This window comes from Tepidibacillus sp. HK-1 (assembly GCF_001748485.2).
Classification (GTDB): Bacteria; Bacillota; Bacilli; order Tepidibacillales; family Tepidibacillaceae; genus Tepidibacillus_B; species Tepidibacillus_B infernus.
This window is the reverse complement of sequence record NZ_BDGM02000022.1, coordinates 1-51427: the sequence shown is the minus strand read 5'-3', so window position 1 is coordinate 51427 and position 51427 is coordinate 1. Positions and strand designations below refer to the sequence as shown.

The 51427-nt window shown below is 36.6% G+C and carries 49 protein-coding genes; 5 read left to right on the top strand and 44 right to left on the bottom strand.

Annotated features, from left to right (window positions below):
* From ftsY to BEN26_RS11375, 12 genes are all read right to left on the bottom strand, one after another.
* Positions 1-820, bottom strand: an 820-nt coding sequence (ftsY, locus tag BEN26_RS11430) for a signal recognition particle-docking protein FtsY (protein WP_181482278.1), incomplete at its 3' end; no start/stop codon positions are given.
* A 12-nt stretch (positions 821-832) separates the two neighbouring features.
* On the bottom strand, positions 833-4405 hold the full coding sequence (gene smc, locus BEN26_RS11425; RefSeq protein ID WP_069799685.1) for a chromosome segregation protein SMC: 3573 nt from the start codon (positions 4403-4405) through the stop codon (positions 833-835).
* Positions 4406-4608: 203 nt separating this feature from the next.
* Positions 4609-5313 carry a ribonuclease III gene (gene rnc, locus BEN26_RS11420; protein ID WP_399168416.1) on the bottom strand — a complete coding sequence of 235 codons (705 nt, stop codon included), beginning with the start codon at positions 5311-5313 and terminating at the stop codon, positions 4609-4611.
* Positions 5314-5323: 10 nt separating this feature from the next.
* Entirely contained in the window at positions 5324-6565 is a 1242-nt protein-coding gene (gene fabF, locus BEN26_RS11415; RefSeq protein ID WP_069799683.1) for a beta-ketoacyl-ACP synthase II, read from the bottom strand.
* Positions 6566-6658: 93 nt separating this feature from the next.
* Positions 6659-6892 carry an acyl carrier protein gene (gene acpP, locus BEN26_RS11410; protein ID WP_068724502.1) on the bottom strand — a complete coding sequence of 78 codons (234 nt, stop codon included), beginning with the start codon at positions 6890-6892 and terminating at the stop codon, positions 6659-6661.
* A 52-nt stretch (positions 6893-6944) separates the two neighbouring features.
* Complete coding sequence (fabG, locus tag BEN26_RS11405; protein ID WP_069799681.1) at positions 6945-7685, bottom strand: 3-oxoacyl-[acyl-carrier-protein] reductase; 741 nt, start codon at positions 7683-7685, stop codon at positions 6945-6947.
* A gap of 13 nt (positions 7686-7698) precedes the next feature.
* Positions 7699-8634: an ACP S-malonyltransferase gene (fabD, locus tag BEN26_RS11400; protein ID WP_069799679.1), complete on the bottom strand. Its 936-nt coding sequence runs from the start codon at positions 8632-8634 to the stop codon at positions 7699-7701.
* Between the two features lie 11 nt (positions 8635-8645).
* On the bottom strand, positions 8646-9644 hold the full coding sequence (locus tag BEN26_RS11395; protein WP_069799677.1) for a beta-ketoacyl-ACP synthase III: 999 nt from the start codon (positions 9642-9644) through the stop codon (positions 8646-8648).
* Positions 9631-10644 (bottom strand): phosphate acyltransferase PlsX, encoded by a 1014-nt coding sequence (plsX, locus tag BEN26_RS11390; protein ID WP_069799675.1) that lies wholly within the window; start codon positions 10642-10644, stop codon positions 9631-9633. Before plsX ends, BEN26_RS11395 begins: the two co-directional genes overlap by 14 nt.
* A gap of 19 nt (positions 10645-10663) precedes the next feature.
* Positions 10664-11236, bottom strand: coding sequence for a transcription factor FapR (gene fapR, locus BEN26_RS11385; protein WP_069799673.1), 573 nt, complete (start codon positions 11234-11236; stop codon positions 10664-10666).
* Positions 11237-11373: 137 nt separating this feature from the next.
* Positions 11374-11547 (bottom strand): 50S ribosomal protein L32, encoded by a 174-nt coding sequence (rpmF, locus tag BEN26_RS11380; protein WP_068724514.1) that lies wholly within the window; start codon positions 11545-11547, stop codon positions 11374-11376.
* Positions 11548-11608: 61 nt separating this feature from the next.
* Positions 11609-12133, bottom strand: coding sequence for a YceD family protein (locus tag BEN26_RS11375; RefSeq protein ID WP_069799671.1), 525 nt, complete (start codon positions 12131-12133; stop codon positions 11609-11611).
* A 102-nt stretch (positions 12134-12235) separates the two neighbouring features.
* Here BEN26_RS11375 and BEN26_RS11370 point away from each other — a divergent pair, with 102 nt between their 5' ends.
* On the top strand, positions 12236-13444 hold the full coding sequence (locus BEN26_RS11370) for a nucleotidyltransferase (protein WP_069799669.1): 1209 nt from the start codon (positions 12236-12238) through the stop codon (positions 13442-13444).
* Here the strand turns inward: BEN26_RS11370 and BEN26_RS11365 are convergent.
* Together BEN26_RS11365 and BEN26_RS11360 are read right to left on the bottom strand one after the other, a co-directional pair.
* On the bottom strand, positions 13425-14516 hold the full coding sequence (locus BEN26_RS11365) for a SepM family pheromone-processing serine protease (protein ID WP_069799667.1): 1092 nt from the start codon (positions 14514-14516) through the stop codon (positions 13425-13427). The two genes, BEN26_RS11370 and BEN26_RS11365, sit on opposite strands and share 20 nt — an antisense overlap.
* A complete protein-coding gene (locus BEN26_RS11360) occupies positions 14503-15294 on the bottom strand; it encodes a patatin-like phospholipase family protein (protein ID WP_069799665.1) in 792 nt (263 codons plus the stop codon). The genes BEN26_RS11365 and BEN26_RS11360 overlap by 14 nt, the downstream gene beginning before the upstream one ends.
* A 142-nt stretch (positions 15295-15436) precedes the next feature.
* On the opposite strand from BEN26_RS11360, the gene ylbJ reads away from it, so the two are divergent.
* Entirely contained in the window at positions 15437-16687 is a 1251-nt protein-coding gene (gene ylbJ / locus BEN26_RS11355; RefSeq protein WP_069799662.1) for a sporulation integral membrane protein YlbJ, read from the top strand.
* 63 nt (positions 16688-16750) lie between these two features.
* Here ylbJ and coaD read toward each other — a convergent pair whose 3' ends face one another.
* The 8 genes from coaD to BEN26_RS11315 form a co-directional block, all read right to left on the bottom strand.
* Positions 16751-17236 (bottom strand): pantetheine-phosphate adenylyltransferase, encoded by a 486-nt coding sequence (gene coaD / locus BEN26_RS11350; protein ID WP_068724528.1) that lies wholly within the window; start codon positions 17234-17236, stop codon positions 16751-16753.
* 29 nt (positions 17237-17265) lie between these two features.
* Positions 17266-17820 (bottom strand): 16S rRNA (guanine(966)-N(2))-methyltransferase RsmD, encoded by a 555-nt coding sequence (gene rsmD, locus BEN26_RS11345; RefSeq protein ID WP_069799661.1) that lies wholly within the window; start codon positions 17818-17820, stop codon positions 17266-17268.
* Positions 17821-18044: 224 nt separating this feature from the next.
* Positions 18045-20111, bottom strand: coding sequence for an ATP-dependent DNA helicase RecG (gene recG, locus BEN26_RS11340; RefSeq protein ID WP_069799659.1), 2067 nt, complete (start codon positions 20109-20111; stop codon positions 18045-18047).
* Complete coding sequence (gene sdaAA / locus BEN26_RS11335) at positions 20108-21001, bottom strand: L-serine ammonia-lyase, iron-sulfur-dependent, subunit alpha (RefSeq protein ID WP_069799657.1); 894 nt, start codon at positions 20999-21001, stop codon at positions 20108-20110. Before sdaAA ends, recG begins: the two co-directional genes overlap by 4 nt.
* Before the next feature lie 15 nt (positions 21002-21016).
* Positions 21017-21682, bottom strand: coding sequence for an L-serine ammonia-lyase, iron-sulfur-dependent subunit beta (sdaAB, locus tag BEN26_RS11330; protein WP_069799656.1), 666 nt, complete (start codon positions 21680-21682; stop codon positions 21017-21019).
* 256 nt (positions 21683-21938) lie between these two features.
* On the bottom strand, positions 21939-22793 hold the full coding sequence (locus BEN26_RS11325; RefSeq protein ID WP_069799654.1) for a DegV family protein: 855 nt from the start codon (positions 22791-22793) through the stop codon (positions 21939-21941).
* An 11-nt stretch (positions 22794-22804) separates the two neighbouring features.
* The gene (locus BEN26_RS11320; RefSeq protein WP_069799652.1) at positions 22805-24544 is read right to left on the bottom strand and encodes a DAK2 domain-containing protein; all 1740 of its coding nucleotides are present in this window, start codon (positions 24542-24544) and stop codon (positions 22805-22807) included.
* Between the two features lie 15 nt (positions 24545-24559).
* Positions 24560-24922 carry an Asp23/Gls24 family envelope stress response protein gene (locus BEN26_RS11315; protein WP_068724544.1) on the bottom strand — a complete coding sequence of 121 codons (363 nt, stop codon included), beginning with the start codon at positions 24920-24922 and terminating at the stop codon, positions 24560-24562.
* Between the two features lie 221 nt (positions 24923-25143).
* Here BEN26_RS11315 and rpmB point away from each other — a divergent pair, with 221 nt between their 5' ends.
* Positions 25144-25332, top strand: coding sequence for a 50S ribosomal protein L28 (rpmB, locus tag BEN26_RS11310; protein ID WP_068724546.1), 189 nt, complete (start codon positions 25144-25146; stop codon positions 25330-25332).
* Between the two features lie 82 nt (positions 25333-25414).
* Here rpmB and spoVM read toward each other — a convergent pair whose 3' ends face one another.
* From spoVM to proV, 5 genes are all read right to left on the bottom strand, one after another.
* The gene (spoVM, locus tag BEN26_RS11305) at positions 25415-25498 is read right to left on the bottom strand and encodes a stage V sporulation protein SpoVM (RefSeq protein WP_068724548.1); all 84 of its coding nucleotides are present in this window, start codon (positions 25496-25498) and stop codon (positions 25415-25417) included.
* A gap of 135 nt (positions 25499-25633) precedes the next feature.
* On the bottom strand, positions 25634-26281 hold the full coding sequence (locus BEN26_RS11300) for a thiamine diphosphokinase (RefSeq protein WP_069799650.1): 648 nt from the start codon (positions 26279-26281) through the stop codon (positions 25634-25636).
* 132 nt (positions 26282-26413) lie between these two features.
* Positions 26414-27313 carry a glycine betaine ABC transporter substrate-binding protein gene (locus BEN26_RS11295; protein ID WP_220126432.1) on the bottom strand — a complete coding sequence of 300 codons (900 nt, stop codon included), beginning with the start codon at positions 27311-27313 and terminating at the stop codon, positions 26414-26416.
* 19 nt (positions 27314-27332) lie between these two features.
* Positions 27333-28172: an ABC transporter permease gene (locus BEN26_RS11290; protein ID WP_069799691.1), complete on the bottom strand. Its 840-nt coding sequence runs from the start codon at positions 28170-28172 to the stop codon at positions 27333-27335.
* A complete protein-coding gene (gene proV, locus BEN26_RS11285; protein ID WP_069799648.1) occupies positions 28165-29373 on the bottom strand; it encodes a glycine betaine/L-proline ABC transporter ATP-binding protein ProV in 1209 nt (402 codons plus the stop codon). The genes BEN26_RS11290 and proV overlap by 8 nt, the downstream gene beginning before the upstream one ends.
* 319 nt (positions 29374-29692) lie before the next feature.
* On the opposite strand from proV, the gene cudC reads away from it, so the two are divergent.
* The gene (cudC, locus tag BEN26_RS11280) at positions 29693-30244 is read left to right on the top strand and encodes a choline uptake/conversion transcriptional regulator CudC (protein WP_068724560.1); all 552 of its coding nucleotides are present in this window, start codon (positions 29693-29695) and stop codon (positions 30242-30244) included.
* A gap of 116 nt (positions 30245-30360) precedes the next feature.
* Here the strand turns inward: cudC and rpe are convergent, their stop codons facing one another.
* The 17 genes from rpe to BEN26_RS11195 form a co-directional block, all read right to left on the bottom strand.
* Positions 30361-31005 carry a ribulose-phosphate 3-epimerase gene (gene rpe / locus BEN26_RS11275; RefSeq protein ID WP_069799646.1) on the bottom strand — a complete coding sequence of 215 codons (645 nt, stop codon included), beginning with the start codon at positions 31003-31005 and terminating at the stop codon, positions 30361-30363.
* 6 nt (positions 31006-31011) lie between these two features.
* Entirely contained in the window at positions 31012-31902 is an 891-nt protein-coding gene (rsgA, locus tag BEN26_RS11270; protein ID WP_069799644.1) for a ribosome small subunit-dependent GTPase A, read from the bottom strand.
* Positions 31903-31917: 15 nt separating this feature from the next.
* Positions 31918-33831, bottom strand: coding sequence for a Stk1 family PASTA domain-containing Ser/Thr kinase (pknB, locus tag BEN26_RS11265; RefSeq protein WP_084818828.1), 1914 nt, complete (start codon positions 33829-33831; stop codon positions 31918-31920).
* Positions 33832-33863: 32 nt separating this feature from the next.
* Positions 33864-34604 carry a Stp1/IreP family PP2C-type Ser/Thr phosphatase gene (locus BEN26_RS11260; protein WP_069799642.1) on the bottom strand — a complete coding sequence of 247 codons (741 nt, stop codon included), beginning with the start codon at positions 34602-34604 and terminating at the stop codon, positions 33864-33866.
* 10 nt (positions 34605-34614) lie between these two features.
* Complete coding sequence (rlmN, locus tag BEN26_RS11255) at positions 34615-35667, bottom strand: dual-specificity RNA methyltransferase RlmN (protein ID WP_068724570.1); 1053 nt, start codon at positions 35665-35667, stop codon at positions 34615-34617.
* 31 nt (positions 35668-35698) lie between these two features.
* Entirely contained in the window at positions 35699-37060 is a 1362-nt protein-coding gene (rsmB, locus tag BEN26_RS11250; protein ID WP_069799687.1) for a 16S rRNA (cytosine(967)-C(5))-methyltransferase RsmB, read from the bottom strand.
* Positions 37038-37994: a methionyl-tRNA formyltransferase gene (fmt, locus tag BEN26_RS11245; RefSeq protein WP_069799640.1), complete on the bottom strand. Its 957-nt coding sequence runs from the start codon at positions 37992-37994 to the stop codon at positions 37038-37040. Before fmt ends, rsmB begins: the two co-directional genes overlap by 23 nt.
* A gap of 11 nt (positions 37995-38005) precedes the next feature.
* Positions 38006-38470, bottom strand: a complete 465-nt coding sequence (gene def / locus BEN26_RS11240) for a peptide deformylase (RefSeq protein WP_068724575.1) — start codon at positions 38468-38470, stop codon at positions 38006-38008.
* Between the two features lie 12 nt (positions 38471-38482).
* Positions 38483-40906 carry a primosomal protein N' gene (priA, locus tag BEN26_RS11235; RefSeq protein ID WP_069799637.1) on the bottom strand — a complete coding sequence of 808 codons (2424 nt, stop codon included), beginning with the start codon at positions 40904-40906 and terminating at the stop codon, positions 38483-38485.
* A gap of 6 nt (positions 40907-40912) precedes the next feature.
* Positions 40913-42112: a bifunctional phosphopantothenoylcysteine decarboxylase/phosphopantothenate--cysteine ligase CoaBC gene (gene coaBC / locus BEN26_RS11230; protein ID WP_069799635.1), complete on the bottom strand. Its 1200-nt coding sequence runs from the start codon at positions 42110-42112 to the stop codon at positions 40913-40915.
* 105 nt (positions 42113-42217) lie between these two features.
* Positions 42218-42412 carry a DNA-directed RNA polymerase subunit omega gene (rpoZ, locus tag BEN26_RS11225; RefSeq protein ID WP_068724579.1) on the bottom strand — a complete coding sequence of 65 codons (195 nt, stop codon included), beginning with the start codon at positions 42410-42412 and terminating at the stop codon, positions 42218-42220.
* Complete coding sequence (gmk, locus tag BEN26_RS11220) at positions 42412-43029, bottom strand: guanylate kinase (protein ID WP_069799633.1); 618 nt, start codon at positions 43027-43029, stop codon at positions 42412-42414. The genes rpoZ and gmk overlap by 1 nt, the downstream gene beginning before the upstream one ends.
* Positions 43030-43045: 16 nt before the next feature.
* A complete protein-coding gene (gene remA, locus BEN26_RS11215) occupies positions 43046-43306 on the bottom strand; it encodes an extracellular matrix/biofilm regulator RemA (RefSeq protein WP_068724584.1) in 261 nt (86 codons plus the stop codon).
* 33 nt (positions 43307-43339) lie between these two features.
* Positions 43340-44221, bottom strand: a complete 882-nt coding sequence (locus BEN26_RS11210) for a YicC/YloC family endoribonuclease (protein ID WP_069799631.1) — start codon at positions 44219-44221, stop codon at positions 43340-43342.
* Between the two features lie 157 nt (positions 44222-44378).
* Positions 44379-45617, bottom strand: a complete 1239-nt coding sequence (locus BEN26_RS11205; RefSeq protein ID WP_399168400.1) for an LL-diaminopimelate aminotransferase — start codon at positions 45615-45617, stop codon at positions 44379-44381.
* 12 nt (positions 45618-45629) lie between these two features.
* The gene (gene dapF / locus BEN26_RS11200; RefSeq protein WP_069799628.1) at positions 45630-46475 is read right to left on the bottom strand and encodes a diaminopimelate epimerase; all 846 of its coding nucleotides are present in this window, start codon (positions 46473-46475) and stop codon (positions 45630-45632) included.
* Positions 46476-46552: 77 nt separating this feature from the next.
* Positions 46553-49285 carry a calcium-transporting P-type ATPase, PMR1-type gene (locus tag BEN26_RS11195; protein WP_255421898.1) on the bottom strand — a complete coding sequence of 911 codons (2733 nt, stop codon included), beginning with the start codon at positions 49283-49285 and terminating at the stop codon, positions 46553-46555.
* Positions 49286-49478: 193 nt separating this feature from the next.
* Here BEN26_RS11195 and BEN26_RS11190 point away from each other — a divergent pair, with 193 nt between their 5' ends.
* Complete coding sequence (locus tag BEN26_RS11190; RefSeq protein ID WP_069799624.1) at positions 49479-51188, top strand: Rqc2 family fibronectin-binding protein; 1710 nt, start codon at positions 49479-49481, stop codon at positions 51186-51188.
* Positions 51189-51427: the final 239 nt, after the last annotated feature.

The window sequence follows — 51427 nt, the reverse complement described above, 5'->3', positions numbered from 1 at the left end:
CCAATTTAGTTAAGACCAAACCTGAAACACCTGCAGATTCTTTAAACAATTTGGCTTGTTGTAACGCATTCTGGCCAGTCGTTGCATCTAAAACTAATAGGACTTCATGAGGTGCTTCAGGAATCTCTTTTTTAATCACGCGAAAAATTTTATTTAACTCCTGCATTAAATTCACTTTATTATGGAGACGTCCAGCCGTATCACATAGCAGTACATCCACTTGCTTTGATTTTGCTGATTGAATGGCATCGAAAATCACAGCAGCTGGATCAGAACCTGCTTGATGTTTAACGACGTCTACCCCTACTCGTTCTCCCCAAACTTCTAATTGCTCAATCGCTCCTGCTCTAAAGGTGTCACCTGCAGCCATCATCACCTTTAATCCTTCTTTTTTTAATTTGTGAGCCAGTTTGCCAATCGTAGTGGTTTTCCCAACTCCATTTACTCCTACAAAAAGAATAACGGTTAAACCTTCAGATTGAATATTTAATTCATTTGATTGCCCATCTTTTAAAAAGTTTACGATTTGTTGAGTTAGAATAGGTTTTAACTGATTTGCATCTTCAATTTTTCTAGTTTTTACTTCTTTTCTTAATTGTTCGATCAAGTCAAGAACTGTATGAACACCAACATCAGCACCAATTAAAATTTCTTCTAATTCTTCAAAAAATTCTTCATCAATTTTTTTGGTACGAACGATTAAGTCTTCCATTTTTTCTACAAATGAATCTCTGGTTTTAGATAATCCCTCTTTAAACTTTGAGGTAACTTCTTGTGTCTTATTGGCAATATTTTCTTTTAATTTCTTAAAAAAACCCATATTTAATCCCTCCTAGGCCAATTGCATCGACTTTTCCTTTTCTTCTAATTTGACTGAAACCAATCGAGAAACCCCAGATTCCTGCATGGTCACTCCATACAACACATCAGCGCCTTCCATTGTTCCTTTTCGATGAGTTACGACAATAAATTGTGTATAGGAACAGAATTCTCTTAAATATTCAGCAAATCGATAGACATTTGCTTCATCAAGTGCTGCTTCAACTTCATCAAGAACGCAGAATGGCACTGGTTTGACGCGAAGGATTGCAAATAATAAACCAATCGCTGTTAAGGCTTTTTCTCCTCCAGATAATAAGGCTAAATTTTGTAGTTTTTTTCCAGGGGGCTGTGCAACAATTTCTATTCCCGTTTCTAACAATTGATCTGGGTTAGATAATATCAGATCAGCCCTACCGCCACCAAATAGTTTGGAAAAAACGATTTGGAATTGTTCTCGAATCGCTTCAAAACTCTCAATAAATCGTTTTGCCATCTCCTGATCAATTTCTTTAATCACTTGATATAACGTTTGTTTTGCTTCAACCAAGTCATCTTTTTGTGTAGATAAAAATTGATAACGCTCAGATACTCTTTCAAACTCCTCTATAGCTCCGAGATTGACTGAACCTAGACCTTGAATTTTTTCTTTTAATTCTTTCACTTGTCTTTTTACCAAGTCGATATTTTCAACTTTCATTACCTGTTGTCGTGCCCATTCAAAGCTCATTTGGTATTCTTCTGTTAATTGTGTTAATAAATTTTCTAATTCAGTATCAAGGCGACTTATTTTTACTTCACATTGATGGATACCAGATTCCACTGTCTTTAATTTTTTTCTGATTTCTTTTGCATCAAGCTCTTCTGTTTCAATTTCTTGAAGCATTTTTGTACGAACGTTTCGTTTTTCTTCGATTTGTTTTTGGAATTGTTCCTTTGATATTCGTAACTCCTTAATGGTGTCACTAATTGTAGATTCATCTTGTTTCTGTATGATCAATTCATTTTCTAATTGAATCAAAATTTGTTGTTGTTGTTCTAGTGAAGCTGAGGCCTCCTTCAAATCTGTATCTAGTCTTACAACTAATGATTGACTGCTATCCTTTTCTTGTTGCAAACGAGCCAGATCGATTTTTAAATCTGTGATCGTTTTATTGGTTTTTTCCTTTGTGGATTCATCTTGTTTTCTAATCGATTCTGCCTCTTCAATATTTTTTTGCAGTAGCTTTTCCTTTTTACCCTTTTCTTCAAGGGTATTTTTTAATTCTTCCTCTTTCGTATGATAACTGTTCCATTCGTCTTTTGATTGTTCGATTTCTTGATAGATAATCATCAAACGCTCTTCAATATTTTTTAATTCAATTTCAATTTGTTTATGCTTTCCTAGAAGTTCTTGTTCTTTGATCCGCTCTTTCTCACCTTGATTACGAATTCTCTCCAATAGTTCCTGTGTCGAATGAATATTTAATTTGATTTTTTCCATATCAACTTTTTGATTGGATAACTCTTTTTTTGTCTGTTCAATTTGCTCTGTCAATTCATCAATTTCTCGTTGTCGGCTTAATAAATTGATATTTTTTCTTTGCTGGCTTCCTCCAGTCATCGACCCCCCTGGGTTGACAAGATCACCTTCTAAAGTAACGATGCGATAACGATATCCTAATGTTTTTGCTATTTCATTAGCCACTTTTAGATCGGAAGTGATGATTACTTGTCCCAAAAAATATTCGATAATATCCTTGTATTGTATATCTACTTCAATTAAATCGATGGCAACGCCAACATAACCATTGACCTGTTGAATTTTACCTAAATCATATGAACTTATTTTCTTGCCTTTGATGACATCGATAGGTAGAAATGTAGCTCTCCCAAGTTTTTTATCTTTTAAATATTGAATGGCATGTCTGCCAACACCTTCATTCTCTACAACAATATACTGTAAAGAACCACCTAAAGCGACTTCAATCGCTATCTCATATTTTTTGGGGACCTGAATCAATTCGGCAACTGCACCATGAATACCTTTAAGTTTTTGAGTTTCCCGGATTTTTAGTATTTCTTTAACCCCTTGGTTAAATCCTGAGAAATCTGCCTGCATTTCCCTTAGTACTTGTTGTCTGGAATTTAAAGCATCTAACTTTTGTTGTTGATCTAATAATGTTGCTTGTTTTTCTTCTTGTTGCTTTCCTAATTCCCGTTGTAAATGAAGCTGTTCACGATACTGTTCGGAGAGTTGTTCAATTTCGTCCTGAGTATGTTGGATTTCACGACTAATATTTTCCAACTTTTCAGCATGCAATTTCTTTTCTTTTTCAATTTGCTCTCTCTCTCCATTTAACTTATCAATACGGTAGGTAAGACTTTCTTTAGAACTCGCCAAATGACGAATCTCATTTCGAACGGTTGCCATTTCATTTAACAGTTCAAAATATTCTTCTTTCAAACCTTCTATTTTATCTTCATGATTAGCGATCAGTTGACTTAAGGAACTTTCTTCATTCGCTAGTTGTTTTGAAAGTTGAATGATCTTCTCTTCTATCGTTTCTAGTCGCTTTTTTTCTTGCTGCAAATGATTTTGAATTTCAATTTTTTTAAATTGGAATTTTTCAAGATTTTGAATCGTTTGCGTTTTTATCGTCTGGTTATTTTTCTCTCTTTCTCGAAAGACTTCTCTTTTCCCCTCTGTTTTTTCAACTTCTTCACTTATGTTGAGTAATTGTTGCTGGAGTTCATCTAGTTCATTTTCCAGTTGGTTAATGTGCCAACGTTTTTCTGCAATAATCGCATCCATTTGACTTAACTGGGAAGTGATTTCGATTTGTTCTTTAGTCAATTCTTTTTTTGCATTTTCAGTGTTTTGCCATTCCAAATGGGCTTTTTCAATATCATGAACATACCATTGTATATTTAATTCCTTTAATTGATTCGCATAATCTTTATATTGTTTTGCTACTTTTGCTTGTTCTTCTAATGGTTCTATTTGATCTTTTAATTCATAGATCAAATCATTAATTCGAACTAAATTTTGCTCTGTCTCATCTAATTTTTTTTGTGCTTCCTTTTTTCTTGTTTTATATTTAACGATTCCTGCCGCTTCTTCAAAGATTCCTCTGCGATCTTCTGATTTAGAGCTCAAAATCTCTTCGATACGACCTTGGCCAATTATGGAATAAGCCTCTTTGCCGAGTCCTGTATCCATAAATAACTCAGTAATATCTTTTAAACGGCAAGGTTGATTATTGATATAATATTCACTTTCACCTGAACGATAAAGTCTTCTTGTAACGGTCACCTCAGAATATTCCATATCTAATGAACGATCTTGGTTATCTAATGTAAGAGATACTTCGCTATAATTAACAGGTTTTCTAGAATCACTTCCCGCAAAAATGACATCTTCCATTTTTGCGCCGCGGAGGGTTTTGGCACTTTGCTCACCCAGAACCCAGCGGATCGCATCCGTGATATTACTCTTTCCACTACCATTCGGACCAATCACTGCTGTAATTCCAGGAACAAATTCAAATTCTGTTCGATCAGCAAATGATTTGAACCCCGATAATTCTACTCTTTTAAGGTACATGCTTTCCTCTCCTTAAAACCTATTTCAATTCTTTTATTTTATCATAATCATGAATGAAAGCCCACAAAAGTGACGATTCCCTTCGAGGTTACTTTTGCTGGTACCATGATAAAAGAAATTTATGCTTTCCAATTAAGAAATGGAAGAAAGTTATACTTTCTTAATCTTTAAAAAAAAAAGGAGCAGTGGTTTGCTCCCTTTTTCTATACGTTAACATCTAATTTTTTTAAAGCTTGTCGAGCTGCCTGTTGTTCAGATTCTTTTTTGCTTTTACCAATCCCATGGCCGTATACCTTTCCTTCAATTTGTACTTCAGAATGGAATTCACGATCATGAGCAGGGCCAATTTCTTCAACAATTTGATATACGATATTTCCTAAGTTATCATGCTGAACAAGCTCCTGTAATTGACTTTTGTAATCATGAACAAGAAAAAAGTCACCGTGATCAATCTTAGGAAATACGTACCTCTCTAAAAATTGTTTTACTGATTCGATTCCTTGATCCAAATAAAGAGCACCAATAAAGGATTCAAATACATCTGCAAGTAATGCAGGGCGAGCCCTTCCTCCAGTCAATTCCTCGCCTTTTCCAAGTAAGATATAGTCCCCGAAATGAAGGAATTCTGCAAAGTCTACTAAAGAAGATTCACAAACGATTGCAGCCCTTAGCTTCGTCATTTCTCCCTCTTTCATCTTTGGAAACTTATGAAAAAGATAGTCGGATACCGTAAGTTCTAATACTGCATCACCCAAATATTCTAAACGTTCATTATCTTGTAAATTACGATTACGATGTTCATTCACATAAGAGGAATGGGTAAAAGCCTGCCTCAAGATTTGGGTATTATGAAAAGAAATACCCAAATCTTCTTGAAGCAGTTTAAAATCTCTTGCCACTATTGTCACCACCAAGTTCCTATTCTTGATATTTTTTCATAATAATCGTTGCATTATGACCACCAAATCCTAGTGAGTTGGATAGTGCAACTTTAATTTCTTGTTTTCTATATTCATTGGGTACGTAATCAAGGTCACATTCAGGATCTCTTGTTTCATAGTTAATCGTTGGCGGGATGATTCCATTTTGTAGGGCCAGCGCCATCGCAATCGCTTCAACTGCTCCAGCAGCTCCTAATAAATGTCCTGTTACAGATTTTGTCGAACTTATAGCCAGTTTATAAGCATACTCTCCAAATGCTGCTTTAATCGCCATGGTTTCAAATTTATCATTCAATTCAGTCGAAGTTCCATGAGCATTAATATAATCTACTTCTTCAGGTTGAATATTCGCCCTTCTTAAAGCCATTTTCATTGCTCTAGCTGCACCTTCTCCACCAGGAGCAGGACTTGTTAAATGATAGGCATCTCCAGTAGCACCATAGCCAATCACTTCAGCATAAATTTTTGCTCCACGACTTAAAGCATGATCTAACGATTCTAAAATCAGAATTCCTGCTCCTTCACTCATGACAAAGCCATCTCGATCTTTATCAAAAGGGCGACTTGCTCTTTTTGGATCCTCATTTCGTGTAGAAAGAGCCTTCATAGAAGCAAAACCGCCGATCGCTAATGGGGTAATGGTTGCTTCAGTTCCTCCAGTGATCATGACATCTGCATCCCCACGTTGAATCATCAAATACGCATCTCCGATCGCATGGGTTCCAGTTGCACATGCAGAAACAGGTGCACTGTTTGGTCCTTTTGCTCCTGTAAATATAGAAACCTGTCCAGATGCCATATTACCTATTAACATAGGAATAAAAAATGGACTAATTCGTTTTGGACCTTTCTCCAGCATGACTTTATGTTGTTCTTCTATTGTTTTTAACCCACCAATACCAGAGCCGATATAAACGCCCACATGATCTGCGTTTGTATCATCTATCACTAAATTTGCATCATTAATTGCCATTTTTGATGCAGCGATAGCAAATTGAGTAAAACGATCCATCCTTTTCGTCTCTTTTTTATCGATATATTCTTCAGGATTAAAATCCTTTACTTCCCCTGCAAATTTAATTGTAAAATCAGCAGTGTCAAATTGAGTAATATAATCAATCCCTGAATTGCCATGAATCAAGTTATGCCAAAATAAGTCGATATGATTCCCAATAGGAGAAACGACTCCCATACCAGTTACAACGACACGTTTATCCATTATTACACCCCTTATGACGCTGTTTAAGGAAAAGAAAGTTATACATTCTTTATTGAGAAGAAAGTCCCGGAAGTTCGGGACTTTATGTTGTACTTACTGATGAGCTTTAATATAATCTACAACTTCTCCTACTTTGGAGATTTTTTCTGCATCTTCATCAGAAATTTCTATCTCAAACTCATCTTCTAACTCCATCACTAATTCTACAATGTCTAATGAATCAGCGCCAAGATCATCTTTAAATGAAGACTCAAGTTTTACCTCTTCTTCATCAACTCCCAGACGATCTACAATAATTTTCTTTACACGATCAAATATATCTGCCACGATCGTTCACCTCCTCTCCAGTATTATACGAAAATGATTAGGAAAAAACTAGTCACATGACCAGTCCACCATCTACATGTAACACTTGTCCAGTCATATAGCTAGCATCCTCAGATACCAAAAATCTGACAACTTTTGCTACATCTTTGGCTGAACCAAGACGAGCTAATGGGATTTGCGATAATAGTTGTGTTCGAATCTCCTCTTTTAGAGAAGCGGTCATATCTGTCTCGATAAAACCTGGGGCTACCGCATTAACAGTAATTCCTCTAGATGCAAACTCTCGGGCCAATGTCTTAGTCAACCCAATTACCCCTGCTTTTGCAGCGACATAGTTCGCCTGTCCCGGATTACCAAGAACACCGACAACTGAAGAAATATTGATGATTCTTCCTTCTCTTTGTTTCATCATTTGCCTAGACACAGCTTTACTTAACAAGAAGACACTTTTTAGATTGGTATCGATGACAGTGTCCCAATCCTCTACTTTCATTCTCATAATTAAGTTGTCCCTAGTAATACCAGCGTTATTTACAAGTATATCAATTTTACCGAATTTGGTTAAAGTCAGATTCACCATATTTTCTACATCATCAGGGTTAGACACATCAGCTTGTACCACTAATGCTACTCTTCCTAACTCCTTTACGAGCTCTGCTACTTCCTCAGCTCTTTCTCTATTTCCCATGTAATTGATAACCACATTGGCTCCAGCTTCTGCTAAAACTAATGCAATCTCTCTACCAATTCCCCGAGAAGCGCCAGTTACAATAGCCACTTTAGAATTCAGCATTGGATTGCCCCCTTTATTTTAAGCTTTTTTTAAAGTTTTCAAATGAAGTAATATCTTCAATCGAATAAGTTTGTATTTGGTTATTAATCTTCTTCACTAATCCTGTTAGTACTTTTCCAGGACCCACTTCAACAAATGTATCAATTCCTTGGTCGATCATCCATTCGATTGAATCAGTCCATAAAACAGGGGACACCACTTGTTCTACTAAATGGTGTTTGATTGTTACAGGATTGGTCTCAGGTTTGCCTGTTACATTCATGACAACTGGAACTATTGGTTCTACTATTTTTGTTTCATTTAAGTAAGATTGTAATTTTTCTTTCGCAGGTTTCATCAAGCGGGAATGGAATGGACCACTCACTGCTAGGGGGATAACTCTTCTTGCTCCCTTTGCTTTTGCTTCTTGGCTAGCCATTTCAACCCCGGTTTTACTTCCAGAGATGACAATCTGATTGGGTGTATTTAGATTAGCTAATTCCACAATATGGCCTTTTTCTGTTATTTCACGGCAGACTTGATCTAATTCATTTTTTTCCATTCCCATAATGGCTGCCATTGTACCTTCCCCATTTGGAACGGCTTCTTCCATCCATTGGCCCCGTTTCTTAACTGCCTGCAAAGCATCTTTAAAAGATATACCCTCTGCTGCTGTTAAGGCACTATACTCTCCTAAACTATGCCCAGCAACAAAATCTGGTCTTACTCCCATCTCTTTAACTACATTCCATATCGCTAAGCTAGCAGTAAGGATTGCTGGTTGTGTATGGACTGTTAATCGCAAATCTTCTTCTGGTCCATTAAACATCAATCCAGATAAAGAATAACCCAGCCATTCATCGGCTTGTTGAAACGTTTCCCTAGCACTTGGGTATTCTTTATAAAACTCGGATCCCATCCCTACATATTGGGAACCTTGCCCTGGAAAAATGATCGCTATTTTTTGCATTTAAATCCTCCTTACTTTTGCTCAAACCATTTTAGAAGAGTTGCTCCCCATGTTAAACCGGCTCCAAAGGCAACGAGCAAGACATAGTCGCCATGCTTGATTCTCTTTTCTTGTAAAGCTTCATCCAAGGCAACCGGAATCGAGGCAGAAGACATATTGCCATAACGATCAAGGTTAACAACGACTTTGTCGCGGTCTAATTCTAAGCGTTGTACAGCATAGTCAATGATTCTTAAATTCGCTTGATGGGGTACAAGAAAATCAATATCTTCTTTGTTTAGACCAGCTTTTTCAATTACACGCATTGGTGATTGTTCCATCGTTTTAACTGCAAATTTAAAAACTTCGCTACCTGCCATCTGAATATAATGTAATTTTTGCTGTACAGTTTCATCGGAGGAAGGCATTCTTGAACCACCTGCTGGTAATTTTAACAAACTACCACCTGAACCATCGGAGCCTAATTCAAAGGATAGAAAACCATACCCTTCTTCGACAGGACCAAGGACAGCTGCTCCAGCACCATCACCAAATAAAACGCAAGTATTTCGATCTGTATAATCTGTAATTTTAGATAATGTTTCTACGCCCACAACAAGAACATATTGATAAGTACCTGATTTAATAAATTGAGAACCTGTGGATAAACCATAAATGAAGCCTGAACAACCTGCTGCTAAATCAAAAGCTGCTGCTCGATTAGCCCCTAATTTATCTTGCAAAATATTAGAAGTTGAAGGAAAAGATGTGTCAGGTGTTACCGTTGCGACAATGATTAAATCTAATTGTTCTGGTGTTATGTTTGCTCTTTCTAAAGCTAGCTTTGCAGCTTCATAAGCTAAATCAGACGAAGCTTGCTCTTTGGAAGCGATTCTTCTTTCTCTAATTCCTGTTCTTGAGACGATCCACTCATTATTGGTGTCTACCATTTTTTCTAAATCAAAATTTGTTAACACTTTTTCTGGAACATACGAACCTATACCTAAAATTCCAACACTATTTGTCACCATTTTGATTCTCCACCCCTTTTGCAATTTCTTGCTCTATTTTTTCGATTACTTGATTTTTCAAAAATAATCTAGCTTGTCGGACAGCATTCATAATCGCTTTGCTATCTGATGAGCCATGTGCTTTTATAAAAGCACCATTTACTCCGAGAAGCGGAGCTCCTCCTACTTCGGAATAATCCAACTTTTTCTTGAAATTCTTAAGTCCTGGTTTCAGTATCGCAGCTGCTAATTTTGTTAATGTGTTATGCATAAATTCCTTTTTTAGCAATTGAAAAACAGTACTAGCAACACCCTCTGTTGTTTTAAGAAGAATGTTCCCAGAAAAGCCATCAGTAATCAGCACATCACATACGCCATTTAAAACATCCCTAGCTTCTACATTTCCGACAAACTGGACTGAAAGTGCTTTTAAGAGTGGGAATGTTTTTTTTGTCAGTTCATTTCCTTTCGTATCCTCTGTACCAACATTTAATAATCCAATTCTCGGATTTTGTATGCCTAAAACTTGTTCCGAATAAATTCTTCCCATTACAGCATATTGAACGAGATGTTCTGGCTTTGGATCCATGTTTGCTCCTACGTCAAGAATTAAAATTTCATTCTCACCCATTGTTGGTAAAACAGGAGCTAATGCTGGCCTTTCAATTCCAGCTAGTCTTCCTGCGATTAATAACCCAGAAGCCATAAAGGCTCCCGTGTTACCAGCGGTAATCACTGCATCCACTTCTTTTTCTTTTACCATTCTTGATGCCACGACTAATGATGCTTCTTTTTTCTTTCTTACCGCTCTAGCTGGTTCGTCCTCAGTCAAAATCACTTCTTCCGCATGTTGAATGGTCAAGTTCTTTGGGAAGGGTTCAGTTTTCACTTTATTGATTTCTTCTGTTTTGCCAACCAGGACAATCTCAATATCATTAAAACGTTTTGCGGCATCAGTTGCCCCTTGTACTGTACTCTTGGGCGCAAAATCACCGCCCATAGCATCAATCGCAATTTTCATGACGATCCTCCTATTCAAGCTATAGTCCCTTGGATCGATAAACCGTAAATTTTCCTTTAAACACAATCTCATTTCTCACAAAGGTTTCTACTTCTATTTCGCTTCGATCAAAATGTTGGTCGATCACTTTTGCTTTAGCGACAAGTCTTTCATTTAAATAAACAGGTCGAATAAAACGAATCTCAGCTTTAGCTGTTAACGCAATTTCTTCATTGATTAACGCGACAGCTAATGAATTGGCCTGTGCAAATATATAATGTCCTCTAGCAATTCCCGTTTTATTAAAAACTTGATCCTCTTGAATTTCCATCATCGAGATTCCGTATTGATCCAATTGTAAATCGAGGATTTCACCGATCACTTCATTTATTTGTAATGATTTTACATGATCATTATTCTCTTTAGCCATCGATTTTAGCCGTTCTCTTTGTTCTGGAATTCCTAGCTCCATTCGATCTAAGCGAATCGTTTGAATACTCACCTGAAACTTCTTTGCTAGTTCTTCATCAGTTATCAACGGATTTTCATCCACCACATTTTTTAATTCTTCTTGTCTTTTCTTTTTTGGAATTCGTGCGATGGTAATCACCACCTAATCTTATCACCTATTTTTAGTATCAGGTACTAATTAGTATAGTAAAAAAATACCGCTTTTTCAAGCGGTAAAGGAAAATTAAGTATAACGATTAAAATAGAAAAGCAAGAACATTGTGTCCTTGCTATCTGAGATTATTTACTTATAACTTCTTTTCCTTTGTAAGTTCCACAATTTTTACATACACGATGAGCTAATTTATACTCACCACATTGTGAGCATTTTACCATTCCTGGTACTTCCAATTTAAAATGAGTACGGCGCTTATCGCGACGGGTTTTAGAAGTTCTTCTAAAAGGTACTGCCATGAATCCCACCTCCTTGAAGAGATTAAAGTCTATACAAAATGAGTAAAATGACCTTTTTATTTTACTCTGATGTATCATTTTGGTCAAACCATTTTGCTAAATCTGCTAACCTAGGATCAACCTTCTCCTGTTTACATTCACATGTTCTCTCATTTAAGTTGATTCCACAGGTTGGACAAAGTCCTTTACATTCCTCATGACAAACCGGGACATAAGGAATATTTAACAATACATTTTCTTGGACAACAGCAGTTACATCGATTTCATCACTCTGTAAGATATGAATCCTCTCATCGTCATCGTCCCATTGTTCTTCCAAATCTTTGGATAAAAAGACCTCATCAAGTTCACTTTGCAATGGATAGTCGAAAAAGGATAAGCATCTTGAACATTGTAATGTTAATATGGTTTGGACTTGTCCTTTTAGGATGTAGATATCTGCTGTTTTATCAGCTAGAGCTGTCACTTCAACGGGTTTTATCCCCTTAATCTGGTCAATCTCTTTTGTTAAATGAGACAAATCTTCAGTATAGTGAAGTTTTAAAGGTACTTTGCTTTTATCCAGTTCCCAAGTTTTGATAATCAAGACTGTCACCTCATAAACAACAAGTTTCATTATATCTTATCATTTTTAAATTTGTCAATCATTGTTTCTTCGGTTATAATACCTTTGAAACGGGGGATTCTTATGACTACACTAGGAATTATTGTTGAATACAATCCATTCCATAATGGCCACCTTTACCATTTACAGCAGGCCAAAAAAATGATCCATCCTGAGACCACGATCGCGGTAATGTCCGGTTCTTTTGTTCAGCGTGGAGAACCTGCGATTGTGGACAAATGGACAAGAACCAAAATGGCTTTACGCCAAGGTATTGATCTTGTTATCGAACTGCCAACGATCTTTGCCACTCAATCAGCCGATTGGTTTGCATTTGGCGCGATTTCCATTCTTGAACATTTAAAGGTTGATCACTTGGTCTTTGGAAGCGAGTCAAATTCCATCTCGTCCTTATACCAGATCGCCCATGTATTATACAAGGAACCCGATTCATTCCAAAATAGAATAAAAGAAGCTCTTTCATTAGGCCATTCTTACCCAAAAGCACTATCTCTATCCTTAGAGTCATTTTTTGAACAGGATCATGTTCGATTAAAAGAACCAAATGATCTTTTGGGCCTACAATATTTGATCCAATTGAAAAAATTAAACAGTAAGATTCAAGCTCACACAATTCAAAGAAAATCAGTCCATTATCACGAACCTATGCTTAATCATTTTGATTCTTTTGCAAGTGCAACAGCGATAAGAAAAAATATTCTTTCAACCCACCGTTTGGATCAAATTGAACCCGTCGTACCTTCTAGTACCTACCATGAATTAGAACGAGAATTACAACATCAGAGAATCCATTCTTGGGATCACTTTTTCCCTTTTCTCCAATTTCTCTTAACGACTAAGTCCCATTCTCAACTAAAAGAAATACATGGTATTGAAGAAGGGATAGAGTACCGGTTAAAAGAATATGCTTTTACCTCTTCCAATTTTGAAGAATTGATTCAGTCCATCAAAACAAAACGATATACACGGACAAAACTCCAACGGATGCTCCTTCATATCTTGTTAAATGTTACAAAGGCTCAAATTGCTTCACTAGATATGAAAAAAGGTCCTAGTTATCTGCGAATCTTAGGATTTAATGAACGCGGACGTGCTTATTTAAATCGAATCAAACATCAGGTACAAGTTCCAATGATCACAAAAATCTCTCGTCATCAACCGCAAATGTTTGAAACGGATGTTCAAGCAAGTATGGTTTACGAATTAGGATTAAAAAATCGTTTACTAACAAAGTTAGAATACAAACAAAAACCTATTTTTTATTCTCCTTAGGGGATAAGCCTTGCAAATATTTTAGGGCTTCTTTTACATTAGATACGGGTACGATTGTAAGGGGATTTCCTAAGGAGCGATTTGACTCTTTAGCTTCTTTTTGGTTTGTATCATCAGTAGCAATATCTTTTGGTACAAAGAAGATCTCTGCCCCCTTTTCATAAGCGGCCTTTACTTTTAAGCGAGCTCCCCCAATCTGCCCTACGGTTCCATCTGGCTGAATCGTACCTGTTCCAGCAATTTGATAGCCCTTTGTGAGATCTTCCGAAGTCAATTGATTGATGATTTCTAAAGTAAACATTAAACCAGCTGAAGGTCCGCCAATATCTTCTGTGTTAAATACAACTTTTTTGGATGGGATCACTTCTCTTTCTTGAGCAGGATAAATTCCAAAACCCACTCTCCTCTCACTTTGAGATTTTGTTTCCAGATCTAAAGAGGTTTGTTGAGAAAGTTTAGCTAATTGTATTGACTTTAAGTAAGTTTTTCCTTCCCTTATAAAACGTACATCAATGTTTTCACCAACCTTTTTCTTTTCAAGTATATGTAATAACTCCTTTACTTCTTTTATTGATTGGTGATCAACTTCGATAATTAAATCTCCTACTTTAAATATGTTTTCTGCTGGCATCCCCTTAACCACTTCCATCACGAGAATTCCATTATTTTTTACGATTATTGGTTGGTTAATGGCTTGGAAAGCTGCAATCATTGCATCTTCTTGGGATATTTTCATCACCTGCAATTGCCTCTTCGAATAATCCTCAGGATTTTCATTTTCACCTAAAACTGCCTTTTTAGGAAGCGTCTCCATGTAAGGGTCTAGATATGTATAAAGGTAATATGCCAAATTTCCTGTTCCTAGTGCAACGGTCGTTAACAAGAAATTTCCTTTTTCTTTGTATCCCCCTTGTACTTCAATCATAGGACTTAATTCCATTGCAGAACCAGGACTTGTAATAAAATAAGGTACTGGTATGTAAAATGTGAGGTAAACAAAAATAATGATAACCATTACCACCCATTGAATCCGTTTTATTTTACGCGATTGAACATTATTATTTTTTTCCATGATGATTCTCCCATTGTATTAGTGCTTCCTTAATTTCTTCAATCACTTCGTTAGCTTTTCGATAACCTTCATCAATAATCTCCTTCACATTTGTAAAGGATGTCGTACTAATCTCCCCAACATTAGGGCGAATGACGTAATCGGCACTTATGATTTGTTGGTGATAGATTTGCCTTTCCATAATATCGATCGTCTGAGTTATTACATCAAAAATCGATTTTACTTTCATTTTAGCGTCAACCATCCCAACATCTACAGCGATCACAAATTCTGCCCCCATTTCTCGTACCGAATGGATAGGGACACGTTCAACAACCCCTCCATCTACAAGAAGTTGATCATTTACTCTCTCCGGAACAAAAATTCCTGGAATCGAAATACTAGCACGAACAGCTTGAGCGATTGGCCCTTCACGAAATACTTTCTTTTGGCCGTTTTCAATATCTGTGGCAACAATAGCCAAGGGAATCGGCAAATCTTCTATATTCTTCCCATGAGTAAGGATTCGTATTAATTCTTTTATCTTATCACCAGTTATCAACCCCAATTTGGGAACGGAAAAGTCTAACCAATATTTACGCTTTAAATGAATCGCTAATTTTTCAATCATGTTAATATCATTATGATTTGCAAATAAAGCACCAATTAAGCTTCCCATACTACTACCAGCAATAAAATCAATGGGAATTTGATGTTCTTGCAACACACGCAAAACCCCAATATGGGCTAATCCTCTTGCCCCTCCTGAGCCAAGGGCAATTCCGATCTTTGGTCTCATCTGTATATCACCTCTTTTTCAATCATATGCCTTTCATGTAGAGATAGTCCAGTATTCCTTCCAATAACAAAGTATGAAAGGTTGGTCTAAACGGGACAGACCTTACGTACATATGTAAAAGGAAGGTGAATGGAGGGATGCTATGAACACATCTAAAATTGGAAGTTCTCATTTAAAAACTTTAGTTTCTGGCATAGCAGCAATTTTTTTGGCCATTGCCATGGTGATGTTTCCCGATACAGCCTTTGATGCTTCTTTACAAGGCTTAAGAATTTGGTGGGATATTATTTTCCCGGCATTATTGCCTTTTTTTATTACATCGGAAGTTTTATTAGGATTTGGGGTCGTTCATTTTATGGGTGTTTTATTAGAACCTTTAATGAGACCATTATTTAATGTGCCAGGCGTAGGTGCCTTTGTTTTAGCCATGGGCTTTGCATCAGGATATCCTATGGGAGCAAAACTCACTACTCGGTTAAGAGAGCAAAACATGATTACAAGAATAGAGGGAGAAAGGCTTGTGTCATTTACAAGTACCTCTGATCCACTTTTTCTCTTCGGTGCCGTCGCAGTCGGCTTTTTTCATGATGTAGAATTAGGGGTTCTTATTGCACTTATTCACTACTCTTCAAGTATTCTTTTAGGTTTTATTATGCGTTTTCATGAAAGAAGCAATAAAGAGCGTATTATCATTCCAGACCGTTTACATAACCAAAGAAATATATTGGTTAAAGCTTTTAAGGCCATGCATCGGTCTAGATTAAATGATGGCCGAAAGTTAGGAAAATTACTCGGAGATGCTGTTACCTCATCCATACAAACCTTGTTAATGATCGGCGGATTTATTATGGTATTTTCCGTTATTTTATCGATTTTGACACAAATTCAATTTACAGAAATCCTTACGAAGGGCATCACTCTGTTTTTACTCCCATTAGGCATTGCACCTGAAATGTCCCAATCGATAATTTACGGTTTCTTTGAAGTCACATTAGGTGCAAAAACAGTGAGTGAAGCTTCTACAAGTATTCCAATGGTCGAAAAATTAGCGATTGTAAGCGGTATTGCTGCATGGAGTGGCATTTCTGTCCATGCTCAGATTGCTGCTATTCTGCAAAGGACAGATATTCGCTATACACCTTTTTTACTTGCAAGAATTCTTCACACATTTATCGCCTTTATGATTTCTTTTATCGTTTGGAAACCATTTCATCTTGAGCAAGCTGCAAATAGTTTGCCGACATTTATATACCAATATTCTACAAGTCAGACCTCAATTGTTTCTCTTTGGAATACCTTTACCTACCAAAGTACATTACTATTATGGTTTCTTTTTATTTTGCTTCTGTTATCACTCTTTTCTTATTCAATCAAACGCAAACACGGTAAATAGTTTCTTTTTGCGATTGATAAAGAAGGAAGGCACCTACGTAGTTGATGCTGTAGGTGCTTTGTATTATTTCTTGGTATTGAATTTTTCCTTAAGTGCTTCTTCTACAAACTGAGGCACAAGGTCACTTACTGAACCATGATGTCGTGCGACTTCTTTTACAATACTTGAACTTAAGTAAGAATATGTGTTATTAGTCATCATAAAAAAAGTTTCAATATCATCATCAAGTTTTCGATTGATGGAAGCCATTTGCAATTCATACTCAAAATCTGAGACGGCTCTTAACCCTTTAATAATCGTATTTGCTTGTTTTAATCGCATATAATCAATCAATAATCCATGAAAACTATCAACCTCTACATGTGGTATCCCCTTTATCGCTTCACGAATGAGTTCAACCCTTTCTTCCACTGTGAATAAAGGGTTTTTGTTTGGATTAATTAAAACTGCCACTGTTACTTTATCAAAGATTTTTGCTCCTCTTTGGATAATATCTAGATGACCAAATGTCACAGGATCAAAGCTTCCTGGATAGACTGCGTGTATCAATGTTTAAACCTCCATTTATTGTATGACGATTAGATTTCATTTTGAAAAATTGTGATTCTTGTATTTCCGTAAATCGCTTTTTTAATCACTCGAAAGTGGTCAATTCGTTCAGCTAACTCTACTTTACTATCGTGTTCAGTAACAATAATACCATTAGAATTGATCAAAGTGTATTCATAAAATGTATGTAATAGTTTTTCTATCATATTTAATTTGTAAGGAGGGTCAAGAAAAACCATGTCAAAATGCACTTCTCTCTTATACAATACCTTTAAAGCTCTTTCAGCCTCATTGAGATAAACTTCTGCTTGGCTAGAAAACCCAGTCGTTTCTAAATTTTGTTTGATCACTTCAATACTTTTACGATCACGATCTATAAAAATGGCGTGTTCCATTCCACGGCTTAAAGCTTCGATACCTAGCCCACCTGTACCAGCAAATAAATCTAACACATTCCCCCCATTTATATAGGGATAAATCATATTAAAAATGGATTCTTTTACCTTATCTGTAGTTGGTCTCGTATGGGTTCCTGGGACAGGCTTTAAGAATCTTCCCTTCGCTTGGCCAGCTATGACTCTCATGAAATCACTCTTTCCTTATACAGTAAAAAAATTATTTTTTCAGGTATAATATTCCCATTTTCGGTAATCCTAGTATTAGCAATACAAATGGTATTGCAGACAACCGCGGAGAAGACTTACGTTTCCCCATAAGCTCTTCCTCCGGTTTCTCCTCTCCCATTTCGTTGATGCACCTTGCGTGCATTAACCCCACAGAGGCTTTTTTTCTCTGTGGGATTTTTTTTCTAGCTATCAACTGTCTTTTTCTGAAACAAGCCTAATAATTCAATTTCTTTTTTTAACCTACTCCATTTTTCTTGTTTCCATAGCTCTTCATTTTGAATCAATTGTTCTGCATCTTTTCTAGCAACTTCTAATGTACGGTAATCTTCTATCAGATCAGCAAGTTTAAAATTAGGTACTCCACTTTGTTTTACACCAAAAAAATCACCTGGCCCTCGCAATTCCAAATCTCTTCTCGCAATTTCAAAACCATCATTTGTTTCTGTCATGACTTTCATCCGTTCTTTACCTGTTTCTGATTTAGGATCAGCCAACAAAATACAATAGGATTGTTCAGAACCTCTTCCTACTCTTCCTCTTAATTGGTGCAATTGGGCTAATCCAAATCTCTCTGCATCATAAATGACCATCAGCGTTGCATTAGGAACGTTTACTCCAACTTCTACCACAGTTGTTGAAACCAAGACTTGAATCTGATTCATACTGAATCCTAACATGATTTCATCTTTTTCTTTAGGATGCAATCTCCCATGCATAAGTCCTATTTGATATTGCGGGAAATGTTGAATAAGTGCCGCATGAATGTCGATAGCATTTTGAACATCTAACTTATCTGATTCCTCAATTAAGGGGCAAATGACATAAGCTTGTCTACCTTGATTGATTTGTTTTTCCATAAAATCTAAGACTCGCGGAAACGTATCCGGTTTTACCCAATAAGTCTCAATTTTCTTCCTACCTGCTGGGTATTCATCGATCGTAGAAACATCCATATCCCCAAAAGCGGTAATGGCTAATGTTCTAGGTATTGGTGTCGCTGTCATATAAAGAACATCAGGGGTCTTTTCATTCCCTTTTTTCCTTAATAAAGCCCTTTGTTCTACTCCAAATCGGTGCTGTTCATCGGTAATCACTAAACCAAGTTTGTGAAATTGAACATCTTCTTGTATTAAAGCATGTGTACCCACTATGACATCGATCATCCCCATTTGTAACTGCCCCAGCATTTGGTGCCGTTGTTTTTCTGTCAATTTACCTGTCAATAAGCCAATTTCAACACCAAAAGGGGTAAGAATCTCTTTTAATGAATCCAAATGTTGTTCAGCCAATATTTCTGTAGGAACCATTAACGCTCCTTGGTAGCCAGTTAAAAAATTTGCATATAAGGTAATGGCAGCCACAACTGTTTTCCCAGACCCAACATCCCCCTGAAGTAATCGATTCATTGCATAGGATTGACACATATCATGTAAAATTTCTTTTAACACCCTTTTTTGCGATTGAGTAAGCTCAAAAGGAAGGGTTTTGATCAACGGGATGAGTTGCTGCAGATCGATATTTCTTTCTATCCCTTCCCAATTTTCTCGGTTCATTTTTTTAAAAAGTTGAAGGCTTATTTGATAGAATAAAAGTTCATCATATACAAGTCTTCTTCGAGCAAGTTTTCCATCCTGAGTGTTTTTGGGAAAATGAATCGCTTGATATGCCTCGCGTAACGTATACAATTTGTACTGATCGATGATATCCTGTGGAAGATATTCTTCGATTGCTAGGTCAAACTGTTGTAAGCTTTGCATCATGATTTTTCGAAATCCCTGTTGATTCATATTTGTTGGTAAGGTGTAGAAAGGTAAAAGATTCCCTTTTTTTGTACTAACCGCCCTGTCCAAAAACTCTGATTCACTTACTGTGATTTGTAATCGATACTTATCCCACTTACCAGTTAGGAGAATTGGACGTCCTGCTTTCAATTGATTTTTCAAAAAAGCTCTGTTAAACCAAGTTGCAGTAATGACAAATTGGTCAACAACGACGCGAACAGATACTATATTTTTTTTATTTGGTAGTCGTTTTAATAAAGGGTCACTATAAATCTTCCCTTCTATCGTGACCTTATCCCCGTGTGAAACTTCAGTGATTTTTTTTACACCATAGTCTTCATAACGATAAGGAAAATATTGGAATAAATCCTTAACCGTACGTATACCCATACCCAAAAGATCATCTGCTTTTTGCTTTCCTATTCCTTTTACACCAACTACTTCTTGTTGTAATGGATCGATACTCATTTCTTTTTGTGTAAAGGTGCTCCAAAAATTTCTACTTCAAATTTTCTTGCGGTTGGTGTAGCTGCTAAACCACCTAAAGCAGTCTCTTTTAAAGGCATCGGCATAGCGCAGCCAATACGATACATGGTTTCAATCACTTCATCTGGCGGAATCACACTTTGGATTCCTGCCAATGCCATATCAGCTGCAATCATTGCATTTGCAGCTCCCATCGCATTTCTTTTCACACAAGGAACTTCAACAAGACCCGCTACAGGATCGCAGGTTAAACCTAGCATATTTTTCAATGCAATAGCTAATGCATTGGCTGATTGGGTTGGTGTACCTCCTGCCATTTCAACCACAGCGGCTGCAGCCATTGCTGTAGCTGAACCGACCTCTGCTTGGCAACCTCCTGCTGCTCCAGAAATAAAGGCATTGTTTGCAATGACTAATCCGATCGCCCCTGCTGTAAATAAAGCATGAACCATTTCTTCTTCTGAAGAATGCAAATTTTTTGCGGAAGCAAAAATCGTTCCAGGTAAAATCCCTACTGAACCAGCCGTCGGAGTTGCGACAATCGTTCCCATGGAAGCATTTACCTCTGAGGTAGCCACAGATTTACTTACCGCTTCAAGAATCGTTGAACCTGAGAGATAATGGCCATTTGCCAGATATTGAGCAAGTTTTTTCCCATCTCCACCACTTAAGCCACTTCGCGATTTTATTTCTTCTGTTAAGCCTTTTTCAATTGCGTCACGCATCACATATAAACTATTTCTCATTTGTTCAACGATATCTTCCTTAGATCGATTGTGTATTTCCATCTCCGATTCGATCATGATCTCCGAAATTTTCTTATTTTGTGATTCGGCCAATTCTACAAGTTGAGTAATAGATGTAAATTTCATTTGTCGTTTCCTCCACTAGCTGGTTTTAAGAAGAACAACACGTTTTACGTGAAGTAAGCCTTCAATTTCTTTCATCACTTTTTGGTTTATAGGCTGATCGGTTTCAATTACCATAAGGGCGGTTGAACCTTTTTCTTTTCTTGCTACTTCCATATAGCCAATATTAATTTCGAACAGACTTAAAACATTGGAAACAGAAGCAATCACACCAAATCGATCTTCATGAATCACAATTAAAGATGGGACATTTCCAGAAACCTTAATTTTAAATCCATTGATTTCAGTAATCTCCGCTTTACCACCACCAATAGAAATACCGGTGACTTCCAATGAGTTGTGATCATCCTCAAGGTGAATTTTTGCTGTATTTGGATGATCTGCTTCCTCTTCACTGATTACAAACTGTACGTCTATGCCAAAATCTTTTGCAATCACAAGAGAGTCTACGATTCGATTATCATAGGTATCAAAGTCTAATAAACCTCCAACAATCGCCACATCCGTACCATGCCCTTTATAAGTGTTTGCAAAAGACCCATATAAGGTGATAATGGCCTTTTTTGGCATTCTACCAAAAATACTTCTTGCAACTCTTCCTATTCTTGCTGCCCCAGCGGTATGTGAGCTAGATGGGCCAATCATAACCGGTCCAATAATATCAAAAACAGAATGATATTTCATATTCTCCTCCTGTGCCTAATCAAGTTTGTTCTAAGCAAAAAATCTTTCTTTCATCCATAAAAAATTTTCTCAAATTCATTAACCTTTAGCAAGAGTAAACTACTTTCACATCAGATTTAATCATATTCCCTCTTTTCTTTTGTAACAGACATTCAGTTGATGTTTCTAACTGTAAAAAAACCCCTTGCCTAAAATAAAATGTCCTTTACAAAGGGTACATTTTAAAATAGGCTTGGGGTTTATCAGCAACACTCAACTAAGATTTATACATCATGATTGCTAATGTTCCAGGACCTACATGAGTACCGATAACAGGTCCGATTTCCGTGATGACAAAATCCTGAACATTCATTTTTTCCCTTACGAGTTGTTCTAGCTTCTGAGCTTCTTCAAGGTTTATTGCATGAGAAATTCCTACACGTACTTTTTGATCTTTTGCATAATCCATTAACATTTCTATAATCTTCGCAGTCGCTTTATTCCGTCCTCTTACTTTGTCAATTGCAAAAACTTCTCCTTGGTCATTCAAAGACAAAATAGGTTTGATGTTTAATAAAGATCCAAACAATGAGGAAGCCCTTCCAATACGTCCACCTTTATGTAAATAAGTTAAAGAGTCCACTAAAAAATAAACTTGAGTATCCTTTATAAGTTCTTCTGCTATTTGAATCGCTTCTTCAAAGCTCTTGCCTGCCTTTACTGCTTCAGCAACTCCTACAACAATGATCCCAATCGAGTATGAAGCCTTTTTTGAATCTAAAACTGCAACTTCGATTCCTTCTTCTTCGACCATAGACTTAGCAAGGAGTGCTGATTGGACGGTTCCACTTAATGCAGCTGATAAATGAATCGAAATGATTTTGGCTTCATTTCCATTTGCCAACTTTTGATAAGTTTTAACAAAATCCATTGGAGATGGCTGTGATGTTGTTGGCAACTCATCAGATTGCTTTAATTTTTCATAAAAAACATTGGGCGTAATGGTTTCCCCATCAAGGTAGGTTTGATTTTGCATATGTACCTTTAATGGGACAACCGTTATTCCTAAAGATTGTGCAAGCTCTTTAGGGATATCTGCAGTACTATCAGTAACGACATAAACCTTCCCCATTTTGTCACCTCTTATTCCTCAAGGGAGAAAATAAAATAATACAATGGTTGACCGCCATTATGTATTTCAACTTCGAGGTCTGGATAAGTTTCAGAAATTCTTTTCTCTAATTCATTCAATTGTTCAATATTTACATCTTCGCCATAGATAATGGTTAAGATCTCTTGATTTGTATCAATCATTTCCTTTAATAACATAAATGACGTCTCAAGCATGTCATTGGAAGTAGAAATGATCTTTCCGTCGGCAATCCCTAAATAATCACCAGCTTTAATTTCCATACCTTCAAATTTTGAATCTCTAACTGCATAGGTTACCTGTCCAGTTTTAACGTGTGCTAAGGCTTCAACCATCAATTCTTTATTTTCTTCTAATGAAGCATTCGGATTAAATGATAATAAAGCCGTCATTCCTTGAGGAATAGATTTAGATGGAATCACCGCGACAGGCTGATCCACAAGTTTTTGCGCTTGTTCAGCTGCAAGAATGATATTACTGTTATTTGGAAGAATAATATATTTTTCTGCATGAACTTCTTTCATGGCATTAACAATATCTTCAGTACTTGGATTCATCGTTTGCCCACCACTAATGACGAAGTCTACCCCAAGACTCTTAAAAATTTCACTAATCCCTTCTCCCAAGGCAACAGCAATGATTCCATAGGGTTGTACCACTTTTGTCGCTTCATCGTCCATATTTTCTTCAGTCTTTCCATTACTAGACTCAACATTTCCAGCAGTATCATGATAATATCCTTCACCTAAGACGATGTGGCTATGCTGCTCCCTCATATTATCAATTTTAATTTTATGTAGACTTCCAAAGTTCATTGCAAAATTTAAAACGTCACCAGGATGTTCCGCGTGAATATGAACTTTAACAATTTCATCGTCAGCAACAACTAAAAGAGAATCACCAAATTTAGAAATATTCTTTCTAAATTCTATCTCATCAAATGATTTAGCTTTTATTATTTGTTCATTTAGTCTAACGATAAATTCGGTACAATATCCAAATTCAATTTCTTCTGTTGAGAGCTTTGCTTGAACGGGTTGATGTTTATGAGCCATCTCTGCCAAACTAGTTTGTTCTCTATTTTCCATCACCGATTCTTCAAATTGAAGCGTTTCTTCCCCTTTTAGAGCAGCCAAAAATCCTTCATAAATAAAGATTAAGCCTTGTCCCCCGGCATCAACGACCCCAACTTCTTTTAATACAGGCAACAAATCCGGTGTCTTCAATAGAGCAACTTTTCCTTTAGCAATCGTCTCTTCCATCACTTTCACGATGTTCGTTTCACGGCGAGCCACTTTTATCGCTTCTCGAGCCGCTTCTCTAGACACCGTTAAAATCGTTCCTTCAACAGGTTTCATTACCGCTTTATAAGCAGTATCAACACCTAGTTTAAGCGCATCAGCAAATTGTTTACTATCGATGGTCTCAAAGTTACTTACATATTTAGAGAAACCTCTAAACAACTGTGACAAAATCACTCCTGAATTTCCCCTCGCTCCCATCAATAAACCTTTTGCAAGGGCCCCAGCAGCTTTGCCGATATGATCGGTATTGATTTTCTTCAACTCGTTAACACCTGATGTAAGTGATAAATTCATATTGGTTCCTGTATCACCGTCTGGGACAGGAAATACATTTAGCGCATCAACATCTTTTACATGACGATTAAGATTTTGCGCTCCAGCAAGAACCATTTGCGTAAATAATTTTCCATCTATTTGTCGGTCGTTCACAAAAATCCTCCTTACCTACACTTGGGTCACACGGACACCTTGCACCATTACATTTACTCTAGAAACCTTAACACCAATCGTATTCTCTAATGTATAAATTACTTTTTGTTGCACATTATGAGCAACCTCTGAAATTTTAGTACCGTAACTAACAATAATATACATATCAATAACAACCTCTTCATTTTCGCTACGCACTTCAATTCCTCTGCTAAGGTTCTCTCTTCTTAGTAATTCCGCAATACCATCTTTAATTTGCTTACGAGAAGCCATACCAACCAAGCCAAAGACTTCCATTGCTGCAACTCCTGCAACAGTAGCAATCACTTCGTTGGTAATAAAAACTTTGCCTAACTGATTTGACATTTCAATTGTCATGAGTTAATCCCCCTAAGAAATAGTATACCTTTGGGCTATATCTTATTTTACTATATATATTGTCATAATAAAAGTTTTTGATGATTTTTTATGGAATTCTGGTTCAAACTCGACTTGAAAAAAGGAATTTGATATGCTACTATATCCAAGTATGTAATTCTTTGTGTATGTAACATCATTATTATTTATGTTTTTTAAGTAGTTTATAAGGGGGTGGGCACATGTCTCGTAAGTGCTATGTTACTGGTAAGAAAGGGCGTACAGGAAATGCTGTAAGTCACTCCAATCGTAAAAATAAACGCAAATGGGGCGTTAATGTACAAAAAGTTCGTATTTTAGTAGATGGCAAACCAAAACGTGTTTATGTAAGTACTAGAGCTTTAAAATCAGGTAAAGTTACTCGTGTTTAATGAAGATTTTTGAATACAAAAAAGCACCAATCTTGGTGCTTTTTCTACTGTTTAAAATGAAGAATAAGTCCTATTCACGAACTTACTTCTCTTTTTGGAAGATTCCCATGACGGCTTTTACAAAGCCTCCTAAAAATTTTGGAAGTTTGATTGTATAGAATCTCACCCCTACCCCTCCCTTATGGAAACGTTCATTATTCTCAGATTTAATGAAAAGATCATCAAATACACAAGTGCCTAATACAGTATATTCATCTATCCAATAAAATGTACAAAAAAAGCAACTATTTTTTATAGCTGCTTAGTCTTTACTTTCAATGATTAATAATATTCCTTTTAAGATTGAAATCGTTCCCTTTTCCTCTACTAATTCATTACTTATTCCATAGGGTATGCCTAGTTTCATTACTGCATTTTGAAGCGGGTATTTGAATCCGGAAATCGTTAATCCCTCTACTTGATCACTAAATGGAATTAATGATACATAAGTATATTTACTTTTATCAATAATTTTTCTCTGTCCAGGTAAAAGGATTTGAATTCGGTTATTTCCACCTATCATGACAGCTTCCACATTCTTTTCAGCTGCTTGCAATAGGACATGAATGTTCGCTATTACATGGTCTAACCGGGTTCCAATCCCCCCTAATAAAGTAATGCGTTTTATATTTAAAGTAAGTGCTAACTGTACAGCTAATTCTGTATCTGTTTCATCCTTTTCGGCGGGAGACTGATGAATTCGATCGGCGTATTGGGTTTTTACTTTTTCAAAGAAAGAAGTATCAACCGAATCAAAATCGCCAACAATATAATCTGGTACAATCCCATGAATAATAAGCCATTCTGCCCCACGATCAACCCCAATTACAATTGCACTTTTTTTGATGAAGGGTAAAATGCTTTCAGTAAGTAGTCCACCTGTTACAATCATAACCTCTTCCTTACCCATTTACTACTCCCTCACTTCTTTACCATATGGTTAGATTTATAACTAATTGTATCAAATTTATATGAATGAAGAAAAGAAAGTTATCTTTCTTTACTAAGAAAAGGGACATGATTTACATGCCCCACTCTCAAGTTATTCAGCTGATAACCAAGCTTTTATTTTCTCTTCGTTCTCTTCTACCCATTTTTTTGCTGCTTCTGTCTCATCCATTCCATCCTGAATCCATCCCATTACTTGTTCCATATCGGAAGGTTCCCAATAAAATTGATCAAAGAAATTGTAAAGGGTTGGATCATCTTCTTTTAAACCTTTACGAACAAGTGTATCGATTTCCTCTGCTTCTCCATATACTCCCTTTGGATCTTCAAGATATTTTAAGTCATATTTTGCAAACATCCAATGAGGGGTCCAACCTGTTACTACAATCCACTCATTATTTTTATAGGCTCGATCTAGTGCTGCTGTCATAGCTGCATCGGAACTTGAGCGAAGATTAAGGTCTAGCCCATATTTTTCGATGGCAATATCAGTTGTAGCCATAATTCCTGCCCCAGCGTCGATTCCGACGATGTCACCATTAAATTTGTCTTTATTCTCATTTAACTCTTCAATAGAGTTAATATCCACATACTTCGGTACTACTAAACCAATAATCGTTCCTTCTAAATTAGGCCCTAAATTTTCTAACTTATCTTTGTGTTTTTCATACAATGCTTTCTGTGTGGTTGGTAACCAAGCAGCAACAGTTGCATCTGCTTCACCACTAGCGACAGAGTTGTACATTGCACCAGGATTTACCTGTTTCATATCAACTTCATAGCCTAATTTATCTTCCAGAATGGTTTTAACAACATTTGTGCTTGCAATTTCTGATGCCCATGCAACATAAGAAAGAGTAACTTTTCTTTTTGCTTTTTGTTCATTTTTTGCTGTTTGATCCTCTGAAGTTGGAGTTGAACTACATCCACTTAGAACCAAACCTAAGCTCAAAATGGAAATTAATAAGAAAACACCTACTTTTTTCATGTTCATGAAATTCCCCTCCTATTTTTTATCTATTATTTTTGCGTTGACCAAGGTTTTGGGTTAGGCGGTCTAAAATAATAGCTAATACAACAACTGCTAATCCTGCTTCAAAACCAACACCAATTTCTAAATTGGTAACCGCATATAAGACAACTTCACCCAATCCTGAAGCCCCAATCATTGAGGCAATAACAACCATGGACAACGAAAGCATAATCGTTTGATTGATTCCTGCCATAATCGTTGGCAAAGCTAAAGGGATTTGCACCTTCCATAGTTTTTGTCCGCCTGTAGAACCAAAGGAATCTGCAGCTTCAACTAATTCACTAGGTACCTGTCTAATGCCTAAATTCGTTAATCGGATCGTTGGAGGCATCGCAAATACGACAGATGAAAGCACACCCGGTACCACTCCAATACTAAAGAACATTATTGCAGGTAATAAGTAAACAAAGGCTGGCATGGTTTGCATCATATCTAGAATTGGGGTAACAAAGTCCCTTACCACATCATTTCTTGCTGACCAAATACCAATCGGGATTCCAATAATAAAAGAAATAAAAGCTGAAGAAAGAACTAATGATAAAGTTTCCATGGTTTCTTTCCATAAATCCATATTATAAATGTATAGAAATCCTATCAAAGTAAAGATCGTCATTGATTTTTTCTTTGTTAATAACCAGGACAGTAAGACGATCCCAATGATGAAAACTGGAATAGGTATGGTTTGCAAGAAATGGGTAAGAGAATCAATAGGAACACCTACACCTTTTTTGAAGGCATCAAAAAAAGGTTGGTACTCTGTGGTCATAAATTCAGTTATTTGATCTATCCATTCTCTTATTGGTAGTTTGTGATTATTCATCCATTGGTCCATCTTCATTCACCCCGTTTCCTGATAAGGCTCCAATCACTGCGCCACGAATCACTGCCCCTTTTAAACGTTTATCTTCATCGACAACAGCAACTGGTATTTTTGCTACAGCAACTAAAGGCAATAAGTCACTTAATACCGTTTCCGGCTTAACCCTTAGCACATCTTTTATCATGACTACATCAATAGGTAAATTCTGTTTTATTGCCCTATCTGCATCCTCTGCTGTTAACGCGCCAACTAGTTGTTTTAAACGATTGACTACATAAATACTAGATATTCCCAAATCTCTCATTCTTTTTAAAGCGACTCTAGGGCCATCTTTTTCAATCGTTACCGACTCAGGTCGTTTCATTACATTAGCTGCCGTTAATACTTTAGACCAGTCTACATCTTCAACAAATCGTTCTACATACTCATTAGCTGGATTCATCATGATTTCTTCTGGCGTACCAATTTGTACAATTGATCCATCTTTCATCAATGCAATCCGGTCGCCAATTCTTAATGCCTCATCCAAATCGTGTGTAATAAAAATGATTGTTTTTTTCATTTTAGCTTGTAATTCAATTAATTCATCTTGCATTTCTTTTCGAATCAAAGGATCTAAAGCACTAAAGGCTTCATCCATCAATAAAATTTCTGGATCATTTGCTAGTGCCCTTGCTAGTCCAACCCTTTGTTGCATTCCGCCACTTAATTGATCAGGATATTGTTGTTCCCAACCCTTCAAACCGACCAATTCTAAGGCCTGTTTCGCTTGTTTTAACCTACTATCCTTATGTAAACCTTGGATTTCTAATCCATACTCCACATTTTCAAGAACAGTTTTATGAGGAAATAGCGCAAACCGTTGGAATACCATACTAATCTTTTTCCTTCTTACCTCTCGAAGTTGATCTTGTCTCATCTTCGTGATTTCCTCATTTTGAATCCATATCTGGCCAGCTGTGGGTTCAATTAATCGATTAAGCATTCGCACTAATGTAGACTTACCACTACCTGATAATCCCATAATCACAAATATTTCACCCTGATAAACATCAAAGTTCGCTTGATTTACTCCTACTGTTAATCCTGTTTGATTTAAGATTGTATTTTTATCGATTCCTTTATTTAACATTTCAATTGCTTTACTGGGGTTGTGACCAAAAATTTTAGTTAAATTTTTCACCTCTAATATCTTCTCCATAATCCACCTCTTCTCGAAGCACATTTCAAATGACTACTTTTTTATTTTAAGAAAACCTCGAATAAGAAACAAACATCATATTCCGTTATTTCCTTTTATATTGTTCATTCAGAAAAAACTGTACAAAATTATTTTAGTGTATACTTAGAAATCCTTTCAGATCCTGCCATATGATACCTATCTTAACTCTTTACTGAAATGACTCAATTAGTTACAATAAAAATCGAATGTTTTAATAAGAAAAGTACATTTTAGTATAATCATTTGTTTTTTAGTTTGAATGAATAAATAGACGTTAAGATGGGGAGCTGATCCATCAATGAGAGATGATCAACAAATCTTAGAAGAGGCTCGGGAAAGGGTCATTCAATCGATTGCTGATAACATGGACTTATATGGGATTACAGACTCTATAGGTAGATTATATGGTACTCTTTATTTTTCTGATCGTGCCTTAACCCTTGATGAAATGCGGGAAAGCTTAGGTATGAGTAAAACCAGTATGAGTACTGGAGTTCGAACTTTATTAGATACAAAGATGGTACATAAGGTTTGGAAAAAAGGTGTAAGAAAGGATCTTTACCAAGCAGAAGGAGACTGGTATAAAACCTTTTTTGATTTTTTCTCTACAAAGTGGAAAAGGGCTATTGAAATCAACTTAGCAGCTATTGAAAAATCAAAACAAGATTATAGTTATTTGATAGAACGAAAGGAAACTATACAAGAAATCAGAGAGCTCGCTCAATTAGACTTAAAAAAGCTAGAAGAAGCTGAAAGCTATTATTTTTGGTTAGAAAAACTAATCGACACTTTTGAGTCAGGGGAGATTTTCAAACTGATTCCAAAAATCAAAGATAACCCACAAAAGTGACGATCTCCTTCAAAGCGTATTCCGATTACTTTTGTGGGGTTCTGTTATAATAATGAAAAAAAAGTTATATTTTACCGATAAAAATAGGGGGAAGCGTTGTGTTATCCCCTTATTTCTTATCCTTTTAAACTAGTGATGGCTTTGATTCGATCATTTTGTCCAAACACAAAGGAACCTGCGACTAATACATTGGCCCCTGCTCCAATCACAGATTGATAAGTCTTGTCATTGATTCCTCCGTCTACTTCAATACCTAAAGATAAACCTCTTTCATTAATTATATCCTTTAACTTCTTTATCTTTGGAAGAGTAGCAGGAATAAAAGACTGCCCTCCAAATCCTGGATTTACTGTCATGATCAGTACCATATCTAGGTCATCAAGAACATATTCTAATTGATCTAATGGAGTAGCTGGATTGATGGCAACAGAAGCTTTCACTCCAAACTTTTTGATCAAATGAATGGTTCGGTGCAAATGATTGGTTGCTTCAGCATGTACCGAGATTATGTCGACACCGCTTTTTGCAAAATGCTCAATATATTGATCTGGATTTTCGATCATCAAATGAACATCTAATGGCAATCTTGTAATAGGTTTTATTGATTCTACAATTAGAGGCCCAATTGTAAGATTAGGAACAAAATGTCCATCCATTACATCAATATGCAGGAGATCAGCGCCTGCCTGTTCAACGGATAGAATCTCTTCCCCTAGTTTTGCAAAATTAGCAGAAAGAATGGATGGTGCAATTTTAACCACAAGCAATTACCTCCACTTATTTTCTTCTTTTTCCTTTATCTCTTTTAAAAAGCTTATATAATGCTCATAGCGATCACGATCAATCAACTGCTCGTTTACCGCTTCTTTTACAGCACAACCGGGTTCATTCAGATGTAAACATCCTCTATATCGACATTGATCTGAAAATTGATGGATTTCTTTAAAAAATTGATTTAATTCTTCTGACTCAATCTCATGAAAATCTAGTTGACTAAATCCGGGTGTATCCGCCACCATCCCACCTTCTGGTAAATGAATCAATTGAACAACTCTTGTCGTATGCTTTCCTCGGCCTAATTTGAAACTAATATTAGAAGTTTCTAATTGTAAATCAGGCAAAATCGCATTTAATAACGATGATTTTCCTACACCTGATTGTCCTGCAAACACCGAAATCTTATTCTTTAACATTTCATTCAGTTCTTCTATGCCTTTTCCATTTTTGCTACTCGTTTTGAGGATCGGATATCCCATCTGTTCATAAGTTTGTAGCAGGTTTTGCAACTTATTTTCTTCAGCTAAGTCTAATAAGTCTAATTTTGTAATGCAGATAATCGGTTTAATTTCTGCCTTTTCAACATGAACAATAAACTTATCTAATAATAAAGTACTAACATCGGGTTCTTTTGCTGAAAATACCAAAATGGCTTGATCTACATTGCTAATTGGTGGACGAATCAGTTGATTTTTTCTTATTTTGATTTCTGTGATAAAGCCTTCATCTTCATTCACTTGATCAAAGCTTACATAGTCTCCTACTAAAGGAGATTGTTGGCGTAATTTAAATACACCCCTAGCTTTACAAACAATGGTTTTCCCTTCCGACTCAACATAATAAAAACTACTTAAAGCTTTTACAATTTGCCCCTCAGGCATAAAGTACCTCCAATTTTAATAATACTGAACGGTCTTCATTTTAACTAGCTTACCATTTTTATAAACATTGATTGTCCCTTGTTGATCAGGCAATAGTAGAAGTTCTATATTATCGTAAAACTTCGGTCCTGTGATCGTTTCCTTTTTCCAAATTACATCTTTTCCCCTTGCATCACGTAGAATAATCGTAATCTCTGCACTTTCATCTTCCTCAAGATCAACTAATAGATCGCTATAGATCGATTTTAATTCTTTAGGATATCCAAGGCTTACATAAATATCCACTTGATCTCCAGCAGTCACTTCCTGATTAGGATCAAAAGGAAATTGTCGATAGACTTTTCCTTCTGGTTGTTGGTAAGAATAATCTTTTTGTACCCTAGGTACTAAACCTATAGCTGTGACCATCGCAACCGCTTCTGCTTCATCTCTTCCAATTAGATTTGGCATTTTCAATTGTTCTTTTCCTTCACTTATAAATAATATTACTTTTTGTTCATCAGGTACAACCATCTCTTCAGCATTAGGTTCTTGCTTGAACACTTCGCCACTAGGGACCTCATTATTAAATTCTTTTTTTATTTCAATATGATTTTCATTGAATCCTAGCTGTTGTAGAAAGATTTTTGCTTGCCGCTGCTGCTTATTCAGCAGATTTGGCATCGCTACCTTTTCCTTACCTAAACTAATATAAAGTGTGATTGACTGACTTGTTTTCATCGTTTCACCTGGATAAGGTTCTTGTTTGATTACTTTCCCCTTTTCTACAACTGGATCTGTTTTTTCTTCTATTTTATAAGTCAGATTTAATTCTTGAAGCAGTTTAATTGCATCTTCTTTCGATTTTCCCTCTAGCAAAGGGGCTTCTATTTCTGGAACGACAAGTTTACTGCTTATATACTGAAATCCAAAAACACCAAGCAATAACAAGAAAAATATCGTTAAAATCGGGACTAATTTAGGCCGTAACGACCTTTTTTTATTTTTGCGTGACTGGGTAGAATATGCGTCATTTGCATTAAACTCCTTCATTGCAGGTATGGTTATTGTATTTTCTTCATCATCATCAAAAACATCTGTTTCCAAAAGGATCCTTGGCTCGTGGATACGTTTTGGGTCTAAAGCAGTCTTTATATCTTTGAACATTTCTTCTGCTGAAGCATATCGTTTTAAAGGATCTTTCATCAATGCTCTTAATATGATATTCTCTACACTTTGGGGAATACTGGGATCAAGTTCCCTTGGATAGATAAAATTTTCCTGTAAATGTTTTAATGCGACCGAAATAGGGCTATCCCCCGAAAAAGGTAAACTACCAGTAATCATCTCATAAAGGACAACACCTAATGAATATAAATCTGTTTTTTCGTCAGTCCAGCCCCCTCTAGCTTGTTCAGGAGATAAATAATGGACAGACCCTAAAACTGACCCTGTTTGTGTAATCGTTGCTGAGGAAACAGCTCTGGCAATTCCAAAATCCGTTACTTTTACTTGACCTTGATTTCCAATTAAAATATTATGAGGTTTAATATCACGATGTATAATATGATGTTGATGCGCATGATCTAATGCTAACGCAATCTGTTCAGCAATCTTTAAGGCCTCTTTTATTGGAAGTTTTCCTTTTCGTTGAATCACTTCTTTTAAAGTTGAGCCCTTCACATATTCCATAACAATATAGTAGATTTCTTTTTCTTCCCCAATATCAAAAATCTTAACGACATTTTCATGGGATAAACTAGCTACAGAATGGGCTTCCCTACGAAATCTCTTAACAAAGTCATCATCATGTACATATTGCTGACGTAAAACCTTAACAGCAACTTCTTCTTGAAGAACTTCATCTATTGCCCGAAAAACGTCAGCCATGCCACCTCCGCCAATTTTCTCCACAATCTTGTATCGGTTTGCTAATAGGATGCCTATCAATTCAGATCACCTCTTTTCCTGAGCCAATTCATTTAATCATGGCGAATGACAATCACAGAAATATTGTCTTCTCCACCTGCTTGATTGGCTAATTCAACCAAATGATCTGTAATCTCTTGTGGAGATAATCGTGCTTGGTTGACTACTGATAATATTTTCTCTTCAGACAAGCGGTTAGTTAAACCATCAGTACATAATAATAGAGTTTGATCTTGACTCCATTCGATAACATGCATATCAATTTTTACATTTTCATCAGTACCTAATGCCCTAGTTAATACATTCTTTTTAGGATGGTTTATCGCTTCTTCTTGAGAAATTTGGCCACTTTTTAATAATTCATTCACTAAGGAATGGTCAGTCGTAAGTTGTTTAACCTGGTTTTCAGTAAATAAATAAGCACGACTATCCCCAATATGGCCTATAATAATCCATTGAGGACTGATGATGGATGCGATAATGGTTGTTCCCATTCCCCGATAATCTTCTTGATTTATCGATTGCTGGTAAACCTTAGAATTGGCTTGGCGGATTACGAATTCTAAGGCGTTTTGATATTCTTCAATTGTTCGTTGTTCTTGAATCGTTGATTGTAATTCTTGATAGATCGTTTCGACTGCTGTCTTACTTGCAATCTCTCCAGCCAAGTGTCCCCCCATACCATCAGCAACAATAGCGATCATCAATTCATTGGTATAAGGTTCACTCAAGTACACACAATCTTCATTGATTTCTCTTACCTTGCCCACATCTGACCGAACCGCAGCTAACAAACTCCTCACCTCATAGTTTAAATTCGTGTTTTATATGTTTTGCCCGTAATTGACCACACGCTGCTTCAATATCTCCACCTTGTTCCCTTCTTATGGTCACATTTACTTTATGTTTTTCAAGGATTTTTTTGAAATTAAAAATTTGATTTCTAGGTGTTCTTACATAATCTCTTTCTGGTACATGGTTTACAGGAATTAGGTTTACATGACATTTCAAATCTTTAATTAAATTGGCTAATTCTTCTGCATGTTCATCCTGATCATTTACGTTTCCCATTAAAGCATATTCGAATGTAATTCGTCGATTTGTGGTATTTACATAATAATGACATGCTTCCATGAGCTTCTTTAATGGATATTTTCGGTTAATAGGCATTAAACGTGTTCTTAATTCATCATTTGGTGCATGTAAAGAAACCGCAAAACCTACTTGCCATTTTAGATTAGCAAAATCATAAATCCGTGGAATAATTCCACTGGTAGAAACGGTAATATGTCTTTGACCAATATTTAGCCCCCTATTGTCATTCACGATTCGGATAAATTGAATCGTAGGCTCATAGTTATCAAAAGGTTCACCTGAACCCATGACAACGATGCTACTAACCCTACCCTCTTCTTTATCAAGAATTTTTTGTGATTCAACCACTTGGGCAACAATTTCTCCAGGAGTAAGATTTCTAGCAACACCTCCCAATGTTGAGGCACAAAAGGTACATCCCATCTTACATCCTACCTGTGTCGTAACACAAACGCTATTCCCATAATCATGTCGCATAATCACCGTTTCTATCGCATGACCATCATAGAGTTGAAATAGGAATTTCACTGTTCCATCTTGAGATGTGTGCTGATTAAGAGTATGAAGGGCTTGAAATTCGAACTGATCCTCTAATTTTTGCCGAAGTGTTTTTGATAAATTAGTCATCTGTTCTATTGAATCAACCCTTTTTACGTATAACCAATCAAAAATTTGTTTTGCACGATAAGCAGGCTCTTGGTTTTCTTTTAGCCAATTTTCCCATTCTTCAAAAGTTAAATCATAAATATTTGTTTTCTCCATGTTGTTAATCACCGTTTCTTAACAAATTTCACTACTTTATTCTAAGGATCCGACTAATGAAAAAGCCATCGCTATCAAAGTAATGAGGTAGAATTTGAATCATTCCTTGTCTTGTATCTAGTTTCTCATTGATCGCCTTTGGTAATACATTGGCAATCTGCTGATCTAGCCTGAAGTCCGAATGTTGTTCTATAAACTCTCCCACTATTTTTTGATTCTCCTCAGTAGTCATTGTACAAGTACTATATACGAGAATCCCGCCTGGTTTTAATAAAAGAGATACGTTTTTTAAAATATCTTTTTGAATCTTCGTCAATTCTTCAATATCTGTTTCTGCTTTAACCCATTTTAAATCAGGTTTCCTACGAATAACCCCTAATCCAGAACAAGGAACATCTAATAGAATTCGATCAAACACTTGTCCAAATTGTTCTTTGATTTTCCTAGCATCCGAATGAAGGGTTTCAATGATATGTAAGTCAAGTCTTTCTTGTTGTTCTTCAATCAATTTGATTTTATGTTTATGTAAATCCGCTGCAATAATTTTCCCTTGATTTTGCATGAGTTCTGCTAGATGTGTCGTTTTTCCTCCTGGAGCAGCTGCAGCATCAAGAACGAACATACCGGGTTTTGGGTCTACTACATGTGCAACAAGCATTGAGCTTTCATCCTGAATAGTAAAATACCCATCTTTGTACCAATGGGTAAGTGCAAGATTGCCTCTACCTTTTACTCGAATCCCTTGTTCTGATAGAGGAGATGGAAGAACTTCTGTGTCCTCTCCTAATTCCTCTTTTATTTTTTCCATCATTTCATCCCTAGTAATCTTTAAAGGATTAACCCGAATTGAAGTATGGGGAGCTATGTTGTTAGAGCGACAAACTTCTTCTGCTTCTTCTATGCCATAATCACGAATCAACCGTTCCACTAACCAATCAGGGTGAGAATGCTCGAGAGCAATACGTTTCACATCGTTCAAATCAGTAGGAAATCGAATCTGATCTTTATTCCGAATGATGTTTCTTAACACACCGTTCACCAAGCTAGCGATCCCTTTATGCCCTTTTTTCTTTGCAAGATTAACTGCTTCATTTACAATTGCATGTACAGGAACTCGGTCTAGATACCATAATTGGTAAACACTTAAACGAAGCAAACTTCGAACCCAGCTTTCTAATTTATTGGTCTTTAAAAAAGGTTGTAGAATCCAATCAATTGTATTTAGATGCTGAATCGTACCATAAATCAACTCTGTAGCAAAATTAGCATCCACTCGAGATAAATTGGCCTCTTTTAGCGCTTGATTGAGTTGTAGATTACTATAGGCTTTTTCTTTATCGACTTTGGTCAAAACCTCTAAGGAAACTTCTCTAGCTGTCCATTTCTTGTTCATTGCTGTCACCCATTTTTTCTCCTTTTGCTACTGTTGTACCCTGTAAAAAAGAGCTGATATCCATCTTTCTTTTTCCAGCCGGTTGAACTTCCTTTAAGGCAATTGCCCCATTTCCTGTCGCAATAAGACATTCACCCTTGTCCACTAAAAGTACGGTACCAGGCTTTTCTTGATGGCTAGTATCAACAGGTTCTGCCCACCATATCTTAAACACTTCATCTCGAAAGGTGGTGAAAGAGACTGGCCAAGGATTTAAACCACGAATTTGATTATAGATTTCTCTATTCGTTTTGTTCCAATTAATTCTTTCATCTTCTCTTTTTAATGTTGGAGCATAAGTTGCTAGTTCATGTTGTTGGGGAATGGGGTTTATTTCTCCGGACTCAATTTGTCTGATCGTTTCAATTAAAAGCTTGGAGCCTGCCTGACTTAATTTATCATGTAAGCTACCTACAGTATCTTTCTCTTCAATAGGAACTCTTACTTGGGTTAAGATATCTCCTGCATCTAACTCTTTTACCATATACATAATGGTAATCCCTGTTTCCTTTTCGCCTTGAATAATACTTTGATGAATAGGAGCCGCTCCACGATACTTTGGTAAAAGAGAAGCATGAACATTAATCGCTTTGAACCTTGGCTTTTCAAGAATCGCAACTGGGATAATTTGGCCATAAGCTGCCGTTATAATTAAATCAGGTTCCCATTGCAATACATGTTGTATCGCCGTCTCCTCTTTAATTTTTACTGGTTGAAAAACTTCAATTCCTAATTGTTCTGCTAGTACTTTAACTGGTGGAGGTGTCATGATTTGTTTTCTTCCCTTTGGACGATCTGGTTGTGTTACAACTCCTACCACTTGATAACCTTCATTGACTAAATGTTGTAAAGAGGGCACCGCAAAATCTGGGGTGCCCATAAAGACGATACGCATCAACTTCACTCCTATAGGTTTAAATCTTCTTTATAATATTCCTCTGCTAAGTCAGTAAATAAAATTCCATTTAAATGATCAATTTCATGTTGGAATGCTCTCGCCAATAATCCATGCCCCTCATAAATTCTCTCTTTACCGTTTCGATCCAAGGCTTTAACTTTCACATGTTCTGCTCTTGAGACTTTTCCTACTACACCTGGTACACTTAAACAACCCTCTGGCCCTATCTGAACGCCATCTTTTTCAATAATTTCAGGATTGATAAGTTCAATGAGCCCCTCACCTATATCAATCACAATCACACGTTTTAAAATAGCGATTTGGGGGGCAGCTAACCCTACGCCTTCTGCATCGTACATGGTTTCGGCCATATCGTCTAGTAACTTATGGATGCGTGGGGTAATTTCTTCTACCGGTTTGGAAATTTGTCTTAATAGTGGATCTGTATCTTTTAAAATCACTCGAATTGCCATTTGATTCCCTCCTTACATTAATACATAGGGGTCTACATCTATACTGATCAACAATTGCCGATCTTTCAATGCTTCATTTACATGTTTAATCGCTTGCTGAATCCATATCATAATAGATGATTCATCATTATATTTTATCATGCATTGAAACCGATATCTATCTTTTATGCGTGAAATGGGTGCAGTTACTGGACCCAAAACTTCAACATTTGCAGAAACCAACGCTTTCATTTCCCTAACTAGACGTTCACTTGCCTTCATGACGACCGATAGTTCGGGATGACTCAATTGAATCGCAATCAATTTTCTAAATGGAGGATAATCCATCATTTCTCGATGTTTTAATTCTTGTTGGAAAAAGGATTGAAAATCATGTTGACTAGCATGTTGAATACTATAATGTTCAGGCGTATAGGTTTGAATCACCACATCACCAGCCAATTCATGTCTCCCGGCTCTTCCGCCTACCTGTGTTAATAATTGAAAGGTTCGCTCTGCCGCTCGAAAGTCTGGTAATCGTAGCATTGTATCTGCAGCAATCACTCCTACTAAAGTAACTTTAGGAAAATCTAATCCCTTGGCAATCATTTGCGTACCTAAAAGAATGTCTGCCTCGTGTTTGCGAAACGACGTCAGAAGTTTTTCGTGAGACCCTTTTTTACTTGTGGTATCTACATCCATCCGAATCACTCTAACACCTGGAAATCTCCTTGCTAATTCTTCCTCTACTTTTTGCGTTCCAGTACCAAAGTAGCGAATATGAGAGCTACCGCATTCAGGACAATTTTTTGGTTCATGTTCAGCATACCCACAATAGTGGCAGCGTAAAACATGATTTGTTTGGTGGTAGGTTAAAGAAATCTCACAATGTGGGCATTTCATCACATAACCACAAGAACGACACATGACAAATGTAGAGTACCCTCTGCGATTTAAGAATAAAACGATTTGTTCTTTTTTGTCTAACCGATCCTCGATTTTTTCTTGTAGTGCATGACTAAACATGGACCGGTTTCCTTTTCTTAGCTCCTCCCTCATATCAACGATATGAATGGTAGGCAAAGCTCTACCTAATACTCGATTCGGCAATTCTACCAAATGATAACGCTGATGGATCGCTTCGTAATAAGACTCCATGGAAGGCGTTGCACTTCCAAGAATAACGGTCGCTTGGTGATAGTTTTGTCGCCACAAGGCAATCTCCCTAGCATGATATTTTGGATGTTCTTCTTGTTTATAAGAGCTTTCATGTTCTTCATCAATAATAATAAGTCCCAAATCTTTAAATGGTGCAAAAATAGCAGATCTAGCTCCTACTACAATTTTTGCCTCTCCTCGTTGAATTTTTCGCCATTCATCAAGTCTTTCTCCTTGAGATAAACGACTATGTAATACAGCAACTAGAGATCCAAACCTTCCTTTGAAACGTTCAACCATCTGAGGTGTTAACGAGATTTCCGGGACAAGAACAATCGAATCTTTTCCTTTCTCTAAATGATGTTCAATGACCTGTAGGTAAATCTCTGTTTTCCCACTTCCCGTTACTCCATGTAAAAGAAAAGGACTTTTCCTACCATTTTGGAAAGATTGAATGATTTGTTGTAATACCCCTTCTTGTTCAGCGGTTAATTGAACTTCTTTATCATGAAAATGGCGATCTTTGTATGGGTCTCTTCCCTGTTCTTTTTCAGTGATTTGCAAATAACCCCTTTTGATTAACGTTTGAACAGTGGAACGGGTCACTTTTAAAGTAGCTAGAAGGAAAGCCAACTCCATTTCTTCAGCTTGATTGATTAAAAAGTACTCCAAAATCTGTCTTTGCTTTGTTGCCTGTTTTGGAAAACTGGAGATTTCTAAAAGTAATTGCTCTGATGGCATCTTCAATTGAACAACATTTATTTTTTTCTTTGTTGCCTTATTTTTGATTTGTTTATCTAGTCTTAGTACCTCTTTTTTGATCAAAGATTTAAGCAGATGAGATCGATCAGGAAATTGTTTTAAAAGTTGCGATTGTTTAACTGGTTCATTCTCACTAACCCAGTGTTTAATCTCTAATTCTTCTCTAGAGAGTTGACCTTCTTCCTCATTTTCACCAATGGATATCGCTTGCTCTATTTTTGTTTTAAGTGCTGATGGGAGTAACATTTGCATCGTTCTAAAAAGATGACTTGTATAATATTGACTCATCCATTTTCCTAATTCGATTAACTCCGTTGTAAAGGATGGCTCAAGGTCCAAAACTTCTTTAATAGGCCTCACTTGCTTCACGTCTGTTGAGGAATGAAGGTCAAGTACAAAGCCTTCTGTTGTCCTTGAACCTAATGGAACCAATACGCGTACCCCCGGTTCAACCCTTGATAACAAATGTTTGGGGATTGCATAATCAAATCCTTGGTGGGACAAATCCGGAATATCAATCACTACCGTTGCATACACTCTAAATCATTCCCCTACTATTCTTTTATTGATTTCAGTGAGAATATGATGTGCTAATTCTTTTTTGCTTAATTTTGGAAAGTTGATTTGTTCTCCTTTTTTTGTAATTACTGTAACGACATTGGTATCTTGTTCAAAACCGGCACCTTCCATTAAAATATGGTTGGCAACGATCATATCCATATTTTTCTTCAATAATTTTCCTTTTGCCTGTTCTAATAAATCCTCAGATTCTGCTGCAAATCCTACAAAAAATTGGTCATTTCTTTTCCGTTCCCCTACTTCTAAAGCAATATCTTTGGTTCTCTCCATCTCAATCACCCAGGAACCTTCTTTTTTCTTAAATTTATGTGGGTAAACTTCTTTTGGACGATAGTCGGCAACTGCAGCTGTTTTAATAATCACATCCGCCTGATTAAGCTGGTTCATCACCGCTAAATACATCTCTTCAGCAGATTCAACGGAAATAAAATGTGCACCAGCTGGTGGAAGAAGATTGCTTTTTCCAGAGATTAGAATTACTTCGCCCCCCCGTTCTAATACAGCTTCTGCCAAAGCATACCCCATTTTTCCTGTAGATCGATTGGTAAAGTAACGAATCGGGTCAATTTTTTCCCTTGTCGCACCAGCAGTAATTAAGAATTTTTTCCCTTTTAAATCCTGCTTTTGATTTAGAAATTCCTCAAGCTTTTCTACAATAAATTCGGGTTCTGCCAATCTTCCTTTACCAACATAACCACAAGCCAACAATCCTTCTTCTGGCTCAATAAAGCGAATTCCGCGTGCTCTTAGTATTCTCATGTTTTCTTCAACTGCAGGATGTTGATACATATGTACATTCATCGCAGGGGCTATGAAGATTGGGCTTGTTACAGCTAATAATGTAGTTGTTAACATATCATCGGCAATCCCATGTGCTAATTTACCAATGACATTGGCTGTTGCTGGAGCAACCACGCTGAGGTCTGCGTTGTCAGCAAGATCAATATGTGAAACTCCTTTGGGGTCTTTTTCATCAAATGTATCGATAAAAACATGGTTTCTTGATAAGGTTTGCAAAGTGAGTGGTGTAATAAACTTGGTTGCTGATTCTGTCATGATCACTTGCACATTGGCACCTTTTTTCGTTAATTGACTAACTAAAGATGCTGCTTTAAAAGCAGCGATCCCTCCTGATATTCCTAATAAGATATTTTTCCCCTTCATTTTCAACGCTCCTTATGCTTACAAGGGAGTGAAATGACCCTTGTATTAAGGTGGAATTGAAAAAAATAACAACCAAGCGGGTTGTTATTTTTTTCAATTTCTTCATTATTTATTCTCTACAATTATTTTCTCATCATAGATCTCTTCTAAAGCTTTACCCACATACTTATTTGATTTTGCACGTTCAACAAGTAAGGGTTCTCCATCTCTTAATACTCTAGCTCTTCTACTAGCAGCAACAACCAAAGAATATTTACTATCTACTTTTTCTAATAATTTATCAATTGATGGATATAGCATTATAATTCCTCCTTTAACCATTGTTCATAATATGGTAAGATTCGTTCTTTTCGCAAACGTTCAGCTTCAATAATCGCTTGAATTCTTTTCACTGCTTTTGATACTTCATCATTAACTACTGCATAATCATAATGTTTCATCATTTGCAATTCATTTCTAGCTGCATTAAGTCGATTCATTAGACTTTCATCCGATTCTGTCCCACGATGTATAATACGATTTTTTAATTCAGCTAAAGATGGAGGCATAAGAAAAATAAAAATTCCTTCAGGATATTTTTCTTTTACCTTTAAAGCCCCTTGTACTTCAATCTCTAATATGATATCTTTTCCTGTTTGTACGGTTTGTTCTACAAAGCCCCTAGGAGTTCCATAATAATTTCCTACGTATTCTGCCCATTCAAGCAATTGATCCTCTTTTATCATTTTTTCAAATTCTTCGCGGGATTTAAAAAAATAGTTAACACCATTTTCTTCCCCTGTACGTGGTTTTCTTGTAGTGGCAGATACAGAATAAATAATATCAGGTTGCTCATGGCGAAGCAAAGAACAGACCGTGCCCTTTCCCACACCCGAAGGGCCTGATAAAACAATTAACATTCCTTTTTGTAAGAACATTTAAATACACTCCTAGCTACTCTTCACTCACATCATCTTTTGAGTTAAGGCGATGGGCAACCGTTTCGGGCTGTACAGCAGATAAAATCACATGATCGCTATCTGTAATAATCACCGCTCTTGTTCTTCTACCGTAGGTAGCATCGATTAGCATTCCACGATCTCTTGCTTCTTGTATAATGCGCTTGATTGGTGCTGATTCTGGACTAACAATGGAAATAATACGGTTTGCTGAAACAATGTTTCCAAAACCAATATTGATCAATTTAATAGACATTCTATGTACCCTCCTAAATATGATTATTTCCTATTATTCAATGTTTTGAACTTGTTCTCTTATTTTTTCTAATTCACTTTTTAACTCAACAACAATTTGGCTTAAGAGAAGATCATTTGCTTTCGAACCAATCGTGTTCATTTCTCGATTCATCTCTTGAATCAAGAAGTCTAATTTCCTTCCGATTGGTTCATCCTGTTCCATAATGAGTAAAAATTGTTGAAAATGACTTCTAAGTCTTGTAATTTCCTCATCGATATTTGCTTTGTCCGTAAAAAAAGCGATTTCGTTTAGAAAACGTGCCTCATCAAGTTCAACTGTATCATTTAACCAGTCAGAGATTCTTGTTTTTAACTTTTGACGATAATCCTCAATGACTTGTGGTGCTCTATTTTCAATTTGAATTAATAAATCCATCATTTTATGTACGCGCGAGGTCAATTCCTCATACAAAGCATTACCTTCTCGAAGCCTCATCGTCATTAAGCTTTGACAGGCTAATTCCACAGTCTTTAAAATTTCAGGAACAAACAGATCAATATCGGGAAATTCTAACTCGAATTGAATGAGTTCTGGGACTGTTAAAAAATCTTTTAAAACTAGCTGACCCTCAAGATTTAAACGTTTTTTTATCTCTTGAATCACTTTTATGTATTCATCTAACAATTCCCAATCTACTTTTATAGGTTGCTTTGATTGGTCATCCCTTCCGACAACAATGAAGACATCCACTTTTCCTCGTTTCACATTGGTTTGGATGATTTTCTTCATTTGTTCTTCAATGGCCATCCATTCTTTTGGCATCTTAAACATGATTTCATTATATCGATGATTAACAGAACGAATCTCTACTGACCACTTTAAACCCTGAAAACTAGATTCTGCTCTACCATATCCAGTCATGCTTTTGATCATCTATATCACATCCATGACATTATTCTAATCAATTTTAGATCATCGTACAAGTCTTTACGTATAAATATAGTCAAATATAGCGAAAAAATAAAGAAAACCAACCCAATAGGGTCAGTTTTCTTTGAAAAACTTCGTTATACGCCGCAAAAGAATAGCATTAAAATTCAAATTCAACAGAAGATAGACGATTCCTAATTTCGTTCATTACACGAAGCTCATCCTGCTCATCTTTGGCCACAAAAGTGACTGAAAAACGCACAAAATGACCTGCATCATCCCAAGGAACAGTAGAGATTAATTTTTCTTTAATTAAATATTGAGAAAAGTCCTCGGCTGTATTAAAACGTAATCCCCCTTTTATTCCTTTTGGTGCTTCTACATACATAAAGAAAGAACCTCTAGGTTTTTTTGCTTGAAAACCTAAATCATTTAAGGTATGAGCCAATAAATCATGGCGACGAGAATATTTTTCTGCAGTTTTTTCGGTAATTTCTGAATGCCTTAAAGCATAAATGGCTGCTTCCTGAATCGCAAGAAATTGTCCTGAATCATTGTTATCTTTTACATCAGCAAATGCTTTAACCAGAAGCTCATTTCCAGCTACAAATCCAATCCTCCAACCTGTCATATTGTAGGATTTGGATAAGGAATGTACTTCAATACCAACTTCTTTGGCTCCTGGAATAGATAAAAAGCTTAACGGTTTTTGACCATCGAAAACTAATGCGGCATAAGCAGCATCATGAACGACAATAATTTGATTTTCTTTAGCAAATTTAACCACTTTTTCAAAGAACTCTCTAGTAGCACTTGCCCCTGTCGGATTGTTAGGATAGTTCAAATATAATAATTTCGTTCTTTTTAATGTTTCTTTGTGAATTGAATCAAGGTCAGGTAAAAAGTCATTTTCTTTTAATAATGGAAGGTGAACGACTTCTCCCCCTAACCACTTGGTATGAGTACCTAAGATTGGATAGCCAGGAGTAGTCATAAGCGTTACATCCCCAGGATTGATAAAAGCACTTGGTAGCATCGATAACGCTGATTTGGCCCCAATCACATGAACTACTTCTTTGTCTGAATCTATTCCATCTACACCAAAAACATTTTTTAAGTACTCTGAAGCAGCTACTTTAAACGCTCTACCCCCATTATCGGCATATCCTCGATTATCAGGATTTTTTGCCGCTTCAAATAAGGTATGAATAACCCCTTCATCAGCCATTGCATCAGGTTCTCCAACCCCTAAATCCAATAATTCCATCTCAGGAAATCGCTCTTTTGCTTCTTTTTTAGCTCGTTTAATCTTTTCAAACTTATAAATCTCATTCTTCTTTCCATATTGGTTTCCACCAATTCTTTCCGCAAAAAGTTGTTGAATATAGCTTTCTGTCATGTTCATTCCTCCTTAAAATTCAACGGGAGCAAGCCAATTGCCAGTAAATACTTCCCTTGCTTCTCCTGTCATATACACTTTATTATCTTCTGGATTCCAAAAAACTTTTAAATCTCCACCTTTTAGATGAATGGTTACATCCCTAGAAGCTTGTCCAGTCAATACAGATGCTACCCCAGTAGCACAAGCACCTGTTCCACAAGCCAAAGTTTGTCCAACCCCTCTTTCCCATACTCTCATTTCTAGCTCTTTGTCAGATTTTACTGTTACAAATTCTACATTAGTTTTTTTCGGAAATAAGGGATGTGTCTCGATTTTGGGTCCCCACCTTTCTACATCAAAGTCTTTTACATTTTCAACATAAATCACCGCATGAGGATTACCCATCGATACAGCTGTAAAGTGGAACGTAACTCCATCAACCTCAATGGTTCGATCCACGACTTGTGGATCATGAATAGCTGTAGGAACCAATTCGCCTTTAAGAATAGGCTCACCCATATCTACTTCAACGGTATTTACAATTCCCTCTTTTGTATGTAATTTTACATGTTGAATTCCTGCTAAGGTTTCTACACTTAACTTTTCTTTATTCACTAATTCGTGATCGTACACATACTTTGAAACACAACGAATCGCATTCCCACATTGTTCTGCTTCTGTTCCATCGGCATTAAAGATTCTCATCCGTACATCTGCTTGATCAGAAGGTAAAATAAAAACGAGGCCATCTGCACCGACACCAAAATGACGGTCACACATTGCAATTGCTAATCTTTCCACGTCTTTGGGTATATTCTTATATTTAGATACGATCACAAAGTCATTCCCAAGTCCATGCATTTTTGTAAATTCCATAAATACCATTTCCTTTCCTATAAACCAAATTGAAAGACTCCCTACTATAGTAAATTAGCAGGGAGAGTTTTTCTTGTTTATGCTTTTCTTAAAGAAAAGGCTTGCCTTGTAAACAATTTACCAATCCCAAAAGCTAATGTTGGTACCGCTCCAGCTACGGTTACGAGAATCCAATCAAATAGATTGAGTGGAACTGTTCTAAATATAGGTTGTAATGGCTCGATATAAATCACACCAATCAAAAGTAGAAGGGAGGATAATACCGCTAATAGCAAATACTTATTTTCAAATGGGTTGCGATGAAAAACTGAAATATCACTACGGCAATCAAAAACGTGAATTAACTGAGCCATCACCAATGTAGCAAACGCCATGGTTTGTGCTTTGGTAAGGTCTGAAGGATTTTGTTGTAATGTAATCCAAAAAACCCCGAGCGTGATCAGCCCAATTAAAAATCCACGACTAATAATTTTCCAACCTAAGCCTCGTGCAAAAACATTTTCCCGACTATCTCTTGGAGAACGATTCATGATGTTTTTCTCTGCCGGATCAACTCCAAGCGCAATAGCTGGCAACCCATCAGTTACTAGATTGACCCAAAGGATTTGGATGGGTACAAGGGGTAAAGGTAATGCCAACATCATTGCAAAAAACATCGTTAAAATTTCCCCTACATTTGATGCAAGTAAATAACGAATAAACTTCCGAATATTATCGTAAATTCCTCTACCTTCTTCAATGGCAGCTACGATGGTTGCAAAATTATCATCACTAAGGATAAGGGAAGAAGCCTCTTTTGCGACATCTGTCCCTGTAATCCCCATTGATATCCCAATATCTGCTGCTTTAATGGCAGGGGCATCATTTACTCCATCCCCAGTCATCGCAACAACATGACCATTAGACTGTAGTGCTTTTACTATTCGTAGTTTATGTTCTGGGGAAACTCGTGCATAGACATAAATATCTTCGACTTTATTCATAAATTCGGTATTAGACATATTATATAAATCCTGCCCATTTACTGTCAATCCACTGGGTGGAAGAATCTGTAGTTGTTTTGCAATAGCCATTGCTGTGGTTTGATGGTCTCCAGTTATCATGATCGTTTTAATTCCTGCTCGTTTACAGGTTTGTATTGCCTGTTTTACTTCATTCCTTGGTGGGTCAATCATCCCCACAATACCAATAAAGGTTAAGTTTCTCTCCGCTAAATCTTCAGAAAAAATGTTTTCACCCATTTTCAAATCTTTGTATGCAAAACCTAGATTTCGAAGGGCTTTACCAGCCATTGATTCAATGGCTTGCTTTACATGATTTTTTATACTTTGGGTTAAAGGAATCACCTTTCCATCCCATATGATGGTAGAACAGCGATCCAATAGCACATCAGGTGCACCTTTAACCGCAACCATTTGTTGATGATGTTTTTGTACCACCACAGACATCATTTTTCTAGTCGAATCAAAAGGGAACTCCTTTTTCCTTTGCCAGATTTGTTCTAATTCCTCTTTCCATAAGTTTGCTTTGGCTCCAAGTGTGATCAATGCCCCTTCAGTTGGATCTCCTTGAACCATATAATTTGACTTTTCTTTCTTCAATAACCCCTTCTTTTCCTTCTGCTCAACCAAGTGGGCATTATTACAAAGGACACCTATTTCTAATAATCTTTTTAAGGCTCCTTCTCTATCTGGTTTTATGGAATAAGAACCTTGATAAAATTCACCATTAGGGTCATAACCTGTGCCAGTTACTTGAATATCCTGACCCCCAATCCATATTTCTGTTACAGTCATCTTATTTTGAGTCAATGTACCTGTTTTATCTGAACAGATAACGGTGGCACAACCTAAGGTCTCAACAGAAGGAAGTTTCCTCACAATTGCTTTTCTTTTTATCATACGTTGCACACCAAGAGCTAAAGCAATGGTTACGATGGCTGGCAATCCTTCAGGAATCGCCGCAACAGCTAAGCTTACTCCTGCTAAAAACATGGCATAAGCATTTTGTCCATGCCAGATTCCAGTCATCACAACAACAGCCGTTAAAGCTAAAGAGAGAACAATAAGAATTTTCCCTAATTGTTCCAATCTTCGTTGAAGTGGTGTTTCTACTTCTTCTGTAGATTGGATAAGGTCTGCAATTTTCCCCATTTCTGTGTTCATACCTGTTTCTACTACGATACCTAACCCAGTTCCACGTGTAACTAAAGTACCCATGAACGCCATATTTTTTTGATCCCCTAAAGGCAAATCTTCAAACGTGATTGTCTCAATTTTTTTACTTACAGGTACTGATTCACCTGTAAGTGCAGATTCCTCTATATAAAGCTCATTGCTTTCAATCAATCGAATATCGGCAGGAATCCGATCGCCAGTTTCTAATTGCACAAGATCCCCAGGTACAACTTCAACCGCTGGTATCGTTTGAAGAACCCCATCTCTGATCACTTTCGCATGGGGAGCAGCCATTTCTTTTAAGGCTTGTAAGGATTTTTCTGCACGAAATTCTTGAATAAAACCAAGAATGGCATTTAAAATTACAATCGCGATAATCGTAATCGCATCCGTATATTCTCCTAACAACCCTGAGATTAAAGTTGCAACAAGAAGGACTAAAACCATAAAATCTTTAAACTGATTAAAAAAGATGGAGAGTGGTGAAATTGCCTCTGCTTGTTGTAATTGATTTAGTCCGTGCTCTTCTAATAATTTTTCGGCTCTTTTTGTTGATAACCCAGTTTCTTTTTTGACGTGGAAAACATCCAAAATCATTTCATATGGTATGGTGTGCCATTTCTGTTTTGTCACTTCATTCCCTCCTTGAACTTCCCTCATCATCGTAACTTTATTCAGACGAGCTTTAAAAAATTCCTCTCGATTTGTCCAAATGATAAAACTGCATTATACTTGTACAAGATAGTCCACAAAAGTGACGACTTCCTTCGAATCGTATTCCGATTACTTTTGTGGAGACCCATTATAATAATAGGGGTGAAAGAAAATGGCATTTGACGGTTTTGTCACTAGAGCTCTTGTTCATGAACTTTCGGAAAAGATAACAAATCAAAAAATCCATAAGATTTATCAACCTCATCAAACAGACTTAGTGTTTTTGATACGAGGTTTTCAAGGTAACCAACAACTATTGATTTCAGCAAATCCTACTTATCCAAGAATCCATTTAACTACTCGAAATTTCATAAATCCGGCAGAACCTCCTATGTTTTGTATGCTACTTAGAAAACATTTAGAGGGTGGTGTAATTGAACAAATCAGACAAGTTGATCATGAACGGATCATAGAGATCGATATTAAAACAAGGGATGAATTAGGGGATATTCATACGAAGCGCTTAATCGTTGAGATCATGGGTAGGCACAGTAACATTATTTTAGTTAACCCTGATACCAATTTAATCATTGATGGGATAACCCATGTTACACCAGCGATTAGTAGTTATCGCCAAGTCTATCCTGGGCGGGAATATATTGCTCCACCTGCCCAAAATAAATTGAATCCTTTAGAAGTTACCCAAGATCAATTTTTCTCAGTTCTTCAATTTAATGAAGGTAAAATAGAGAAACAGTTGGTTCAACAATTTACGGGCATGGGTCCATCTGTAGCAAAGGAAATTTTAGTTTTGGCTGGTTTACCTACAAGGGAAAATGTCTGGAATTCGTTTTCGAATTGGATGGATAAAATAAGGCAGCATGATTATCTACCAACCATTATTGTGAGTGAGGAGAAGACTGATTTTTCTGTACTTCCTCTTACCCATATGGCAGGGCAGATGGAATCTTTTACAAGTATCAATGTTTGCTTAGAACAGTTTTATGATCAAAAGGCCGAAAGAGATACGATTCGTCAAAAAGTACTGGACTTATCAAAATTATTAAGCAATGAGAAACACAAAAATGAAAAGAAAATAGATAATCTCCTTAACGATTTGGAAGACGCAAAAAAAGCCGATCAATACCGACTTTTTGGAGAATTAATTACAGCCCATCTTCACCAAATCAAAAAAGGAGATCAAGAGGCAAATGTGATCAATTATTATGATGAAAATCAAAACAGATTAACGATTCCACTGGATCCTTTAAAAACACCATCTGAAAACGCACAAATGTACTTCAAAAAATATAGTAAGTATAAGAACAGTCTAGATTATATTGAGACACAGTTGGTTCAAACGAGAGAGGAAATTTCTTATTTAGAAACGATTTTAACCCAGCTTGAAAATGCAAGCGTTGAAGATATTGACGACATACGTGAGGAATTGATAGAACAAGGCTATTTAAGAGATAGAAAAAGACAAAACCGGAAAAAGAAAAAAGACCCAGAAATTGAACAGTTTATATCTACCGAAGGTCATCCGATCTTTGTGGGTAAAAATAATCGCCAGAACGAATATTTAACTCATCGACTAGCTTCCTCCTCCGATACTTGGCTGCATACAAAGGATATTCCTGGCTCTCATGTCGTGATTAAGTCGAGAGAATTTGGTGAAAAGACACTACTTGAAGCAGCAACGCTAGCCGCCTATTTTAGCAAAGCAAAACATTCTAGCCAAGTACCCGTGGATTACACACGAATTAAATATGTAAAAAAACCAAATGGAGCTAAACCTGGTTTTGTGATCTACGAGAACCAAAAAACAGTATTCGTCACACCAGATGAAAAGCTAGTTGAGACATTGAGAAGAAAAAAATAAATCGGGTAGGAGGCTGGCCATTATTTGACCAGCCGACCTCCCACAGCACCGTACGTACCGTTCGGTATACGGCGCTTCCAAAGTTTACACGTCACTTCGCAGAATAACACTCGCTAAAACTTAGATATCCAGCTCGCTTAAATCGCTCGTTAGATAGGGCTTTTGTCAAGATAGGGCTATGAGCAGTACGCCAATAGCCTTTTCTTGTATTCGCCCACATCCACGCTTGCTCCTCACTC

Coding starts and splice junctions, on each gene's coding strand:
- smc (WP_069799685.1), bottom strand. CDS start 4,405: ATGTACCTTAAAAGAGTAGAATTATCGGGGTTCAAATCATTTGCTGAT.
- fabF (WP_069799683.1), bottom strand. CDS start 6,565: ATGGATAAACGTGTCGTTGTAACTGGTATGGGAGTCGTTTCTCCTATT.
- fabG (WP_069799681.1), bottom strand. CDS start 7,685: ATGCTGAATTCTAAAGTGGCTATTGTAACTGGCGCTTCTCGGGGAATT.
- fabD (WP_069799679.1), bottom strand. CDS start 8,634: ATGCAAAAAATAGCGATCATTTTTCCAGGGCAAGGTTCCCAATATGTA.
- BEN26_RS11395 (WP_069799677.1), bottom strand. CDS start 9,644: ATGGTGACAAATAGTGTTGGAATTTTAGGTATAGGTTCGTATGTTCCA.
- plsX (WP_069799675.1), bottom strand. CDS start 10,644: ATGAAAATTGCGATTGATGCTATGGGCGGTGATTTTGCGCCCAAGAGT.
- rpmF (WP_068724514.1), bottom strand. CDS start 11,547: ATGGCAGTACCTTTTAGAAGAACTTCTAAAACCCGTCGCGATAAGCGC.
- BEN26_RS11370 (WP_069799669.1), top strand. CDS start 12,236: ATGACTACACTAGGAATTATTGTTGAATACAATCCATTCCATAATGGC.
- BEN26_RS11365 (WP_069799667.1), bottom strand. CDS start 14,516: ATGGAAAAAAATAATAATGTTCAATCGCGTAAAATAAAACGGATTCAA.
- BEN26_RS11360 (WP_069799665.1), bottom strand. CDS start 15,294: ATGAGACCAAAGATCGGAATTGCCCTTGGCTCAGGAGGGGCAAGAGGA.
- ylbJ (WP_069799662.1), top strand. CDS start 15,437: ATGAACACATCTAAAATTGGAAGTTCTCATTTAAAAACTTTAGTTTCT.
- rsmD (WP_069799661.1), bottom strand. CDS start 17,820: ATGAGAGTCATAGCTGGCCAAGCGAAGGGAAGATTCTTAAAGCCTGTC.
- recG (WP_069799659.1), bottom strand. CDS start 20,111: ATGAGTATCGATCCATTACAACAAGAAGTAGTTGGTGTAAAAGGAATA.
- sdaAA (WP_069799657.1), bottom strand. CDS start 21,001: ATGAAATTTACATCTATTACTCAACTTGTAGAATTGGCCGAATCACAA.
- sdaAB (WP_069799656.1), bottom strand. CDS start 21,682: ATGAAATATCATTCTGTTTTTGATATTATTGGACCGGTTATGATTGGC.
- BEN26_RS11325 (WP_069799654.1), bottom strand. CDS start 22,793: ATGGGGAAGGTTTATGTCGTTACTGATAGTACTGCAGATATCCCTAAA.
- BEN26_RS11315 (WP_068724544.1), bottom strand. CDS start 24,922: ATGACAATTGAAATGTCAAATCAGTTAGGCAAAGTTTTTATTACCAAC.
- rpmB (WP_068724546.1), top strand. CDS start 25,144: ATGTCTCGTAAGTGCTATGTTACTGGTAAGAAAGGGCGTACAGGAAAT.
- BEN26_RS11300 (WP_069799650.1), bottom strand. CDS start 26,281: ATGGGTAAGGAAGAGGTTATGATTGTAACAGGTGGACTACTTACTGAA.
- BEN26_RS11295 (WP_220126432.1), bottom strand. CDS start 27,313: ATGAACATGAAAAAAGTAGGTGTTTTCTTATTAATTTCCATTTTGAGC.
- BEN26_RS11290 (WP_069799691.1), bottom strand. CDS start 28,172: ATGAATAATCACAAACTACCAATAAGAGAATGGATAGATCAAATAACT.
- proV (WP_069799648.1), bottom strand. CDS start 29,373: ATGGAGAAGATATTAGAGGTGAAAAATTTAACTAAAATTTTTGGTCAC.
- cudC (WP_068724560.1), top strand. CDS start 29,693: ATGAGAGATGATCAACAAATCTTAGAAGAGGCTCGGGAAAGGGTCATT.
- rsgA (WP_069799644.1), bottom strand. CDS start 31,902: ATGCCTGAGGGGCAAATTGTAAAAGCTTTAAGTAGTTTTTATTATGTT.
- rlmN (WP_068724570.1), bottom strand. CDS start 35,667: ATGGAGAAAACAAATATTTATGATTTAACTTTTGAAGAATGGGAAAAT.
- rsmB (WP_069799687.1), bottom strand. CDS start 37,060: ATGAACAAGAAATGGACAGCTAGAGAAGTTTCCTTAGAGGTTTTGACC.
- fmt (WP_069799640.1), bottom strand. CDS start 37,994: ATGCGTATCGTCTTTATGGGCACCCCAGATTTTGCGGTGCCCTCTTTA.
- def (WP_068724575.1), bottom strand. CDS start 38,470: ATGGCAATTCGAGTGATTTTAAAAGATACAGATCCACTATTAAGACAA.
- coaBC (WP_069799635.1), bottom strand. CDS start 42,112: ATGAAGGGGAAAAATATCTTATTAGGAATATCAGGAGGGATCGCTGCT.
- rpoZ (WP_068724579.1), bottom strand. CDS start 42,412: ATGCTATATCCATCAATTGATAAATTATTAGAAAAAGTAGATAGTAAA.
- gmk (WP_069799633.1), bottom strand. CDS start 43,029: ATGTTCTTACAAAAAGGAATGTTAATTGTTTTATCAGGCCCTTCGGGT.
- remA (WP_068724584.1), bottom strand. CDS start 43,306: ATGTCTATTAAATTGATCAATATTGGTTTTGGAAACATTGTTTCAGCA.
- BEN26_RS11210 (WP_069799631.1), bottom strand. CDS start 44,221: ATGATCAAAAGCATGACTGGATATGGTAGAGCAGAATCTAGTTTTCAG.
- BEN26_RS11205 (WP_399168400.1), bottom strand. CDS start 45,617: ATGACAGAAAGCTATATTCAACAACTTTTTGCGGAAAGAATTGGTGGA.
- dapF (WP_069799628.1), bottom strand. CDS start 46,475: ATGGAATTTACAAAAATGCATGGACTTGGGAATGACTTTGTGATCGTA.
- BEN26_RS11190 (WP_069799624.1), top strand. CDS start 49,479: ATGGCATTTGACGGTTTTGTCACTAGAGCTCTTGTTCATGAACTTTCG.